55 protein-coding genes and 1 tRNA gene (1 of these 56 only partly in view) are annotated in these 56,691 nt (G+C 66.3%); 40 read left to right on the top strand and 16 right to left on the bottom strand.

The window, feature by feature from the left end; genetic code table 11:
- From NI2_RS28685 to NI2_RS28640, 10 genes are all read left to right on the top strand, one after another.
- Positions 1-839 carry the 3' portion of a 3-oxoacyl-ACP reductase gene (locus tag NI2_RS28685; RefSeq protein ID WP_067497153.1) on the top strand. It extends 517 nt beyond the left edge of the window, so 839 of the gene's 1,356 nt are visible here — the last part of the coding sequence; the start codon falls outside the window, past its left edge; the stop codon is at positions 837-839.
- Complete coding sequence (locus NI2_RS28680; protein WP_067497152.1) at positions 839-1,708, top strand: MaoC/PaaZ C-terminal domain-containing protein; 870 nt, start codon at positions 839-841, stop codon at positions 1,706-1,708. The genes NI2_RS28685 and NI2_RS28680 overlap by 1 nt, the downstream gene beginning before the upstream one ends.
- Positions 1,709-2,224: 516 nt before the next feature.
- Positions 2,225-2,656, top strand: coding sequence for a hypothetical protein (locus NI2_RS28675; protein ID WP_067497150.1), 432 nt, complete (start codon positions 2,225-2,227; stop codon positions 2,654-2,656).
- 146 nt (positions 2,657-2,802) lie between these two features.
- Positions 2,803-3,192, top strand: a complete 390-nt coding sequence (locus NI2_RS28670; RefSeq protein ID WP_067497148.1) for a hypothetical protein — start codon at positions 2,803-2,805, stop codon at positions 3,190-3,192.
- On the top strand, positions 3,189-3,686 hold the full coding sequence (locus NI2_RS34180; RefSeq protein WP_133733876.1) for a hypothetical protein: 498 nt from the start codon (positions 3,189-3,191) through the stop codon (positions 3,684-3,686). Before NI2_RS28670 ends, NI2_RS34180 begins: the two co-directional genes overlap by 4 nt.
- A gap of 634 nt (positions 3,687-4,320) precedes the next feature.
- Complete coding sequence (locus tag NI2_RS28655; RefSeq protein WP_067497142.1) at positions 4,321-4,815, top strand: LppU/SCO3897 family protein; 495 nt, start codon at positions 4,321-4,323, stop codon at positions 4,813-4,815.
- Between the two features lie 29 nt (positions 4,816-4,844).
- Entirely contained in the window at positions 4,845-5,243 is a 399-nt protein-coding gene (locus NI2_RS28650; protein WP_067497140.1) for a hypothetical protein, read from the top strand.
- A 247-nt stretch (positions 5,244-5,490) separates the two neighbouring features.
- On the top strand, positions 5,491-5,772 hold the full coding sequence (locus tag NI2_RS28645; protein WP_067497139.1) for a hypothetical protein: 282 nt from the start codon (positions 5,491-5,493) through the stop codon (positions 5,770-5,772).
- 188 nt (positions 5,773-5,960) lie between these two features.
- Entirely contained in the window at positions 5,961-6,227 is a 267-nt protein-coding gene (locus tag NI2_RS34175; RefSeq protein WP_133733875.1) for a hypothetical protein, read from the top strand.
- A 239-nt stretch (positions 6,228-6,466) separates the two neighbouring features.
- Positions 6,467-6,919 (top strand): HD domain-containing protein, encoded by a 453-nt coding sequence (locus NI2_RS28640; RefSeq protein WP_243749781.1) that lies wholly within the window; start codon positions 6,467-6,469, stop codon positions 6,917-6,919.
- Between the two features lie 24 nt (positions 6,920-6,943).
- On the opposite strand, the gene NI2_RS28635 is transcribed toward NI2_RS28640, so the two are convergent.
- Positions 6,944-7,528 (bottom strand): cysteine hydrolase family protein, encoded by a 585-nt coding sequence (locus tag NI2_RS28635; protein ID WP_067497138.1) that lies wholly within the window; start codon positions 7,526-7,528, stop codon positions 6,944-6,946.
- Between the two features lie 79 nt (positions 7,529-7,607).
- On the opposite strand from NI2_RS28635, the gene NI2_RS28630 reads away from it, so the two are divergent.
- Entirely contained in the window at positions 7,608-8,585 is a 978-nt protein-coding gene (locus NI2_RS28630) for a GlxA family transcriptional regulator (protein WP_243749780.1), read from the top strand.
- A 272-nt stretch (positions 8,586-8,857) separates the two neighbouring features.
- Positions 8,858-9,196 (top strand): hypothetical protein, encoded by a 339-nt coding sequence (locus NI2_RS28625; RefSeq protein WP_067497136.1) that lies wholly within the window; start codon positions 8,858-8,860, stop codon positions 9,194-9,196.
- 259 nt (positions 9,197-9,455) lie between these two features.
- On the opposite strand, the gene NI2_RS28620 is transcribed toward NI2_RS28625, so the two are convergent.
- From NI2_RS28620 to NI2_RS28610, 3 genes are all read right to left on the bottom strand, one after another.
- Positions 9,456-10,169: an MmyB family transcriptional regulator gene (locus NI2_RS28620; protein ID WP_067497135.1), complete on the bottom strand. Its 714-nt coding sequence runs from the start codon at positions 10,167-10,169 to the stop codon at positions 9,456-9,458.
- A gap of 118 nt (positions 10,170-10,287) precedes the next feature.
- The gene (locus NI2_RS28615) at positions 10,288-11,529 is read right to left on the bottom strand and encodes an SGNH/GDSL hydrolase family protein (RefSeq protein ID WP_067497132.1); all 1,242 of its coding nucleotides are present in this window, start codon (positions 11,527-11,529) and stop codon (positions 10,288-10,290) included.
- Between the two features lie 26 nt (positions 11,530-11,555).
- Positions 11,556-12,746, bottom strand: coding sequence for an MFS transporter (locus tag NI2_RS28610; RefSeq protein ID WP_067497130.1), 1,191 nt, complete (start codon positions 12,744-12,746; stop codon positions 11,556-11,558).
- Between the two features lie 153 nt (positions 12,747-12,899).
- On the opposite strand from NI2_RS28610, the gene NI2_RS28605 reads away from it, so the two are divergent.
- A complete protein-coding gene (locus tag NI2_RS28605) occupies positions 12,900-13,799 on the top strand; it encodes a LysR family transcriptional regulator (protein WP_067497129.1) in 900 nt (299 codons plus the stop codon).
- A 16-nt stretch (positions 13,800-13,815) separates the two neighbouring features.
- On the opposite strand, the gene NI2_RS28600 is transcribed toward NI2_RS28605, so the two are convergent.
- Both NI2_RS28600 and NI2_RS28595 read right to left on the bottom strand, forming a co-directional pair.
- Positions 13,816-14,382 (bottom strand): Uma2 family endonuclease, encoded by a 567-nt coding sequence (locus NI2_RS28600; protein WP_067497128.1) that lies wholly within the window; start codon positions 14,380-14,382, stop codon positions 13,816-13,818.
- 131 nt (positions 14,383-14,513) lie between these two features.
- Positions 14,514-16,349, bottom strand: coding sequence for an acyl-CoA dehydrogenase (locus tag NI2_RS28595; protein ID WP_067497127.1), 1,836 nt, complete (start codon positions 16,347-16,349; stop codon positions 14,514-14,516).
- A 233-nt stretch (positions 16,350-16,582) separates the two neighbouring features.
- On the opposite strand from NI2_RS28595, the gene NI2_RS28590 reads away from it, so the two are divergent.
- Positions 16,583-17,176 (top strand): alpha/beta hydrolase family protein, encoded by a 594-nt coding sequence (locus NI2_RS28590; RefSeq protein ID WP_067497124.1) that lies wholly within the window; start codon positions 16,583-16,585, stop codon positions 17,174-17,176.
- 34 nt (positions 17,177-17,210) lie between these two features.
- Positions 17,211-17,675 carry a flavodoxin family protein gene (locus NI2_RS28585; protein ID WP_067497122.1) on the top strand — a complete coding sequence of 155 codons (465 nt, stop codon included), beginning with the start codon at positions 17,211-17,213 and terminating at the stop codon, positions 17,673-17,675.
- Here NI2_RS28585 and NI2_RS28580 read toward each other — a convergent pair.
- The 3 genes from NI2_RS28580 to NI2_RS28570 all read right to left on the bottom strand — a co-directional run bounded on the left by NI2_RS28580 (position 17,655) and on the right by NI2_RS28570 (position 20,438).
- Positions 17,655-18,311, bottom strand: coding sequence for a class I SAM-dependent methyltransferase (locus NI2_RS28580; protein ID WP_067497120.1), 657 nt, complete (start codon positions 18,309-18,311; stop codon positions 17,655-17,657). The two genes, NI2_RS28585 and NI2_RS28580, sit on opposite strands and share 21 nt — an antisense overlap.
- Before the next feature lie 133 nt (positions 18,312-18,444).
- On the bottom strand, positions 18,445-19,524 hold the full coding sequence (locus NI2_RS28575; protein ID WP_067497201.1) for a glycoside hydrolase family 183 protein: 1,080 nt from the start codon (positions 19,522-19,524) through the stop codon (positions 18,445-18,447).
- A 170-nt stretch (positions 19,525-19,694) separates the two neighbouring features.
- The gene (locus NI2_RS28570) at positions 19,695-20,438 is read right to left on the bottom strand and encodes a crotonase/enoyl-CoA hydratase family protein (protein WP_067497118.1); all 744 of its coding nucleotides are present in this window, start codon (positions 20,436-20,438) and stop codon (positions 19,695-19,697) included.
- A gap of 114 nt (positions 20,439-20,552) precedes the next feature.
- Here NI2_RS28570 and NI2_RS28565 point away from each other — a divergent pair, with 114 nt between their 5' ends.
- From NI2_RS28565 to NI2_RS28555, 3 genes are all read left to right on the top strand, one after another.
- Complete coding sequence (locus NI2_RS28565; protein ID WP_067497116.1) at positions 20,553-20,864, top strand: hypothetical protein; 312 nt, start codon at positions 20,553-20,555, stop codon at positions 20,862-20,864.
- Positions 20,865-20,989: 125 nt separating this feature from the next.
- Complete coding sequence (locus NI2_RS28560) at positions 20,990-21,604, top strand: NADPH-dependent FMN reductase (RefSeq protein WP_067497115.1); 615 nt, start codon at positions 20,990-20,992, stop codon at positions 21,602-21,604.
- Positions 21,605-21,609: 5 nt separating this feature from the next.
- A complete protein-coding gene (locus NI2_RS28555; protein WP_243749778.1) occupies positions 21,610-23,055 on the top strand; it encodes a DHA2 family efflux MFS transporter permease subunit in 1,446 nt (481 codons plus the stop codon).
- An 89-nt stretch (positions 23,056-23,144) separates the two neighbouring features.
- On the opposite strand, the gene NI2_RS34170 is transcribed toward NI2_RS28555, so the two are convergent.
- On the bottom strand, positions 23,145-23,642 hold the full coding sequence (locus tag NI2_RS34170) for a hypothetical protein (protein WP_133733874.1): 498 nt from the start codon (positions 23,640-23,642) through the stop codon (positions 23,145-23,147).
- A gap of 48 nt (positions 23,643-23,690) precedes the next feature.
- On the opposite strand from NI2_RS34170, the gene NI2_RS28545 reads away from it, so the two are divergent.
- Together NI2_RS28545 and NI2_RS28540 are read left to right on the top strand one after the other, a co-directional pair.
- Complete coding sequence (locus tag NI2_RS28545) at positions 23,691-24,080, top strand: hypothetical protein (protein ID WP_208115323.1); 390 nt, start codon at positions 23,691-23,693, stop codon at positions 24,078-24,080.
- A gap of 117 nt (positions 24,081-24,197) precedes the next feature.
- Positions 24,198-24,647, top strand: a complete 450-nt coding sequence (locus NI2_RS28540) for a hypothetical protein (RefSeq protein WP_067497112.1) — start codon at positions 24,198-24,200, stop codon at positions 24,645-24,647.
- An 18-nt stretch (positions 24,648-24,665) separates the two neighbouring features.
- On the opposite strand, the gene NI2_RS28535 is transcribed toward NI2_RS28540, so the two are convergent.
- A tRNA-Gly gene (locus NI2_RS28535) sits at positions 24,666-24,736 on the bottom strand.
- A gap of 99 nt (positions 24,737-24,835) precedes the next feature.
- Here NI2_RS28535 and dcd point away from each other — a divergent pair.
- Complete coding sequence (gene dcd, locus NI2_RS28530) at positions 24,836-25,435, top strand: dCTP deaminase (RefSeq protein WP_067497111.1); 600 nt, start codon at positions 24,836-24,838, stop codon at positions 25,433-25,435.
- Here the strand turns inward: dcd and NI2_RS28525 are convergent.
- Complete coding sequence (locus NI2_RS28525) at positions 25,348-25,860, bottom strand: hypothetical protein (RefSeq protein ID WP_243749777.1); 513 nt, start codon at positions 25,858-25,860, stop codon at positions 25,348-25,350. The genes dcd and NI2_RS28525 overlap by 88 nt on opposite strands.
- A 203-nt stretch (positions 25,861-26,063) precedes the next feature.
- Between NI2_RS28525 and NI2_RS28520 the strand changes: the two genes are divergently transcribed.
- The 3 genes from NI2_RS28520 to NI2_RS28510 all read left to right on the top strand — a co-directional run bounded on the left by NI2_RS28520 (position 26,064) and on the right by NI2_RS28510 (position 30,224).
- Positions 26,064-27,323 (top strand): NsdA family TPR-like regulatory protein, encoded by a 1,260-nt coding sequence (locus NI2_RS28520; RefSeq protein ID WP_166655743.1) that lies wholly within the window; start codon positions 26,064-26,066, stop codon positions 27,321-27,323.
- 24 nt (positions 27,324-27,347) lie between these two features.
- A complete protein-coding gene (locus NI2_RS28515; protein WP_067497109.1) occupies positions 27,348-28,601 on the top strand; it encodes a pyridoxal phosphate-dependent aminotransferase in 1,254 nt (417 codons plus the stop codon).
- 309 nt (positions 28,602-28,910) lie between these two features.
- Positions 28,911-30,224, top strand: coding sequence for a YibE/F family protein (locus NI2_RS28510; RefSeq protein WP_067497108.1), 1,314 nt, complete (start codon positions 28,911-28,913; stop codon positions 30,222-30,224).
- A 1-nt stretch (position 30,225) separates the two neighbouring features.
- On the opposite strand, the gene NI2_RS28505 is transcribed toward NI2_RS28510, so the two are convergent.
- Together NI2_RS28505 and NI2_RS28500 are read right to left on the bottom strand one after the other, a co-directional pair.
- A complete protein-coding gene (locus tag NI2_RS28505; protein WP_067497105.1) occupies positions 30,226-31,563 on the bottom strand; it encodes a DUF7159 family protein in 1,338 nt (445 codons plus the stop codon).
- A gap of 67 nt (positions 31,564-31,630) precedes the next feature.
- Positions 31,631-32,953 carry a UDP-glucose dehydrogenase family protein gene (locus NI2_RS28500; RefSeq protein WP_067497104.1) on the bottom strand — a complete coding sequence of 441 codons (1,323 nt, stop codon included), beginning with the start codon at positions 32,951-32,953 and terminating at the stop codon, positions 31,631-31,633.
- 248 nt (positions 32,954-33,201) lie between these two features.
- On the opposite strand from NI2_RS28500, the gene NI2_RS28495 reads away from it, so the two are divergent.
- Positions 33,202-33,720, top strand: coding sequence for a YdcF family protein (locus NI2_RS28495; protein WP_067497103.1), 519 nt, complete (start codon positions 33,202-33,204; stop codon positions 33,718-33,720).
- Positions 33,721-33,870: 150 nt separating this feature from the next.
- Here the strand turns inward: NI2_RS28495 and NI2_RS28490 are convergent, their stop codons facing one another.
- Complete coding sequence (locus NI2_RS28490) at positions 33,871-37,083, bottom strand: (Fe-S)-binding protein (protein WP_067497098.1); 3,213 nt, start codon at positions 37,081-37,083, stop codon at positions 33,871-33,873.
- Between the two features lie 912 nt (positions 37,084-37,995).
- Between NI2_RS28490 and NI2_RS28485 the strand changes: the two genes are divergently transcribed.
- Genes NI2_RS28485 through NI2_RS28465 form a run of 5 tightly spaced genes read left to right on the top strand, consistent with a single transcriptional unit; the run spans position 37,996 to position 43,595 of the window.
- Positions 37,996-38,751 carry an AsnC family protein gene (locus NI2_RS28485; protein ID WP_243749776.1) on the top strand — a complete coding sequence of 252 codons (756 nt, stop codon included), beginning with the start codon at positions 37,996-37,998 and terminating at the stop codon, positions 38,749-38,751.
- A gap of 42 nt (positions 38,752-38,793) precedes the next feature.
- Positions 38,794-39,378 carry a cysteine hydrolase family protein gene (locus tag NI2_RS28480; RefSeq protein WP_067497095.1) on the top strand — a complete coding sequence of 195 codons (585 nt, stop codon included), beginning with the start codon at positions 38,794-38,796 and terminating at the stop codon, positions 39,376-39,378.
- Entirely contained in the window at positions 39,375-40,391 is a 1,017-nt protein-coding gene (gene hypE / locus NI2_RS28475) for a hydrogenase expression/formation protein HypE (protein ID WP_067497093.1), read from the top strand. Before NI2_RS28480 ends, hypE begins: the two co-directional genes overlap by 4 nt.
- 10 nt (positions 40,392-40,401) lie before the next feature.
- Entirely contained in the window at positions 40,402-42,693 is a 2,292-nt protein-coding gene (hypF, locus tag NI2_RS28470; RefSeq protein WP_067497091.1) for a carbamoyltransferase HypF, read from the top strand.
- A 2-nt stretch (positions 42,694-42,695) separates the two neighbouring features.
- Positions 42,696-43,595, top strand: a complete 900-nt coding sequence (locus NI2_RS28465) for a bile acid:sodium symporter family protein (RefSeq protein WP_067497089.1) — start codon at positions 42,696-42,698, stop codon at positions 43,593-43,595.
- Here the strand turns inward: NI2_RS28465 and NI2_RS28460 are convergent.
- The gene (locus NI2_RS28460; RefSeq protein WP_067497087.1) at positions 43,592-44,452 is read right to left on the bottom strand and encodes a haloalkane dehalogenase; all 861 of its coding nucleotides are present in this window, start codon (positions 44,450-44,452) and stop codon (positions 43,592-43,594) included. The genes NI2_RS28465 and NI2_RS28460 overlap by 4 nt on opposite strands.
- Positions 44,453-44,545: 93 nt before the next feature.
- Between NI2_RS28460 and NI2_RS28455 the strand changes: the two genes are divergently transcribed.
- From NI2_RS28455 to NI2_RS28410, 10 genes are all read left to right on the top strand, one after another.
- Positions 44,546-45,670, top strand: coding sequence for a UbiA family prenyltransferase (locus NI2_RS28455; RefSeq protein ID WP_084476920.1), 1,125 nt, complete (start codon positions 44,546-44,548; stop codon positions 45,668-45,670).
- Positions 45,667-46,758 carry an aminotransferase class I/II-fold pyridoxal phosphate-dependent enzyme gene (locus NI2_RS28450; protein WP_166655741.1) on the top strand — a complete coding sequence of 364 codons (1,092 nt, stop codon included), beginning with the start codon at positions 45,667-45,669 and terminating at the stop codon, positions 46,756-46,758. The genes NI2_RS28455 and NI2_RS28450 overlap by 4 nt, the downstream gene beginning before the upstream one ends.
- Complete coding sequence (locus NI2_RS28445; RefSeq protein ID WP_166655740.1) at positions 46,755-49,946, top strand: thiamine pyrophosphate-dependent enzyme; 3,192 nt, start codon at positions 46,755-46,757, stop codon at positions 49,944-49,946. Before NI2_RS28450 ends, NI2_RS28445 begins: the two co-directional genes overlap by 4 nt.
- 17 nt (positions 49,947-49,963) lie before the next feature.
- Positions 49,964-50,680 (top strand): class I SAM-dependent methyltransferase, encoded by a 717-nt coding sequence (locus NI2_RS28440; protein ID WP_133733872.1) that lies wholly within the window; start codon positions 49,964-49,966, stop codon positions 50,678-50,680.
- A complete protein-coding gene (locus NI2_RS28435; RefSeq protein ID WP_067497080.1) occupies positions 50,680-52,104 on the top strand; it encodes a cytochrome P450 in 1,425 nt (474 codons plus the stop codon). The genes NI2_RS28440 and NI2_RS28435 overlap by 1 nt, the downstream gene beginning before the upstream one ends.
- 29 nt (positions 52,105-52,133) lie before the next feature.
- The gene (locus NI2_RS28430) at positions 52,134-52,763 is read left to right on the top strand and encodes a class I SAM-dependent methyltransferase (RefSeq protein WP_067497078.1); all 630 of its coding nucleotides are present in this window, start codon (positions 52,134-52,136) and stop codon (positions 52,761-52,763) included.
- 75 nt (positions 52,764-52,838) lie between these two features.
- Positions 52,839-53,555 (top strand): ABC transporter ATP-binding protein, encoded by a 717-nt coding sequence (locus tag NI2_RS28425; RefSeq protein WP_067497076.1) that lies wholly within the window; start codon positions 52,839-52,841, stop codon positions 53,553-53,555.
- Positions 53,552-54,715, top strand: coding sequence for an ABC transporter substrate-binding protein (locus NI2_RS28420; RefSeq protein ID WP_067497073.1), 1,164 nt, complete (start codon positions 53,552-53,554; stop codon positions 54,713-54,715). The genes NI2_RS28425 and NI2_RS28420 overlap by 4 nt, the downstream gene beginning before the upstream one ends.
- Complete coding sequence (locus NI2_RS28415; RefSeq protein WP_166655739.1) at positions 54,712-55,524, top strand: ABC transporter permease; 813 nt, start codon at positions 54,712-54,714, stop codon at positions 55,522-55,524. The genes NI2_RS28420 and NI2_RS28415 overlap by 4 nt, the downstream gene beginning before the upstream one ends.
- 292 nt (positions 55,525-55,816) lie before the next feature.
- Positions 55,817-56,512 (top strand): DUF8020 domain-containing protein, encoded by a 696-nt coding sequence (locus tag NI2_RS28410; protein ID WP_067497071.1) that lies wholly within the window; start codon positions 55,817-55,819, stop codon positions 56,510-56,512.
- The last annotated feature ends 179 nt before the right edge of the window (positions 56,513-56,691 follow it).

Here is a 56,691-nt window from a genome sequence, read left to right as displayed (position 1 = left end):
AGTCGACCCTGCGCTTCCTGCTCTCGGCCAAGTCGGCCTTCGTCGACGGCCAGGTCATCCGCGTCGGCAAGGCCGAGTCGGTCGCACCCGCCAGCTGGGACAAGCCCCTCGCGGGCAAGGTCGCCGTGGTCACCGGTGCCGCGCGCGGTATCGGCGCCACCATCGCCGAGGTGTTCGCCCGTGACGGCGCCACCGTGATCGTCGCCGACATCCCCGCCGCCGGTGAGGCCCTGTCCGAGACCGCCAACAAGGTCGGCGCCACCGCCCTGGCGCTCGACGTCACCGCGCCCGACGCCGCCGAGCGTCTCGCCGAGTTCGCCACCGAGCGCTTCGGTGGCATCGACATCGTCGTCCACAACGCGGGCATCACCCGCGACAAGCTGCTCGCCAACATGGACGAGGGCCGCTGGAACTCGGTCATCAACGTCAACCTCGCCGCGCCGCACCGCATCACCTCCGGCCTCGTCGCCAAGGGGGTGCTCAAGGAGGGCGGCCGTGTGATCGACGTCTCCTCCATCGCGGGCATCGCGGGTAACCGCGGCCAGACCAACTACGGCGCCTCCAAGGCGGGCGTCATCGGCATGGTCGACGCCGAGGCGCCGCTGCTGTCGGAGAAGGGCATCACCATCAACGCGGTGGCTCCCGGCTTCATCGAAACCGCCATGACCGCCGCCATCCCCGTCGGCACCCGCGAGGCGGGCCGCCTGATGAGCTCGCTGCTGCAGGGCGGTCAGACCGTCGACGTCGCCGAGACCATCGCCTACTTCGCCAGCCCGGCGTCGAACGCGGTGAGCGGCAACGTTGTTCGCGTCTGCGGGCAGAGCCTGATCGGCGCCTGATGACCCAGACCATCACGCTCACCGAGATCCCGGGCAACGGCGCGCTGTACGCGAAGGCGGCCATCGGCGCCGTCCCGCTGCCCGCGCCGCTCTCCGGCCGCAAGCCCGTACTGCCCGACCGCCGGGTCGCCATCGAGGGTGTGCGGGTCGACCCCGACCACCTCGCCGCCTACTGCCACGCCACCGGCCTGCGCTTCGGCGACACCCTGCCGCTCACCTACCCGTTCGTCCTGGCGTTCCCGCTGATGATGGAACTGCTCGTGGCGCGGGACTTCCCGTTCACCGCGGTGGGTTCGGTGCACTTCTCCAACGTCATCGAACGCACCCGTGAGATCTCGGCGGCCGAGCCGCTGGACTTCACCGTGCACACCGAGAACCTGCGTGAGCACCCGAAAGGCCTGCTGGTAGACGCGGTTACGGAGATCCGCGTCGGCCGGGAACTGGTGTGGCGTCAGGTGGCGACCATGCTGCACCAGCAGCGCACCTCGCTGTCCGGCGGTCCGAAGTCCGCACCCCCGCCGGAGGAGGTGCCCCCGCCGCCGCTGCGCGTGCAGCGTGTCGATCAGAAGATCATCAACCGCTACGCCGCCGCCTCGGGCGACCGCAACCCGATCCACGTCTCCGGAATCGGCGCCAAGGCAATGGGTTTCCCCACCACCATCGCCCACGGCATGTGGTCGGCGGCCACCATCCTCGGCACCATCGAGGGCCGGGTCCCCGAAAAGGCCACCTACACGGTCAAATTCGGCAAGCCGATCCTCCTGCCTGCCTCGGTGAACATCTACGCCGAGAAGGCCGATACCGGCTGGGATCTGTCGATGCTGCACCCCAAGAAGGGTTTCCCCCACCTCACCGCCACCGTGCGCTGAGTTCTTCGTTGCCGGAAGGCCGCGTATCCCATTCGGGATATGCGGCCTTTTCCGTTGCGCACGTGGTTATATGACGGGCAACCAGTAGCTATACAGTGTCAATCAAACCGGTTGCGCGACAATCGTTCTGGCTGATCGTTCTGTTACCGGTCCTGCGTGTGACATCAATCATGGTGTACGCCAGGTATTAGCTGGGTAACAAGTTGAGTTCGGCACCGTGCCGAAAGATCGCGAGTACCTCGGGCTTCGGGCCGAATACGCCTCGGAGCCGCAACCGACCGCTTGTACTGCAGTGTTCAACTTTTCCAGCTGGCATCGAGTTCTGGATTCCGAACGATCGTTCTGAAAACCTCGCACCGCTCTCGGATTATCTCCACCTTGACGGCAAATGTTCAGCATTGCCCTGGCAAGTGCCCCGAAAACAAGTGTCTGCGGAACTGTCCGCCCCCCGTGTTAGAAACTTTCCAGTCGGCAACGCAGTCGGCAATCATGCTTAATACCAAGGGGTTTCACTTCATGAAGAAGATCCGCACGCTCGGTTTCGGCATCGCCCTCGCGGCCGGTATCGCCATGTTCGGCACCGGCGTGGCCTCCGCCGCCGAAGAGCCCGCAACCGGCTCCTCCGAAAGCCTGGCCGCCATCGTCGAGGCCCTGTCGTCCGGTTCGGCTGCTGCGGAGGACCCGACCGATCCGGCCACCGACATCGCTGAGGAGCCGGGCGACACCGAGGCGCCGACCACCGGTTCCGCCGAGAACCTTGCAAACTTCCTCGAGGCGCTGGTCGCCGGTTCGAGTGCCCCCGAGCCGGACACCGAGACCGACGCCGCCGCGATCGCCGAGGAGCCGGAGACCGGTTCGTCCGACGCCCTCGCCGCCATCCTCGAGGGCCTGACCTCCGGCTCCGCCGGTGAGGAAGAGGCGACCGACCCGGGCACCACCACCCCCTGATTCACCCACACCCGCGGCATCTCACAGCTCGCGCGCGGACCATCTGCGCCAAATGCCCCGTCCCCCGACGGGGCATTTGCCGTACCTGGCGGAGCACCAGGAGGGAAGTGGCCCGCAATGCGAACGTGGAAAGGAATCCGTAGATCGTGGTCGATGAGGCTACTCGAATCGGGCCCGAGGAAATCGGCTTCGTCCTCGACTGCATCTTCAGTCAAGCTATCGACGGCCCCGAATTGAGCCAGTGGGCGCTCGCGGTCGTCCTTGCGAACGAAGTCGAAGACTTGCCCGAGTACATCTACGATCTTCTCAACTTCCAGGGCAACGCCGGTGCGGCTGCCGACGTAGTCGGTAGGCTCAGCAGCGCCGATGCAGGTGAGGATGTATTGAAGGCTCTGATCGGCATCGCCTACGTTCGCGGGGTAGAAGTTTACGATCCCCCGATAACTAGGAGGCGGGCTGCCGTGGCGCTCCGGAACCGACCGGACGTTCTCACTAAGTTCAAGAATGTTTTTCCATTCATCTCACTGCCGTCATGAGTTGGCTGGACATCGATGGTCACGTTGTCGTTGCGCAGTTCAGATCAGATCTCGTCGAGGACGATAATGGGACGAATGATGGACATCGACTTCCACTTCGCGAGTCCGGTGGACCCAATAGAATTGGTCAGGTCTGTGTTGAGCTCAGCATCACGATCAGATCCAACGACTCGGTCAGGTACAAGTTGTCTGACGACAGCGACTGGAAAATCGGTTCCTCAGAGGGTATGAATTTGATTCTATCGGCGATCCAGGAGCGCAGCGAAGCGGGAATGACCGTCGGAGTCGACATATACTTCCAAGATTCGTCGCTGGCGGCGTCTGTGCTCATCCCACCGGCCTCGACGGAAGTCTACTTTGTGCTGTCGAACGAACGCGCGTTGATCGAGCACACGGATTTCGCGGACTTCATCTGGTATCTGCGCCGCCTTATTCGCCCTATTGCCGAACTCGGTATGACCGGATACGAATGCCACGATTTCTACCCGCGCTGATACGAACTGACCACGGCCTCCTACGCTCGATCGGGTCCGTGGATTCCTCCTGGCTCATGTTGCGAATTGCGAAGGGTTCGATGAGCAGCGGGCGAGCCTGCGACTCCGCGCTGGAAGCAGCAACCGCACCGTCGAACGTGACGCGGAGGGAATCGAAACCCTACTCAATGAGAAGCAGCCTCCCGGAACCTTGCCCTGGACGGTCGCGCTCCACGGGAAGCGGGTGCTGGAGGACGAAACCTCGGATGCCGCCGCAGCTGATTGGTTGCGCGAGACCGCTGTCCTCATCCGCGACGTCGTCGGCGAGCTCAGTAGCTCGATGCTTACATGCCGAATATTCCTCTGCCACAGCGCTATTCGGAGACAACCCAAATAGTTCAATGCTACGATCGCCGGTTGCCCGCGTACGAGCGGGCTCGAGCGAGACTTAGGGGTAGGCGTGTCGACGCCAGGAGACATTCGGTCGGTGCAGGCCGACTTCAGTACGGCCAATGGGATCTATTGCAGTGTCTGTGGCGCTACGCCCGCGGTGCGCACGTCGATTCGGTCGCATCGTGGGTTCGTGTGGTATATGCGGTTTATCACCGAGCCGGGCCCCTTCTGCCGGGATTGTGGGACGGCGACGTATCGGCGAATGACTGTCGAGAGCGCATTGCTCGGGTGGTACGGGTTGATCTCGCTGGTGGCGAACCCGGTGATCATGTTGCAGAACATCGGCGCGGCAAAGCAAGTGCGACGGTTGCCCACGCCGATTCCCGGCGCTCCCCGCGCATCACTCGGCATGGGCAAGCCGCTGTGGCGTAGAGCAGGAATGCTCGGGTTGCTCATCCCGGTGATACTCGTGCCCTCGCTCGTCCTCATCCAGGCGACTGTCGAGGAGCGATCGGCAAGCAGCGCCGAGGTCGGCGATTGCGTGGTGAACCACAACGGCAATCGGACCGAAGACGACAATCCGAATGTCGAGAAGATCGCCTGCTCCGACCCACGCGCAATCGGACGAGTAATCGCGAAGGTCAAGGGCAGCAATGGACACTCGGACTACGCCGACAGTTACCTGTGCGTCGGCCACCCGTCCACCGAGTTCTTTTACACCACAGACGATTTCACCCTCTGCCTGGTGACGCCGTAATGGGTGTCTCTAGTCGGATTAACCGCCTCATGTGGAGAGATCCTCGTGCCGAGGAACAGTTACGAGACATCGCGCTCGTCATCACAGAGGCGTACGGCCTGAAGTATGTGGACGCACGTAGCCGTGTCGACGACCGGTTCGTCGGGATGCGTATCGTCGGCGACCACGGGATCTATCAGATAACCGATGCAGAGTGGGCTCACAACATCATGTTCGGCCGTGATGCCCGGCGCGACGGCGATGTTGATCCTTCGATCCTACCCGGGCCGGGCAAATGGCGGGTCGTGCTGAACTCGTGCTGGCTGTGGCAATGCTTCTGCTGGTATCAGCGGTGGTGGCGAAATGCCAGAATGCTGATGCGCGCTGGGCACTTTCCGCTGATGTGGCCCAGGGTCGTGTGGCGCCGATTGAGCGGTCGGCATCCCTGACACCTCGCTCGGCACCCGGCCTCAATAGCCCGCAAAACTGTTGTGGCACAACGCATTCAGTACTCGCGATGCGCATCTACAGTTACGTTGCTGCGGTAGCATCACCGCTCAGTAATGTTGTCTACCGATGAGCCGAACTTTGTGATGTGGATCCCGGGAAGTTCCGCCAGTCTGCCGATCATGATCCACGAGATTCCGATGAAGGGTACGTTAGATGGCTAGTTTTCCTCTCGATATGCAAGCAGTTATGGACAAGGAGATCGGGCTGCTGGCTTTAGCGGAAATGTATGAAGATGACATGTCTGCGGATCTCGTGATCACTGTTGACGGCGGCCGGTACAGTGTTACATTGCGCTCGAGTACTCAGCCGATCATATTGCCTGATGCTGAATTGCTGACGTCGGCAGGGAAGTTGGTATCACTTCATGGCAAATATGGCACGCGCTTGCAATCTGTCGCCTATCGCTATGAAAAGGATTCGATCGGGTCGTGGGATTGGTCGGTTGTATTCGAATATGATCGGCGGTAGCAGCGGTTGTTCGGAGCAGTATTGAATTCGCAGCGATGGCTGAAATGTGAGCGCCAACTGTTCTGGCAATCTCGTGATAGTTATCCCGATCGGTCTACCGGATGACTGACGGATCGTACGACAGCGAATGGTATTCTGCCATACCTCATATCAGGCGAGTGTATTGGCCGATATTCACCATCCACTCCGTGGAATACGTTGGTGAGATGTGGCGCTACGGTCCGGAACTGTGCCTCGCTATTGCCAAGAATTCAGAGTACAGCCGAATGGTTCGTGAAGCGCTGGAATTTGTTATTTCGCGTGGCACTTCTCGTGGCGAGTGGTTCAATCGGACGCACACGTGGTTTCGGCGACAAGAGGACTTGGACGAGTATCTCCGCGCCTTTTTCGAATACGTGTTCGGTGATCGTGCCGAGCCCATCTATATTTCGGATGATGATGATATTCCAGATTGATATTCCAGGTCAGGTCGACCCGATCTCGAAATCGACGACGGCACAGCTGAGTCTCGGCCTGATTCGGAGATCGGACGGACTCGGGGCGACGACCGAGGCGGATCGGAGTGAACCACATTCTGCTACAACATGCTTTGACTGACCTTGGGCTCAGACCGCTGCCCCAGCCAGCCGAGGTTCTCCTCCGAAACCTCATAGCTCCACCTCGTCTGGCCGCTCATCTGCGCGCGGTTCACGATGTGGCGTGGGAGCTCGCCGACTGGGTCGACAGGCATCACGAAGATCTGCGATTCGACAGGGAAGCTGTGCTGTTCGGCGCGGCAACACATGACATCGGCAAGATTCTTCATCCAGACGAGTTGTCCGGGCCGGGCTCGGCCCACGAGCAGGCCGGATACGAACTCCTTGTGGCGCAAGGCTTTGCCGAGGAATCGGCGCGCTTCGCGTGGACCCACGGCTCGTGGACCGCGCCCGAGGTGCGGATGGAGGACCTGCTCGTCAGCTTGGCGGACAAGGTGTGGAAGGCGAAGCGCGTTCCTGAACTCGAGGAGTTGGTGGTGCGGCACCTGGTCGTCGCTGATGGCCGGGAATCTTGGCAGGTATTCATGGCACTCGATGACGAACTCGACCGGATCGCCGCCGATGCCGACCGGAGACTCGCATTCCAGGCACGCTATCCGGTCAGTGCATGACCTCGCGTCGTGCGATCTGACGGGTTATCCGACGGTGAGGTCGGACGGGGTCGGGACAACCACTCCGTAGATGTCGCCGATGGTGGCGAGAGCGCTGGCGTGGAGTTGGGAAGCGGTGACTTCGGCGAGGGGGCGGGTGGCGCAGGCGTTGGCTACGACGGTGGGCTTGTTGCCGCGGAGGAAGGCGCCTTCGGTGGTGAAGGTGACGCACATGTGGGTCATGAAGCCGGCGATGACGACGGATTCGTTGCCTGCGGCGTCGACCAGGTCGCCGAGTTCGGTGTCGACGAAGGAGTTGGGGAAGGACTTCACCACGACGGCTTCGTCGGCGGTGGGGGTGAGCTTCGGATGGATCCGGCCGATGTCGGTGGTGATGTCGTAGGGACTGCCCTCGCCGCTGTTGTGCATCACGTGGATGACGGTGGTGCCTGCTTGCCGGGCCTGCTCGAGCAGGTCGGCGGCGGCGTCGATGGCCTGCTCCCAGCCGGTCAGTTCCATGACACCGCGGGTGTAGGTGTTCTGGTAGTCGACCAGGATCAGGGTCGAGGTGGCGAGGGCGGCGGGGGTTTCGTCGAGGCCGCTGAGCTGGCGCAGGGTTGTGGAGGTCATGGGCTCCACGCTATGGCCGGGCAGCGATGTCTGCAATGTCATGTAACCTGCAGATTCGGACATCGGCAGGAGGTGGATAGTGGGACGGCTCATTGTGGTGGTGCTGTTCGAGGGGGTCGACCTGCTCGACGTGACGGGGCCGCCCGAGGTGTTCTCGCTGCTGCAGCGGGAGATGGACGAGCCGACCGGCTACGAAGTGGTGCTGGCCGCCGAGACGATGGATCCCGTCACGACCTCGGCGGGTGTCCGGGTGCTGCCCGACGTGACGTTCGACGGGTTGGCCGGGCGCCGGATCGACACGATCGTCGTGCCGGGCGCGGTCGAGACCGATGAACGGCGACAAGTTCGCGCGGTCGTGGAACCCGTTGTGGTAGAGGCTGTTTCGATGATGGCGACCGGTGCACGCCGGGTGGCTTCGGTGTGTGTCGGGGCGCATGTGCTCGCGGCGGCGGGGTTGCTCGACGGCAAGCGCGCCACCACGCACTGGTCGACCGCGCACCAACTCGCCGCCGAGCATCCGGCGGTGCGGGTCGATGCCGATCCGATCTATATCCGCGACGACAATGTGTGGACCGGTGCGGGGCTCACCGCCTGTCTCGATCTCACGCTGGCCCTGGTCGCCGACGACTTCGGTGAGGAACTCGCGCTGCGCGTCGCCCGTCAGCTGGTGATGTTCCTGAAGCGGCCGAGCGGGCAGAGCCAGTTCAGTGTTTCGCTCGAGCCGGTCTCCACCACCCGTCGCATCGACGAGCTGCGGCACTACATCGCGGGCAATATCGCCCGACCACTCACGGTGACCGAGCTGGCCGAACAAGCACATGTGAGTGAACGCCAGCTCACGCGGATTTTCCGCACCGAGCTCGGGATGACGCCTGCCGCCTATATCGAGGCGGCGCGAGTGGAGGTCGCGCGGCAACGGCTCGAGACGAGCGACGAAACACTGCAGCGCATCGCGGCCACCTGTGGGTTCAATACCGTCGACACGCTGGCGCGCGCCTTTCGCCGACGGCTCGACACCACGCCTGCGGAGTACCGGAATCGGTTCCGCATCGGGTGATCACTAAGCTGTCGACTTTACGGTGAATTGCTGAGTAACAAGGGGTTTCGGGTGTTCGGTATCGCGGAAGAATGGCCGACGTGGCCGGTTACGACAATGCTGTGGGCGATGACGGGTCTGATACGCCTGCTGACCAGCGGTTCGGGCGCCTGAGCAAACACTCGGCAGCCGTCTTGCCCCCCTTTCAGACGTCTGCCGCGCGAGCCTGACGCGGTGTTAGACATCATGTGCGGCGGAAATTCGCCGCAAATCTGAAAGATGAGGGGTTCACAATGGCAAAGATTCGTGCATTCGGTGTGGCGATGGTCGCGGCGGCTGGCATGTCGATGATGGGCATGGGGGTCGCGGCCGCCGAGGAACCGGCCACCGGGTCGTCGGAACTGCTGAGCGGGCTCACCTCGGGCACCGCGGAGACCGAGCCGGTCGCGGAGGAGCCGGCGGGCTCGCTCGAGGGCCTTGACCTGGCGGCCCTGCTCGCCCTGCTGAGCAGCGGCTCGGGCGAGGCCGAGACCGTGGCGGAGGAGCCCGCCACCGGTTCTGCCGAAGGTCTGGATCTGGCCGCGCTGCTCGCGCTGCTGAGCAGCGGCACCGCCGAGACGCCTGCCGAGTAACAGCCCCTGGACCGGGTGCGAACGCACCGACGGGACCGGCCGTCGGTGCAGATGAGTTCTTCTCACGTTCATCCGAATTATGTGCTGCGTAATTCGGCGCTGATAAGAAGTGACTATTCGTCTAGAAGGAGAAGCATGTTCGACACCCTGGTCCAGATCCTGCCCTTGCTCGCCGCCTTCGCCTCCGGGTCGGCCGGCTGAGCATCGAGGCAGTGCAACGCGGCGCCCGTCGGATTTCGGCGGGCGCCGTTTTGTGTATTTACCGCGACGGGATCATCCGGTACAGCCACCACGGGCGGGTGGGGAAGGCCGGGTCGTAGATGCGCAGCAGGTAGCGGCGTTCGACACCGGTGGTGCGGTCGCGCACCCGCACATGCCGCCGGGCGACATCTTGCGGCCGGATCTCGCTGGCCCACACCGCATCCCAATCAGGTGAGACGGCACAGGCGGTCGTGATCGCGGTGACGCGCTGGGCGGGAGCCAGCGGCGACAGCATGCGGAAGGCGTGCACGAGCACCTGCGCTTCGGTGGTCCAGTCGAGTAGGGCCTTCTTGGCGGCCGGGTTCAGGAACATCCATTCGAGCAGGTTCACCCCGGCGCCGGTGCCGGGGAAGATGCGCTGGTACTCGGCGTTCGCGGCGAGCAGGTCCATGGTGGGGAAGCGCTGGTAGCAGGCCGGATGGGTGAGACTGCCGAGATCGGCGAGATCCTCGGTCGAAGGTGCCGTCGGCGCGGTGCCGGTATCGACCGACGGCAGACCCAGCACGAGAATGTGCTTTCGGTACCAAGGCGGCACATCGAGACTGTCGAAAAGCCGTTGCAGCATCGCGGTATTGGGTACCAGCGCCCCGGTCTCGATCTGCGTGACCAGCAGCGGCGCCATCTGCGCCCGCGCCGCGAGCTCCGCCCGCGCCAACCCCGCCGCCAACCGCCGCTCGCGCAAATACACACTGAGCGCAGAACTTTCAGCCATCCCAACCCCCGAGCCTCACCCCGACGACGGTAAAACCAAGAGTACGCCGCAAAGATCACCCGGAAACAACGAAACGGCCCGGAGCTCGAAAGCTCCGGGCCGTGCGGGAGAGACGAACCTAGAGGGTGTTCAGGTCGATTGCGGCGGCCATCGCTCGGTAGCCCGCGGCGTTCGGGTGTTTGTGGTCGCCGGAGTCGAAGGCGGGGTCGAGGCGTTCCGGGTCGGCCGGGTCGGCGACGGCGGTGTTGAAGTCGGCGACGGCATCGAATTCGCCGCTGGTGCGGATCCATTCGTTCAGCGCACGCAGTTTCGCGGCGGACGTGGGGGTGTAGTACTCGGCGCCCTTCATCGGCAGGAGTGTTCCGCCGATGACGCGCAGCCCGGCTCGGTGGGCGCGGGCGATCATGTCGCGGTAGCCCGCGATCAGCTGTTCGACAGTGACGACCGGGTTGGGCTTGTAGGTCGGCAGGTCGACCTCCGAGAAGCCGATATCGTTCAGTCCGCCGAGCATGACGACAGTGCTGGCACCGTCGTGGGCGAGGACGTCACGATCGAAGCGGCGCAAGGCGCTCTCGCCGTACCAGGGCGAATCGCTGATGATGGTGTTGCCGCCGATGCCCGCGTTGAGGACGGGGCGGGGGGTGCCGGCGGCGGCGAGACGGTCGGCCAAGGCGTCGGGGTAGCGGTTGTTGCCGTCGTTGTCGGAGCCGAAACCGTCGGTGATCGAGTCGCCGAACGCGATGACCGCGCCTGCCGGGGCGCCGCCGCTCATCTGCACGCTCGACAGGTAGTACCAGGAGTGCGTTGTCTCGGTGAAAGCGGTCGCGGCGGCGTCGGTGGCGTGGTTGCCGGGCGCGCGGTAGGACGTCGCGTAACCCTGGGCGTGGAAGGTGGCCGGCCCGGTGGGTTCGGCGAGATACAGGGTGACCGTCGCGAATTCGAGTGGTGCCAGGTGCAATTCGGCGGGTTCGCTGGTCAGTTCGGCGCCCGGAGCGACGGTGGTGGTTTCGCTGCCGGCGAAGCGAAGGGGGCGCAGCGTGTCCTGATGGACGCGAGCCCCGGAATCGGTGCGGGCGATCGTGGCCGAGGCGATGCGCAGATCGGTGCGGCCGAAGCGGTTGGAGAGGGTGATCCGGGCGGAATCACCGCCGGTGGTGACCCGGACGACCTGCCGGAGTGTGTGCTGGGCGAAACCGTCGAGCGACCAGTTCGGCTCGAAACCGGTGCTCGGCTGCTGCATCGGCACCGACCAGGCGGTGCTCGCGGTGTCGGCGGGGGCGGCCTGGGTGCTGGTGCAGGCCGCGGTGAGGGTGGCGGTGATCGCGATGGCGGCGGTCATCATCTTCTTCCAGACGTGCATGGGTTCGTCGATTCTCGGTAGTCGGTCTAGCCGCGGCGCTCGAGCGCGCGGGCGAACAGGGTGGTGAGCAGGGCGGCGGCGGCCAGAGCCGCGCCGATCCAGGCGGGCGCGGTGAGGCCGAACCCGGAGTCGATGGCGGTGGCGCCGAGCCAGGAGGCCACGGCGATGCCGATATTGAAGGCGGAGATGTTGGCGGCCGAGCCGAGCGCCGATTCGCCGCCCGCGGTGTCGAGTACGCGCATCTGGACGGCGGGGACGATGGCGAAACCGGTCGCGCCGAGCGCGAGGATGCTGACGGCCGCGCCGATCGGGTGCCCGGCGACTACCGCGAAGATCATCAGCACCACGGTCAGTGCGGCGAGCGCGCCGATCAGCGTAGGCAGCAGGGCGCGGTCGGCCAGCCGGCCGCCGACGATATTGCCCGCGAACAAGCCGACGCCGAAAACGACGAGCAGCCACGGGACGGCACCGTCGGGCAGGCCGGTCACCTCGGTCAGGATCGGTTCGAAGAAGGTGAACGCCGCGAAGACGGCACCGAATCCGAGCGCGGTGATCGACAGCGCCAGCCACACCTGCGGGCGAGCGAACACAGCCAATTGCTCTGTCAGCGAGATGGATTCGCCGCGTGGCTGGTGCGGGACCAGCATGAGGACGGCGAGCAGCGCGGCCACTCCGACGGCGGTCACAGCCCAGAACGTCGACCGCCAGCCGAATGCCTGGCCGAGCGCCGTGCCCAGCGGCACACCGGCGACATTGGCGAGGGTGAGCCCGGTGAACATGGTGGCGATGGCGGCCGCCCGGCGGTCGGGTGCCACCAGGCTCGCGGCCACCACGGAACCGATGCCGAAGAACGCGCCGTGGGTGAGCGCGGCGACGATCCGACCGGTGAGCAGCAGTCCATAGGTGGGTGCCAGTGCCGAGAGGAGATTGCCCGCGATGAAGAGGCCCATGAGTGTCGCGAGCATGGTTTTGCGTGGGACTCGCGAGCCCAGCGCGGTCATCAGCGGGGCGCCGACGGCGACGCCCGCGGCATAGCCGGACACCAGCAGGCCCGCGGTCGGGACGGAGATGGACAGGTCGTCGCCGATCACGCCGAGCAGTCCGACGATGACGAATTCGGTGAGGCCGATTCCGAAGGCGCCAAGCGCAAGCGCGCCGAGGGCGAGGGTCGGCCGGTCGGTCCCCGCGCGGGGCGGGGCGGTCAGTGTCGTGGTCATGTGAGTGTGCAACTCCCTTAGTGGGAAAATTGTTCCGTTAAGGCCATTCGTGTCGGTACCCGGACGTACGGTTTCGAATGGAGTGATTTCAGACTGCCGGTCGCGTTCACGTGCATCAACGGCCGTCGCCGACATGGTCGATTAGCGGGAGTTATGGAACGGCAGGAGATCGAGATCTTCCTGGCTCTATGCGAGGAACTGCACTTCGGACGGGCCGCCGAACGGCTGTATCTGACGCAGGCGCGGGTCAGCCAAACCATCAAGAAGCTCGAACGGCACTTCGGCGCACAGCTTTTCGAACGCACCAGCCGCCAGGTGCGGCTCACGCCGGTCGGCCGGATGCTGCGCGACGACCTGCTCCCGATCCGCGCGCAACTGAACCGGGCCATCGAACGCGCGCAGGCGGCGGCACGCAGCGTAGAAGGGACACTGCGCGTGGGCTACCTCGGCGGGTTGGCGGCAAGCCTGCTGGTCGACACCGTCCTGGAGTTCCGCAACCGTCATCCCGAATGCGAGGTACACGCCCGCGAGGTCCACCTGGGCGATGTCTTCGGCCCCCTGCGCCGCGACGAACTCGACCTGGTCATCAGCCACTCCCCGGTCGGCGAAAACGACCTGGTCGCCGGGCCGGAGCTGCTCACCGAACCCACGGGTCTCGTCGTCCCACGTAACCATCCACTCGCCCGCAACAGTGCCATCGACAGCACCGCCCCGAGCATCGAGGTGATCGCCATCGGCGGCCCGGCCGGCGCGTACTGGCATCGGTACCTCGACGAGACTTGGCATTTCAGTCCGGCGGGCCAGAACGGGGCACAGACCTTCGAGGACGTACTGACCGCCATCGCCTTCGGCACCGGGGTCCACCCGGCCGGAGCCCATGCCGAGCGGCACTATCCCCGTCGCGGGACGGTGTATGTGCCGTTCAGCGACGGCCGCGGCCACGTGTGGCGCCCGGTATGGATGCCGGGTGCGGAATCGGCGCGACTACGCGCGTTCGTACAGATGCTGCTCGAGACAGTCACCCAGCAAGGTGCGGAACACTACTTCAGCTAGGGTGGGTAGTTTCGGCTCAAAGCCGACCGAGGTCGACCTCGACCGGGAAAGGCGCTGCGGCGCGGATGATTCCGGTGTGGACGTCGCCGTCGCGGTAGGACCGAGTGGCGGGGTCGAGAACGTAGGTATAGGTGAGGGGGAGCCCTGTCGGGGCCTGTTCGACGCGCCAGTAGAAGGCGATTCCCGCTTTGGCGTACTGATCGACCTTGACGATCCGATCGGTTGTCTCCGAGCCGGGCGAGACGATCTCCGCCACCAACAGCACGTGTTCAGGGCGGGTCGGGGAGATGTCGAGGGTTTCGGCGCGATAGACGACGACGTCGGGGCGCCGATTGGTGAGGGGGACATCCTGGAGGCGGACGTCGAAGTCGGTGTCGGCGTTCCAGTCGGGGCCCGCGGCGGCGTCCAGCGCGTTCGCGAGAACGCGGGCGAGCCGGTTGTGCCGCTTGGTCGCGCTCGGGCCCACGACCACCATCCCGTCGACGATCTCGACACCTGCACACTGCTCCTCGGTCCAGGAGTCGTATTCCGCTGCGGCGATCTGTCGATGCATCCACGCCGGGGTGACGGCTTCGATGGTCATGACACCGCTCCTCCCGGACGTTCTCGGGTCGGACTGATTTCCGCCGACCCAGTCTACAAGCCGTACGCCACGAGGCCCCGGAGTCGGGGGACTTCCGGGGCCTCGTATGGCAGTGATTATCCGAGCACGGCTCAGAAGGCGGCTTCGTCCAGCTCCATGATGTCGTTGTCCAGCGTGGTGAGGATCTGACGGGTGGCGGTCAGCTCCGGCAGGACGTTGCGGGCGAAGAACTGGGCCGAGGCGACCTTGCCGGTGTAGAACGGCACGTCGGAGCCGGTGGCGCCGTTGTCGAGGGCGGCCAGGGCGATCTCGGCCTGGTTCAGCAGCATCCAGCCGATGAACAGGTCGCCGACGGCCATCAGGAAGCGGACCGAACCAAGGCCGACCTTGTACAGCTCGGACGGCTGCTCCTGGGCACCCATCAGGTGACCGGTCAGGGTGGCGGCCATGGCCTGCACGTCCTCGAGCGCGGTGGCGAGCAGCTTGCGCTCACCCTTGAGGCGCTCGTTGGCGTTGTCGGCGTCCAGGAACTTCTGGATCTGGCCCGCCACGTGGGCCAGGGCCACACCGCGGTCGCGGGCGATCTTGCGGAAGAAGAAGTCCTGCGCCTGGATGGCGGTGGTGCCCTCGTACAGCGAGTCGATCTTCGCGTCGCGGATGTACTGCTCGATCGGGTAGTCCTGCAGGAAGCCGGAGCCTCCGAAGGTCTGCAGCGAATCGGTCAGGTACTGGTAGGCGCGCTCGGAACCGACACCCTTGACGATCGGGAGCAGCAGGTCGTTCACGCGGAACGCGACGTCCTTGTCGGCACCCGAGACGGCTTCGGCGATCTCCGGGTTCTGGTGGGCGGCGGTGTAGAGGTAGATGGCACGCAGGCCCTCGGCGTAGGCCTTCTGCATGGCCAGCGCGCGACGCACGTCCGGGTGGTGGGTGATGGTCACACGCGGCGCGGTCTTGTCGGTCATCTGGGTGAGGTCGGCACCCTGCACGCGGGTCTTGGCGTACTCGAGCGCGTTCAGGTAACCGGTCGACAGGGTCGCGATGGCCTTGGTGCCCACCATCATTCGCGCGTTCTCGATGACGTCGAACATCTGGGCGATGCCGTTGTGCACCTCGCCGACCAGCCAGCCCTTGGCGGGCACGCCGTGGCCACCGAAGGTGAGTTCACAGGTGGCCGAGGCCTTGATGCCCATCTTGTGCTCGACGTTGGTGACGAACACGCCGTTGCGGTCGCCGAAGGTCTCGGTCTCGAAGTCGAAGTGGGTCTTCGGGACGTAGAACAGCGACAGGCCCTTGGTGCCCGGTCCGGCGCCCTCGGGGCGGGCCAGCACCAGGTGCATGATGTTCTCGAACATGTCGTCGGAGTCGGCCGAGGTGATGAAGCGCTTCACGCCCTCGATGTGCCAGGAGCCGTCCTCCTGCTTGATCGCCTTGGTGCGGCCGGCGCCGACGTCGGAGCCCGCGTCGGGCTCGGTCAGCACCATGGTGGCGCCCCAGTTGCGGTCGGCGATCTTCTTCGCCCATTCCTTCTGCTCATCGGTGCCGTTGTTGTAGAACACCTGAGCGAAGCCCGCGCCTGCGGCGTACATCTGGATCGGCGGGTTGGCGCCGAGCACCATCTCGGCCAGCGCCCAGCCGATGACGGACGGAGCACCGAGGCCACCGAGCTCCTCGCGCAGCGGAACCTTGACCCACTCGCCGTCCTCGAGCGCCTTGTAGGACTTCTTGAAGGACTCGGGGATGGTGACGGTGTGGGTGTTCGGGTCGAAGACCGGCGGGTTGCGGTCGGCGTCGGCGAACGAGTCGGCCAGCGGGCCCTCGGCCAGGCGGCGGACCTCGGAGAGCATTTCCTTGACGGTGTCGGTGTCCAGGTCGCCGAAGGCGCCCGCGTCGAGCACCTTGCCGACGCCGAGAACCTCGAAGAGGTTGAACTCGAGGTCGCGAACGTTTGCCTTGTAGTGGCCCATGTGAGTACTCACTCTCCGTTGAGTTCTGGTGCGGTCGGTTGTGTGCCGTTCCCGCCCGTCAGGTCGTCCACCGGGTAGCTGACCGGTTTTCCGCATGCTACTCGCGGGTAACTTATCGACCATATTACCGATGGGTAAGGCTCTCGGCAAAGGGGTTCGCACGCAATGTGACGTGAAAAACACGCGCGCGTGCCGAGACGTTGCTCGCGGCGACCGCGGGGCTACCGTGAGGTGTGCGCATCGAGACGTCAGCCGGACCGGCCGAGATCGAGCTCGACGAGGTGGCCGACCCGGCATTCCTGCTGGTGATGACCCATGGGGCGGGCGGCGGCGTCGATGCGAAAGACATTCTCACTGTGCGCGATTCGGCCCTCGCCGCCGGTGCCGCGGTAGCCCGTGTGGTGCAGCCGTACCGGGTTGCCGGGCGGCGGGCGCCGGGCAACGCGGTGGCCCAGGACCAGGCATGGGTCGAGATCGTCACGGCGTTGCGCGATCGATTCCCCGGTGTGTCGCTTGTGCAGGGCGGCCGGAGCAATGGTGCGCGGGTGGCGTGCCGGACCGCCGTCGAACTGGGTGCGCGCGGGGTGATCGCCCTGTCTTTCCCGTTGCACCCGCCCGGAAAGCCCGAGAAGTCCCGGCGCGACGAGCTGGTGTCGGTGGGCGACGCGCAGGTGGTCGTCATCAACGGTGGCAGCGACCCGTTCGGGATCCCCGACCCGGCCGATGCCGCCGAGGTGCGCGTCATTCCCAAACAACCTCACTCCTTCCGCACCGGATTCGACGTGATCGCGGCGACAGTGCAACCGTGGTTCGGCCGGTGGAGTTAGGCTTTCGGCACATCGGACCAGGTAGGGGGAGTCAATGAAAGCGCTCATCGTGTGCACGTCCAAGGCGCTCGGCAATACCAGGAAGGTCGCCGAGGCCATCGGCTCGGTGCTCGACGCGCGGGTGGTGGATCCGGCCGAGATCAGCGCCGCCGAGCTGGGCGACTACGACCTGATCGGGTTCGGGTCGGGGGTGTACTGGATGTCGCTCGACGCCCGGCTGCGCGCCTTCGTCGACGCGCTGCCCGCCGGCCAGAACCGCGACGCCTTCATCTTCGCGACCAGCGGGCTGCCCGAGCTGCGTGTGCGTCCGTACCTGCGCAATCTCGGCGATCAGCTCGAAGACAAGGGGTTCGAACTGGTGGGCGGGTTCTCCTGCCGTGGGCTCGACACCATGGGACCGCTCGCGCTGATGGGCGGGCTCAACAAGGGGCGGCCGAGCGCGGACGATCTGGCCTCGGCCAGGGCTTTCGCCGAGCAGCTACGCGGTCGGTTCGACTGACTCGGCCACGACAAGGGCGTCGATGGCATCGGCGCCCTCGGTGGGCCGGAACACCTCGCGGGCGGTGGTGACGGTGACGCCGGTGGCGTCGAGATCGGCGCGGATGTCGTCGGGCGCGAACAGGATCGTCGGATCCTGGGGGCCGCCGTAACCGTCGGTGATATTGCGGGTGGCGTGGCCCAGGACCAGCAGCATGCCGCCGGGGGCGAGCATCGATGCGAGTTGATGGAGGAGTTGGCGGCGCTCCTGCCGTGGCAGGTGGACGAAGACCATCAGGATCAGTTCGAACGGACCGCTGACACCCGCCGCGTCGAGGTCGGTGATGTCGGCGCAGGTCCACTCGACGCGTGAGCGCACCGACCGTGACAGGCGCGCGGCGACCGTTCGCCCCTTGTCGATACCCACCTGGGCGAAGTCGACGGCCTGCACCTGCCAGCCGTGGGTGGCCAGCCACAGCGCGTGACGGCCTTCACCGCAGGCCAGGTCGAGGGCGCGCATCGGGGCGGCGGTGCCGTCGGCTTGCACCGGGAGCCTGCGGTCGAGGCCGTGGACGTATTCGACGACCGTGCTGTTGGGCGGTGCGCCCCAGACCAATTCGCTGCGGGCATAGCGTGCGTCCCACTCCGCCGCGTCCATGCTGTTCCGCCTCCCCGCGAATTTCGGCCAGACTCAGGTGCGTTCTCGGTTGCGACGCGGCTGGCGGGATGTCGCTGTCATGGTAGCCCGTGCCCGGTGAGTTACCCATGGCTTACTTGCGGTGGTCGAACTGTCAGAGGGATGTGCGCATCAGGATGACGTTGTACTGGGTGTGGACGGTTGTGAGGAAATAGAGGTCGCGGCCGGTCTGGTACGGGAAGATCTGCGGGGCGTAGGCAGTGGGCAGTTCGCGGGCATCGATGAGGACTTCGGGCGGACTCCACGGGCCTTCCGGTGATGGTGCGCGGCGCAGTACCACCGAATTGCCGGGGTCGGTGGTGAGGGAGACGAACTGGCCGAGGTGCTCGTTGTACATCACCGACAGTTCGGCTGCCCCGGCCATGATGGGGGCGGCGGCGTTCGCGTCGCCGCGCTTCCAGCCGCCGCCGTCCCAGTACTCGTAGGCGTCCAGATTATCGATCTCGCCCTCGGGCACGCGGGCGAGGAAGGCTTCGTTGTCGCGGCCCGGCGGGGTGCCGAATTCGTAGACGAAGCCGCCGTCCTTCAGGAAGGCGTTCATCTGGAACTTGTGGTGGCCGTTGTCGTTCGGTCTCCGGGCATGGGCAAGGTCCGCCCATGTCTCGCCGTTGTCCGACGACACTGCCAATCCCGAGTAGTTCGTGGTCCACTCGCCGGGTGCGTCCCAGCTGCGCACCGACATCAACGACATGTACTGCACCCCGCCGACCGACACGCCAGCCGTGGGGATCCGGCTGATCTCCTCGCCGTCCTTCGGGCTGAAGACGAGTTCGCGGGCCTGGCCGATACCGTCGCGCACCACGCTGTGGAAATGGATGCCCTCGGCCGGGTTGCGGCTGAAACTGCGGGCCAGGAAGTTCGAGCGCCAAGCCCACTTGCTGTCGCGCAACAGGTTCGGCAGGCCCACGCCCGCGGTGTCACCGAACGCGGTGAGCATCTCGCCGTGCCCGTTGTCCCACATGATCCCCAGGTCGGTGCCGAGGACGTTGTAGGTGTGGGTGGCGTTCGGGCTCGCCATGCCGGTCACCTGGAACACGGCCTGTGCCCGGCCGTGCAGGACCGGCAGGCCGTAGGTGCCGTTGAGGACCGGGATCGGGTTGATGGCGTTCGGGTCGGCCGCGGCGGGCGCCGTACCGACGAGCAGTACCGCCGCGGCCCCCGCCAATACGGTCATCGCGAGCGAGCCGGATTCGTTCACGTCAGCCTCCGGGCACACGGGAATAAGCGCACCTGTTTGATTCGGTGCACTTTTTCCGTCGGATTGGTGAACTGAAACTAACAGTCGGACGCGGGCCGAAGAACTGTGAGGCGACCTAGTGTTGGGGCGGCGTTTACTTGTCCCCGTCAGCGAATAATTGCCTTACGGAGCAGCAGGGGAATTTGCGCGGCACGCTCGGCGGCGAAACTGCCGCGTGCGGGCCGGTGCCAGGACCGGTCGAACAGGCGCTTGGCGGCGGCGACCGCGCGGGGATCGCGGGCCGCGATCCGATCGGCCAGGGATTCGGCGGCGGCCATCGGACTGTCGGCGATATCGGTGACCAGACCGATCCTTCTGGCGTGATCGGCGTCGACGCGCTCGGCGGTCATGGTGAGCAGCAGGGCCTGATCTATGCCGATGAGCTGCGACAACGATGCGGTGCCCGACATGTCGGGAATGAGGCCGTGCGCGGCTTCCATCACCGAGAACTCGGCGTCCGGAGCGGCGATGCGGAAGTCGGCGGCGAGGGCGAGTTGCAGTCCGCCGCCGAAGCAGCGGCCGTGCACCGCCGCGATCACCGGGACGTCGAGGCGACGCCATGCCCAGCAGGCTTCCTGAAAAGTATTGGTGCCCCGCCACGGTCGCGGCAGGAATTCCCGCACAATGGCGATCGGGTCGCGGGTCGCGGCGGCTATATCGAGTCCGCTACTGAAACTCGGGCCGTTACCTGTCACGATGACCGCGCGAATTTCCTTGTGCCCGGACACCGCATCGGCCGCCGTGACCAGGTCACGCAACATTTCCAGCGTCAGTCCATTGTGTTTCGCCGGACGATTCAGCGTGACATAAGCGCGTGCGTTCTCGAACCGCAGATCGATGTGCTCTCCCATGACCCGATCTTACTCGTGAGTCAGTTCGAGGGTGTGGCCCATCCGCCGCCGTTCGGGCATGATCCATCTCGGCCACGCATCGGCCGATGCGTGTCGACCGGGAGGACACACAGAGTGCGGATCTGTCTGATCGCCGCAGCGCTCATCGCGCTGCCGGCACTGTCGGCCTGCGGCAGCGAAGAGCCTGCGGTAACCCAGGCTGAACTGTCGAAATCCCTGCAGGACAAGGGTTTGAAGGACGTGTCGCTCGCCGACTGCGCCGCCCAGGTCTTCCTCGACTCGGGCATGTCCCAAGACGGCCTGCGCGTGATGGTCGCCAACGGCCAGGCCGGTGACCAGGCCAAGGAGCTCAACGAGGAAGACGCGGCCAAAGTGGGTGCGGCTCAAGCGAAGATCGCCGCCGAGTGCGTGAAGCTGGGCGGCTGAACAACCCGGGCAAGGTGGGGTGGTTGGGTATGGCCCCGATCACACGGGGTTGACCTGAATTTTGGTTGAGGTTGGAGGCTGTGGGCAGCGCCAAGGCCGGCGCGATTGTCCAGAGGAGGGGCCTCATGAGCAACCACGTCGATATCGAATGGTCGCCGGGCGGGGCTGGCACGGCTCCGCTGCGGGTTGCGGTCGTCATCGGCAGTACGCGGGAGGGTCGATTCGGCACGACCATTGCGGACTGGTTCGTCGGTCGGCTACGGCGACAAGACACTCTCGAGGTCGAGATCGTGGATACCCGGGAGGTCGCGCTGTCGCACGCTTTCGGTGCGGTCACCGATCACGCATCACGAGCCGAGACCACTGAAAAGCTCTCCCGCGCTGATGCGTTCGTGGTGGTGACGCCCGAGTACAACCACAGTTACCCGGGTGCGCTGAAGAATCTGATCGACGAACATCACGTCGAATGGCAGGCCAAGCCGGTGGGTTTCGTCTCCTACGGCGGGATTTCCGGTGGTCTGCGCGCGGTGGAACATTTGCGGCCGGTTTTCGCCGAACTGCATGCGGTCACCATCCGTGACACGGTCAGCTTCGCGAACCCGTGGCGGCGATTCGATGACGCGGGTGAGCTCGCCGATCCGTCGGACGCCGTCACCGCCACCAAGTCCATGTTGAAGCAATTGACTTGGTGGGGTGAGGCATTGCGTACCGCCCGTGCCGCGAACCCGTACGGGGCGTGAGGGTCGTGACCACTACCGCGAAGGCTGCCGCGTCGCCCGTCGCCGCCCGCAATCCGATGACGATCGCCCTGGTGCTAGTGCTCGGCACGATCATGGCCACGCTGGACCAGACCATCGTCAATGTCTCGATCAACACGCTGTCCGCGGAATTCGACGCGGGCCTGAACACCATCCAGTGGGTGGCGACCGGTTACTCGCTCGCGCTCGGCGCCGTGGTGCCTGCCTCGGCGTGGCTGGTCGGCCGGTTCGGCGCCAAACGGCTGTACCTGACCGCGGTCGCCGCGTTCGCGATCGGTTCCGTGCTGGCCGGGCTGGCCTGGAACATGGAGTCGCTCATCGCTTTCCGGGTCGTGCAGGGCGCCAGTGGCGGGCTGCTCATGCCGGTCGCGATGACGATCCTGCTGCGCGCGGCCGGGCCGGACGGGCTCGGACGGCTGATGAGCACCCTCGGTCTGGCCATTCTGGTCGGCCCCTTGCTCGGGCCTGTGATCGGCGGCTACCTGATCGACGAGGTGTCATGGCGGTGGATGTTCTTCATCAACCTGCCGATGGGTGTGCTGGTGCTGGTCCTGGCCGCGCGGATAGTGCCCGACGATCTGCCGGAACCTCGGCACGCACTCGACCTACCCGGGCTCCTGTTGATGTCGCCAGGTCTGGCCCTGCTGATCTACGGGGTGACCGCGGCCGGTGAGCAGGCCGGATTCGCCACGCCCGCCGTGCTTGTCCCGCTGGTGGCCGGGGCCGTGCTCATCGCCGCCTTCGTGCGACGGTCCCTGACCACCGAGGATCCGCTGCTGAACCTGCGGGTCCTCGGCAACCGGGTCAGTGGCCCCGCCGCGCTGCTGCTTGCCCTTTTCGCCGGTGGCTACTTCGGCTCGATGTTGCTGCTGCCCTTGTATTTCCAAGTCGTCCGTGGCGAATCCGCGCTGGTGGCAGGCGCGCTGGGCATCCCGTTCGCGCTGGCCTCCGGTCTCACCATGCAGGTGGCGGGCCGGTTGATCGATCGGATTCCGCCCGGCCGCTACCTGCCGCTATCGATCACGGTGGCACTCACCGGTTTCGTACTGTTCATCGTCCAGCTGGACGCGGACGCGTCGTACTGGGCACTCGGCGCGAGCATGCTGCTCATGGGCGCCGGTGGCGGCGGCACCATGATGCCAGTGATGACCACCGCCACCCGGTCCCTGAACCGCGCGGATCAGCCGGCGGGCTCGACGGTGCTGAACATGATCAGCACCACCGCCCTGGCGGTCGGCACCGCGGTCTCCTCGGTCACCCTCGGCGCACTGCTCCCGGTGACCGGCGGGCTGCAAGCCCTGCACGACATGGCTCCGGCCCAGCGCACCGAACTCGCTCCCGCCCTGGCCGAAGCGTTCCAGCACACCTACCTGATCGCTCCGATCATGATCGCCCTCGCGTTGATCCCGGCCTTGCTGCTACCACGCCGGTGATCATCGCCGGTGTTGAGCATCCCGCCGCGGCCTGCGCGATTCCGCAGGCCGCGGCAGCAGCGGACGGACCTACTCACCTGAGTGCTCGATCATGAGAGTCCCTGTACTTCCAGGTACCAGATTGTTTGTTCGCCGCCAATCCCTTTGGCCACAGCCGACTTCGGACTCACAAGGGAGTCCGGAGTGGCGTAGGTCAGCCTCTTGACAATCGGGCCCCGTTCCCTGTCGTCGTAGGCAAGGACCACTTTGCCGGCATGTACGAACACCTGCGTCGTAGATTCGGAGTGGGTGTGCAACCCGGTCCATCTCGCTCCGTCGATCCCCAACGCCCGATTGAGTTCGTCGCTGGTGTTGGGGGAGCTGAAGCTGTACATGCGGTCCCACGGACCGATCTGAGCGCCGGATGATGCGACGATATCGCCCAATCGTGCGCTTCGCCTTTCTTCCAAGAGCCGAGCGAAAGCTGCTGTCAATGCGGGACTTCCGTCCTGGACGGCGATTTGTTCACCGCCCGAGGAACTACATTCGGCGACCGGGGTGATGGCTACCAACGCCAGCAGGCAACTCATCCGTTTACGAGTACGCACCTCTACAGTTTGCTAAGTGACGCTCGACTGCTGTGACCGGTGATCGGTATGACGCATGATCTGCCCTTGATGGACCTGCTGACCGAGGAGATGCAGAATCCGGGTGAGGCCGAGTGGTGGGACGAGCACGAGAAGTCAGCTGACGCGATCGTTGTCTGCTTCCGTATCCCCGCTGGTCGGATGCTTCTCACCTACTGGAACGGGCAGTTGCACAAGGTGATTTATCAGACCCCAGAGGAATCCGAGGAGGCTGCGGCGCAGCGAAATGCCTACCTGTTCGCGCACTATGGGCAAGGCCACGACTGGACCGAGGTGGTCGACAACGGCTTCGGCAAGACATACTTCCGCTCCGACGACCAGCTTTTCGCTCTGTGGAGCTATGCGATGGACTACACGACGGTGGGAACGAAGGCCTTCCTCGAAGGCGTAGGCATCTGACAGGCCAGGACGAAATCTGCCCAGATATCGGCGTGGTGGCCGTCCGGTCGCGTCTCGGCCTGAGCGGCGAAACGAATGCCGGGACCGCGGAGAGGTCTCTTTGACTAGCATGCCGTCATGTCGTCATCGAGCCTCTGGGCGCGCGTCTTCTCCGGGCTCGGGGCCTCTGTCGCCGCTGTTCTGGTTTTGGTCTACTCGTTCCTGCTGCTGGTCGAAGGTATGCCTGACGAGGAGGTTTCGGCGGGTAGTCATGCTCTGCTCGTCACCAAGCTGGTCGTCGCGGGTCTCGCGGGGGTGGCGTTGCTCGTTGGTGCCGTGAGTGGGTGGAGGTGGGCGGTTCTCGGCGGTTGCTTGTTGTTCGCCGCCGATTTCGCGCTCTGGCTTGTGTGGTACTCGGGAGTTTTCAGGCTGCCGAGCTACGAGCACCCGGAGCCCGGCCCGGTCGCGCAACCACCGGTGTTCTGGCTCGTGCTGATCACCGTCTGGGGTGTGTTCCCTGGTCTGCTCGCGGCGCTCGCGTGGCGGGGACCGCACAAAAAAGCCTCCCCGGATCTAGGTCTGACCTAGCTCGCGGGGAGGCGGGAGAGCCGATGACGGGAATCGAACCCGCGCTACCTGCTTGGGAAGCAGGAGTTCTACCATTGAACTACATCGGCAGTTGTGCGATCGCGACTCTATCAGAACTGGCGTGCGGGGATGCAAGTCTTCGGGGGCTCGGTCGGGTGGTGGGGGCGTCACCTGCTTAAACTGGGCCGGTGCTGCTCTCCGATCGTGACATTCGCGCCGAGATCGCCGCTGGGCGGCTCGGGGTCGAGCCGATGCTCGAGTCGATGGTTCAGCCGTCGAGTATCGATGTTCGGCTCGACGGGCTGTTCCGGGTGTTCGACAACAGCCGGTACACCCATATCGATCCGGCCCAGCAGCAGGACGAGCTGACCAGCCTGGTCGAGCCGAAGCCGGGGGAGCCGTTCGTGCTGCATCCGGGGGAGTTCGTGCTGGGGTCGACGCTGGAGATGTGCACGTTGCCCGACGACCTGGCCGGGCGGTTGGAGGGCAAGTCGAGTCTGGGCAGGCTCGGGTTGCTGACGCATTCGACGGCGGGGTTCATCGACCCGGGGTTCAGCGGGCACATCACGCTCGAGCTGTCGAATGTGGCGAATCTGCCGATCACGCTGTGGCCGGGGATGAAGATCGGGCAGTTGTGCCTGATCCGGTTGACGAGCCCGGCCGAGCATCCGTACGGGAGTGCGGCGGCCGGGTCGAAGTATCAGGGCCAGCGGGGGCCGACGCCGTCGCGGTCGTACCTGAATTTCCCCCTGTCGCCCGATTCGCTCAACGCGGTCGAGACGCGCTGAGGACCGACTTCCAGCGCGATCCGCAGCACGTTCGTGAGCGGGGGGAACACGTCGCCGGGGCACGGCGGGCGCACCCAGTGGCAGCCCTCGCGGCTCCAGCGGCCGAGGCTGGTCGGGAGCATCACGGCGCTGCCGATGCCGGGGACGTCGATATCGAGGCCCGACAGTTCGGCGGCGAGGTCGTCGGTGGGTCTGGTATCGGGTGTGGCGAGCACGCTCCAGCGGATCTGACGGGCGAGCACGGGACCTTCCGTCCGTTGCTCGCGCAACCGCGCGAACACCTTCTCGGCGCGTGCGGTCGGCAGATGGACCACACACAGCCGATCGGTGATCGGCAACATCACGAAGCCACCACGCTCGCGCACGGGCAGCCCGAATTCGCGCTGGTAGCAACGCACCCAGTCATCGACAGTCCTGGCTTCCACCCCTTCAGGATCACCCCTCACGGCGGTCGGTGACCACTGCCCCGCACCGCCCTTTCGCTGCCTCAGACAACCGATTCGGCGAACATGTGGTGTGTCTCACTGTCGCGCTCGTACTCTGGAAGATGTTGTCCATCGGATGAGGTGACGTCGTGGTCGGGGAGTGGACGGGTAGAGAGGCCAGAGCTCTTCGCGATGCCAAACGAATGAGCATCCGGGAGTTCGCGGCTCATCTGGGCGTGCACGAACGGCTGGTGTCGAAATGGGAAGCCGGCGGGTCGCGGGTGAAGCCGCGGCCGGTGAACCAGGCGGCACTCGATACGTCGCTGGCCCGCTCCGACGAGGTGGTCCGCGCCAGATTCACGGCGCTGCTCGCCCCGGCGGGCGAGACCGACCTGCTCGCCTTCGTCGACGCGGGGGTAAGCAAAAGCGCTGTGCCCGAGTTGATGTCGGAGAGGGAGTTGATCATGGCGGCTGCGCACGAGGCCAGCGAACACGCGGCCGCCGCGGAGAGCACCAATGTCGGACCGACAACGTTGGCCCAGCTCGATGCCGACGTGCGACGGATCGCCACCGAATACGTCTATGCCGCACCGGCGCCCATGATGGTGGAGATGCTGCGGGTGCGGCGGCGGGTGTACCGGCTGCTCGACGGGCAGCAGAAACCGGTGGACACCTCGCACCTGTATTTACTGGCGGGCACCCTGTCGGGGTTGCTCGCCAACGCGAGCACCGACCTCGGCTACCTCGATGCCGCGGGCGAACAGATCAGGGCCGCTTGGGCTTACGCCGAACTCAGCGGGCACAACGGGTTGCGGGCATGGACGCGCGGCATGCACGCGCTGATCGAGAACTGGTCGGATCGCCCGCGCAACGCCGTCCAATTAGCCCGTGGCGGGCAGGAATTCGCGCCGGGCGGATTGGCGCGCGTGCGGTTGCTCAATATCGAGGCGCGGGTGTGGGCGCGGCTGGGGAACGACTCCGAGACCGACCGATGCCTACGCACGGCCGAGTCGGTCGATCCGGACCGGCGCGAGGAATTGCACGACGAGATCGGCGGGGTGTTCGGCTTCCCGACGGCCAAGGCCGCCTACTACGCGGGCGCCACCTGCATCCAGCTCGGCCGTGCCGAACAGGCGCTCGCGGCCACCGAACGCGCGATCGCGCTGTACTCGAGCGGACCGCCGCTGCAGCGTTCCTACGGTGCCGAGTCGCTGGCGCGCGTCGACAACGCGGCCGCGCACCTCATCAACGGAAGTATCGACGGCGCGGCCGACGCGCTGCGTCCGGTGCTCGGCCTGCCGGAGGACCGGCGCATCGCTCAGCTGGGCGAACGGCTGGTCGGTCTGCGCCGCCGGATCGCCGCCCCGAACTACCGCAATGCGGTCGAAGCGCGTGGGCTCGACGAGCGCATCGAGGAGTTCTGCCTGGAAACGGCGGCTCAGGCGGGCAAACCCCGGCTGTGAATGTTGTCGGCAACCATCCCTAACATGGGGTGGGTGAGTCCACAGCATCCGCATGTCGCCCCGCGCGTCCTCGAGCAGTCGAAGAAACTGCAGGACGTGGTCTACGAGATCCGTGGGCCGGTACACGCGCAGGCAGCACGCCTGGAGGCCGAGGGCCATCGCATCCTCAAGCTCAACATCGGCAACCCGGCCCCGTTCGGGTTCGAGGCGCCCGACGTGATCATGCGCGACATGATCGCGGCGCTGCCGTACGCGCAGGGGTACTCCGAGTCCAAGGGCATCCTGTCGGCGCGGCGCGCGATCGTCACCCGCTACGAGCTGGTGCCGGGCTTCCCCGAGCTAGACGTGGACGACGTCTACCTGGGCAACGGCGTGTCGGAGCTCATCACCGTCACCATGCAGGCGCTGCTCGACAACGGCGACGAGGTACTCATCCCGGCGCCGGACTACCCGCTGTGGACGGCCATGACCAGCCTCGCCGGCGGCACCCCGGTGCACTACCTGTGCGACGAGGAGAACGGCTGGCAGCCCGATATCGCCGATATCGAATCGAAGATCACCGACCGCACCAAGGCGCTGCTGGTGATCAACCCGAACAACCCGACCGGCGCGGTGTACTCGGCGGAGGTGCTGCAGCAGATCGTCGACCTGGCGCGTAAGCATCGGTTGCTGCTGCTCGCCGACGAGATCTACGACAAGATCCTCTACGACGACGCCAAGCACATCTCGCTGGCCTCGCTGGCTCCCGACCTGCTGTGCCTGACATTCAACGGCCTGTCCAAGGCCTATCGGGTGGCCGGGTACCGCTCGGGCTGGCTGGCGATCACCGGGCCCAAGGACCACGCGGCCGGGTTCCTCGAGGGGATCGATCTGCTCGCCTCGTCCCGGTTGTGCCCGAATGTGCCCGCTCAGCACGCCATCCAGGTGGCGCTGGGCGGCCATCAGAGCATCGAAGACCTGATCCTGCCCGGCGGACGGTTGCTCGAGCAGCGCGATGTGGCGTGGGAGCGGCTGAACATGATTCCCGGTGTGTCCTGTGTGAAGCCGCGTGGCGCGCTGTACGCCTTCCCCCGTCTGGATCCGAATGTGCACGAGATCCACGACGACGGGAGGCTTGTGCTCGATCTGTTGTTACAGGAGAAGATCCTCATGGTGCAGGGCACGGGCTTCAACTGGCCCGCCACCGACCACCTGCGGATCGTGACGCTGCCGTGGGCGCGGGACCTCGCGGTGGCGATCGAAAGGTTCGGTAACTTCCTGTCCAGTTACCGACAGTGAGTGTCACTGTGTCAGGGGCCTTGACGGGGACGGCATAGGGTTAGACCGGCTGAAACCAACTCGGGGTTGGGAAATCTGGGGATTTTGAAGATGCACTAGCGCAAAAGTCCAACTTTTGTGTACAGTAGGCATCGGCGCTTCGGCGCCCCGGCCCGGTCGTCTACCCCCCCCTGGACGACCGAGAGCCCTAGGTACGCGCGCCTACCCCCCTGGGCGCCTGCCTGACGGGCGGCGGAGACAACCCCCTGCTCTCCGCCGCCCGGTACCTTTCCGCCTCTTCGAGATCTGGGTCGCGGTTCTCGGCTGCGTATGTCGTTCTTGAAAACGGATTCCCTTAAGCTCTCTCGGGTGAGCGATCATCATCACCACCATCACCACGATCATTCGGGGCCCATCGCTATCGGGGCTACCGCGGCCAAGGTTGTTGTCGGGCTGTTGGCGGTTATCGGGGTGGCGGTGTTGATTGCTACCGCGCTGTTGTGGCCGAGTAAGCCCGAGATCGATATTCCCGCGCCGATGGGGACCGTCAGTGGTGGGGCGGTGCAGACCGAGGCCGGGACCGTCGTGATGCAGGAAGTGGGGCTGTGCGGGAGTCCCTCGCACGGGAAGGCGTTTCCCGACAAGCCGGTGCAGCCGCAGGTGGGGTACTCGTGCCAGCGCAGCATCATCGACATCCGGTCAGGGCCCGACGAGGGTAAGAAGACGCTGTTCGAAATCGCGCCGGGGCCGGGACAACCCGATCTGCGGGTGGGCGACGAGATCCGCATCGTGCGCGCCGCCGACCCGAGCGGCGGGACCATTTACGGGTTCGAGGACTACTCGCGCGGGTTGCCGCTGACATTGATCGTGATCGCGTTCGTCGCGGTGATCTGCATCGTCGCACGGTGGCGTGGCTTCCGGGCGCTTGTCGGGCTGTGTTTCGCCTTCGGCGTCGTGGTGATCTTCCTGCTGCCCGCCCTGCTCGACGGGAAACCGGCGATCCCGGTCGCGCTCGTCTCGGGAGCACTGATCCTCTACGTGGTGCTCTACCTCGCGCACGGACTGAATCTGCGGACCAGTTCGGCCCTGCTCGGCACGCTGGCATCGATGCTCGTGGCTGCGGCATTGTCGTGGCTGACCTTGAAGGTCACCCACCTCACCGGGCTGTCCGAAGAACAGAACACCAACGTGGCCACCTACATTCAGCACGTCAGCATCACCGGGCTGCTGCTCGCGGGATTCATCATCGGCTCGCTCGGCGTGCTCAACGACGTCACCATCACGCAGGCCTCGGCCGCTTTCGAACTCGCCGCACTCGACGAAGGGGCTTCGCGGCGCGAAATCTTCACCGCAGCCATGCGCGTCGGCCGCGACCACATCGCCAGCACCGTCTACACCCTCGTGCTCGCCTACGCCGGCGGCGCGCTACCGCTGCTGCTGTTGTTCAGCGTCGCCGGACGATCCATCACCGATGTGCTCACCGGTGACGCCGTCGCCATCGAGATCACCCGATCCGCGGTCGGCGGTATCGCCCTCGCCCTGTCGGTGCCGTTGACCACCGGCATCGCGGTGCTGCTCGCCCGGCCCTTCGGTGCGCAGAAGGCGACCGTCGCGCCGCCACGCGCCCGGCACGCCAGGAACTGAACTACCGCCCGGGCGGCGGCATACCGGGCAGCACCACCGGCGGCAACGTCGGCACGATGATCGGCGGCAGGCCCGGCACCACGGTGAAGGTGTTGGGGCCCTGCGTCGGCACCGGTTCCTCCGTCGGGGTATTCGGCGGAAGCTGGACGGGCGGAGCTGCCACTGTGCCGTGCACCGCTTCGGTGGTAGACGGCGGGGCCGTGGTCGGTACGGTCGGGCGCGGCGTCGAACTGGCCGGTACCGCCTGCGAACCGTCGCTGGAATTACCGCTCTCGAGCACCTCGGGGCCGTAGCCGAGGCCGATACCGATCGCCGCGACCACCGCAAGCGAACTCACCGTGAGCACCGCGCCGTTCAACTCCCGGCGACTGTGGCCGCGACCGGTCAGCGCGGCGAGCGGACGCCTGCCACGGGTCGGGGCGGTGAGCCAGGCCGGCGTCACATCGTCGACCTGCTCGATGGGTGCGATCGGCGGCGCGACCGGCGCCTGCGCCACCTGTGCGGGCCTGGCCAGCAACGCGGCACCGCGCGCCAAGGCCGTCTCCGGTTCGAGCGGAAGAATCACCGGAACGCCGATCGTGCGCTCGAGCACCCGTGCGATCAGCGGAATCCGGGCCCCGCCACCGATCACCAGCACCGCCTGCACCGGATGCTGGGCCCGGATGATGACATCGCGGGTCATCCGCGCCGACGACTCGATCGCCAGCATCATCAGCGCTTCGAAGTTCTCCTGGGTGAGCAGCACCAGCCCCTGCTCACTGGGCAGCGCCACCGCGTTGCTGCTCGACAGCTGCTCCTTGGCCGCCCGGCACAACGCGTCGAGCGCGGCCAGGCCGGCCGGATCGGCGGGGTGGGCGATCCGGCCCGACGCGATCTGCTGCTCGCGGATCAGCGAATCGAGGTAGTCGCCGCTGATGTCGCTGATGCGTTCACACTGGTGTACATCGCTGGTTCGCGCGTCGACCACGCTCACCGTGAGACCGGAACTGCCCAGGTCGTAGACGGCCAGCGTGGACACTTCACGCAGGTCAGCCGTGGCGTGCGCGAAATGCACGGCGGCAACGGCTTCGGGAATCAGCTGATAATTGGTGAGCTGCCTGCGGGCCATGGCGGCGCGGATGGCACGAGCCTGCGGTTCGCTGCGGAAGGTGACGGTGGTCGCCGCGACCTCGGGGCTCGCGGCGAGGGTGGCGGCGATCGCGTCGGCCGCCGATTCTTCCGCGTGTTGTTCGGGGACCGGAAGGGTATGCACCTGAAAGGTATTCGGTGCACCACCGGGCTGCGGGCGCGCCAGGCGCACCGTCGCCGCTCCGACGGAAACTCCCAAAACCGCACTCATCAGCTGCCCATCTCGTTGCACGACATGCGGAGCCTGCACAACCTGCCAGCCCCCGCCCGCCGTAACTCTACGGGGTGCCGAGTCCGGCGTACACCCACCCGGCATCACGCCAGGCGTGACGATCCAGACAATTGCGACCGTCGATGATCGAACGGGAACGTACCACCGGTTCCAGGTCGGCCGGCGTCAAATCCGTGAATTCATTCCATTCGGTAAGGACCAGAACCACATCGGCGCGATCACACGCCTCGGCGACGGATGTCGCGTAGTTCAGCGTGGGGAAGACGCGACGCGAATTCTCCACCGCTTTCGGGTCGTACACGGTGACCACGGCGCCGTGCAGCTGGATCATCCCGGCCACGTTGAGCGCCGGCGAATCACGCACGTCATCGGACTCCGGCTTGAACGCCGCGCCGAGCACGGCGACGTTCGCGCCGAGCAGGGAGCCACCGCAGGCGCGGGCGGCCATGTCGACCACTTTGGTGCGGCGGCGCATATTGATGTTGTCGACCTCGCGCAAGAATGCGACCGCATGATCGGCGCCGAGTTCGCCCGAGCGGGCCATGAAAGCGCGAATGTCCTTCGGTAAGCAGCCGCCGCCGAAACCCAGCCCGGCATTGAGGAATCGGCGGCCGATGCGCGCGTCGTAACCGAGGGCATCGGCGAGCATAGTGACATCGGCGCCCGTTGCCTCACAGACTTCGGAAACCGCGTTGATGAAGGAAATCTTTGTGGCCAGAAAGGCATTCGCCGAAACTTTCACCAATTCGGCGGTGGCCAAATCCGTGAGCAGGAAAGGGATTTCGGCATCGATGAGATCGGCGTAGATGTCGCGAATGTGTTGTTCGACCCAATCGGCGCGCTCGCGGGTGCGGTCGAGGCCGAGGACGAGGCGGTCGGGGCGCAGGGTGTCCTGCACCGCGAAGCCCTCGCGCAGGAACTCGGGGTTCCAGGCCACCTCCACGTCGACGTCGGTGAGTGCGCGGGCCCGGACACCGAGGGCGGCGGCGGTTCCCACCGGGACGGTCGACTTGCCGACGATCATCGCCGGACGTTCCAGCATCGGGACGAGGGTGTCGACCACGGCGTGCACATACTTCAGGTCGGCGCCGTACTCACCCTTCTTCTGCGGTGTGCCGACACCGAGGAAGTGCACGTCGGCGTGCGCGGCCGCGTCCTCGTAGTCGGTGGTGAACCGCAGCCTGCCCGCCGCGAGGTTGCGTTGCAGCACCTCGTCCAGCCCCGGTTCGTAGAACGGCACCACCCCGTCGGCCAGTTTGGCCACCTTGCCGGGATCGACATCGACCCCGACCACATCGTGCCCCAGCTCGGCCATACACGCTGCGTGCGTGGCCCCCAGGTACCCCGTTCCGAAGACTGTGCATCGCATACTCTCGTTGGTAAGCGGCGCGCGTGGCTACGCCGCGTCAGCGAGGCAAGGGCGGGCGCAACATCTGGTGTACAGGGGGGAACGTGAGTTCGCTCTCCCGCTTCACGGGGCTTCTACCTGCGGTGACTGGTCGGTGAACTGTGCATGCTTCGGTTCGCGGGTGTGCATTGATGTCATGGTCGACGCGGGCACCTGAGCCTCGACCCGGGTTGTCCAGGCGGAACGGAGGTTCGCCGTACCATCGCCGGATGCGCCGGAAGCTGGTGGTGGGTGGGCTGGTTGCCGTGATGCTGGTTGTAGTGGTGTTGTGGCCCGTGTATGTGCGTCCTCGGGTGGACGAACCTCGGGGGGCCGATGCGATTCTGGTGCTCGGTGGGGCGCATGACGGGCGTGAAGAGCTCGGGTTGCGGTTGGCCGCAGAGGGATTCGCGCCGCGGGTGTTGATATCGGATCCGTATGAGCGCAGTGCGATGGTGAATCGGATCTGCCACGGGGGTTACTCGTTCGAGGTGATCTGTTTCGATCCGAGTCCGCGGACCACACTCGGCGAAGGCCGCGCCCTCGCCCGTCTCGGTGCCGACTGGGATCGCGTCATCGTCGTCACCTTCACACCCCACATCTCCCGCGCCCGCTACATCCTCGGCAAATGCTGGCCCGGCGAACTCCTCTTCGTCGACCCACGCCCCCACCTCTCACCCGCCCGCTGGGCCTGGGACTACGTCTACCAATCCGCGGGCTACGTCAAGGCCTGGTTCGCCGACTGTTGACTTGCCTCTTCGGGACCGGACGCGCCGATACGGCATGAGGCGTCGAGAAGTTTGGACATGCCCGTCGCGGTGGGAAGACTGCGACAAAGGTTCAGGAAAAGCAGTGAGGCGCGGATTCGATGAATCCGCGCCTCACTGGTTGTTCAGTTGTCAGTTCTTGCGGCCGGGGGCCTTTGCTCCGGACTTGAAGCCGAGGCCGCCGGGCTTGGCGGTCGGCGGGGCCACCGGTGGGGTGCCGTTGCCGTTGGAAGGTGTGGGCTCGGGGGCCGTGTCTTCCTGGGCGGTGGGCTCAGCCTGAGCTTCCGGTTCGGCGGGGGCCGCTGCCGGTTCCGCCGGCTTCGGAGCGCCGGGGGCCTTCGGGCCGGGGCGCTTGAAGCCGGACTTCATGGCGAGGCCCTTGGCGGCGACGGTCGGCTTGGTTTCGGTGGGGGTCGAAACCGATTCGGCGGCAGGGGCTTCGGGGGCCGGTGCGGACTCGGTCGCGGGGTCCGCGGCCGGGGCGGCGGGGGCCTGTGCCGATTCCGCGGGCTTGGGGGCGCCCGGAGCCTTGGGGCCGGGGCGCTTGAAGCCGGACTTCATGGCGAGGCCCTTGGCGGCGACCGTGGGCTTGGTCTCCGTGGCAGCAGCTTCGGCGGGCGCTTCCGCAGCCGGAGCCGCATCAGCAGCCGCATCGGCGGCCGGAGCCTTGGCGCCGGGCGCCTTCGCGCCGCCCTTCATGCCGAGTCCGCCACCGGGGGCTTTGGCGCCACCCTTCATGCCGAGACCCTTGACCGGGGGAGCGGTGGTCTCGGGGGCCGATTCGGCGGCCGGAGCTTCGGTAGCGGATGCCTTCGCGCCCGGAGCCTTGGCACCGCCCTTCATACCGAGGCCGCCACCGGGCGCCTTCGCCCCGCCCTTCATGCCGAGACCCTTGGCGGGCGCGGCCGGGGCCGACTCCGCTTCGGCGGCAGGGGCCTTCGCGCCGGGCGCCTTGGCGGCACCCTTCATGCCGAGACCGCCACCGGGGGCCTTCGCGGCACCCTTCATACCGAGTCCGCCACCAGCCGGCGCGGCCTTGGGGGCAGCTTCGGCGGGTGCCTCGGCGACCGGCTCCGGCTCGGGTTCGGGCTCCGGCTCGGGTTCGGCCTTCGGCTCCTGGACGACGAGCAGGTTCGCCGACAGCTCGGCGGCATCGATGCGGGTGATCGAGTCGAGCATCAGCTGCGACACGTCGACCACCTCGACGCCCTCGCCCTGGCCCTGCTCCTGACGCGCGGTGACGCCGTCGTTGAGCATGACGCGGCAGAACGGGCAACCCGTGGCGATCTTGGTCGGGTTGGTGGACAGCGCCTCGTCGACACGGTCGACGTTGATGCGCTTGCCGAGCTGCTCCTCCATCCACATGCGGGCACCACCGGCACCACAGCACATGGAACGTTCGCCGTGGCGCGGCATTTCGACCAGGGTCGAACCGGAGGCTTCCATCAACTCACGCGGCGCGTTGTAGATCTTGTTGTGGCGACCGAGGTAGCAGGGGTCGTGGTAGGTGATGTTCTGCGACACCGTGGCCACCGGGACCAGCTTCTTCTGCCGCACCAGGCGGTTCAGCAGCTGGGTGTGGTGCACGACCTCGTAGGTGCCACCGACCTGCGGGTACTCGTTGTTGAGCGCGTTGAAGCAGTGCGCACAGGTGACGACGATCTTCTTCTTCGACTGCTCGACACCCTCGAACACCGAGTTGATGACCTCGATGTTCTGCATCGCCAACTGCTGGAAGAGGAACTCGTTGCCCGCGCGGCGAGCCGAGTCACCGGTGCAGGTCTCCTCCGCGCCGAGCACCATGAACTTGGTGCCCGCGGTGGCGAGGAGTTCGGCGACGGCCTTGGTGGTCTTCTTGGCGCGGTCCTCGTAGGCGCCGGCGCAACCGACCCAGAACAGGTATTCGTAGCCGTCGAAGCTGTCGGCGTCCTTACCGAAGACCGGGATGTCGAAATCGACTTCCTTGATCCAGTTGAGGCGGTCCTTGGAGTTCTGGCCCCACGGGTTGCCCTTGTTCTCCAGGTTCTTGAACAGACCGGCGAGCTCGGAGGGGAACTCCGACTCGATCAGCACCTGGTAGCGGCGCATATCGATGATGTGGTCGACGTGCTCGATGTCGACGGGGCACTGCTCCACACAGGCACCACAGGTGGTGCAGCTCCACAGCACCTCGGGGTCGATCACACCGTGCACATCCTCGCCGCCGACGAGCGGGCGCTCGGCCTCGGTGCGGGCTTCCTCGGTGATCTCGGCCAGCTTGGCCTCGTCGGGCTTGCCGTCGGCGTCGACCAGGCCGATCTCGTCGCCGCCCATGTCCTTGCGGCCGCCGGCCAGCAGGTAGGGCGCCTTGGCGTAGCCGTGGTCGCGCAGCGACATGATGAGCAGCTTGGGCGAGAGCGGCTTACCGGTGTTCCAGGCGGGGCACTGCGACTGGCAGCGACCACACTCGGTGCAGGTGGTGAAGTCGAGCCAACCCTTCCAGGAGAAGTCCTCCATCTTGCCCGCGCCGAGGGTGTCGGTGTCGGGGTCGACGTTCTCGATGGTGAGGACCTTGCCGTCCGACATCATCGGCTTGGCGGCGCCGAGGGCGACGCCGCCGTCGGCCTCACGCTTGAAGTAGATGTTGGGGAACGCGGCGAAACGGTGCCAGGCGACGCCCCAGTTGACGTTGCGGCTCACCACGACGACCCAGACCAGCGCGGCCATCAGCTTGAAGAAGGCGAACACCGACACCGCTTCCGCGCTGGCGGGCAGCACCGAGGCGATGTGCATGCTGACGAAGTCGCTGCTGGCGTGGGATTCGCCGGTGTAGGCCAGGACGAGGGACTTCGCGCCGAGCATGCTGATGCCCTCGACGAGCACGATGAGCTCGACGAAGTAGGCGGCGAAGAAGTTGGAGCCGGAGAAGCGCGACTGCCGGGCGGGGACGCGGGGGTGGTTCAGCTGACGGATGACGATCAGCACGATCGCACCGATGATGGTGCCGAGCGCGAGCAGTTCGTCGAGCAGGTGGTAGACGAAGGTGTTACCGACCAGCGGCCAGGTGAACGTGGGGCTGAAGATCTGCCCCTGCGCCTGGAAGACCGTGACGAAGCCGAGCATGAAGCCGACCATGACGAGCCAGTGCGCCCAGCCGACGGTCCGGAACTTCACCATGCGCGTGTGCGCGGCGAACTCCTTGATCATGGTGGCGAACCGCGGCACGAACGGAGTGAACCGGTCGGGGGCAGGCTGCCCGAGCATGATCGTCCGAGCCATCTTCCGGATGGCGAGGCCGAACCCGATCCACGCGGGGACACCGACCAGAATGGAGATGATGCCCAACGTCAAAGATATGGGGCTCATGCTGTGGCCTTTCGTTCACGAAGCGACGCGGTGCCGCTCGTCCCAGGTCGCATCATAGTACGGTCCAAGTTACCCGCCAGTAGGGGTACGGATTCTATGTTACCGGTGGGTAGCTTCGATGTCTTCCCGGAGCTGAGGATCATCCTAACGTCGCAGTTCAGGGGTTGATTCGGCGCATGGCCGTTGCGGCTCGTTCCGGGATCGCCGCGGAAGGGCCCGCGTGTCGATGGGGCTTGCATCGCGGCGGGTGTGGGGGCCGGGGGTTCGGGGGTGCTTGGGCGGATGCTCGGCCGTGATCTGAAACAAGATGGAATTGATCTATCGTCCAGTTTGTTCGGTCCGTGGAAATAATTCCCGGGCGAATTCGCATTCTCACCTGAGTGCGCTCGTGGCTGTGAGTTGCATAGACCATTCTATTCTCGGCGCGCCAGCCGGCCGGATCGTGACTTCGAGGCATGAAGGAGCTTGTCCAACTGTGGGTTTCACCAGTTGGACACCGTCAGGTCGGTTGGTTACCGGTCGGTCGGGTGGGGCGCCGCGGCGCCCTGACCGGCGCGTCGACCGTGGGCGAGGGTCTCGGATCGAACACTTGCCCGAATTGACTCACTGCGATATTTTTTTACGCGGCTCTTGATCTTGATATCGATGCACAGCTTGAAAGACTGGGGGGCTTGATAGGTGAATCGCCCGCTGAAATCCAACCGGGTAAAACAGTCTGTGGAAATCGCCTCGCTCGTCATGGCGGGCTCCCCCCGATTCGAAGGGGAGGACCCCGCACATATCGAGCGGCTGGTCGAGGCGGAATGGCCTATGCCGCCCATTCTCGTCCATCGTCCGACGAATCGGATCATCGACGGATTTCACCGGACGAACGCGGCGCTACGTAAAGGCCTTACGCACATCGACGCGTATATGGTCGATGGTTCCGAAGAATTGGCGTTCATTCTCGGCGTGCAGGAGAACGTGCGGCACGGCCTGCCCCTGTCGCTGGCCGATCGCCGGGCCGCGGCGGAACGCATCATCCGTTCCCATCCGCACTGGTCGAATCGATCGATCGCCACCGCTGCGGGGCTTTCCGCGAAAACTGTGGCGTCGATCAGAAGCGGTACCGGCGATACGTCGCAAGCGAGTCATCGGCTCGGCAGTGACGGCAGGCTCCGGCCGGTCGACACGAATTCGGCGCGCAAAACGGCCGCCGAACTCCTGCTGGCCCGCCCCGATGCCTCGCTGCGTTCCATCGCCCGCGAAGTGGGCCTCTCACCGTCGACCGTCCGCGACGTCCGGGCCCGCCTGGAAAGCGGCATGGGCCCGCTCGTCCAGCCCGACGACACCAGGACTCCGGTGCCCGGTGGACCGGCGGAGAACGACCGGCTCGCGCCGACACCGCACAAGAAGCAGGTGGACCTCGACGCCCTGCTCGCCGTGCTCTCGCGCGACCCGGCGCTGCGGATGAGCGTCGGCGGTCGCGAATTGCTGCGGTGGCTGCATCAGCACGCGGTGAACGCGGGCGACGCCGAGAAGATCGTCGAATTCGTGCGACCCCATTCCTCCTACCATGTGATCGAACTCGCCAATCAATGCGCGGCCAATTGGGCGAATATCGCCCAGGCCCTGCAAGCCGCTTCCGATAATGCGTACGGTAATTCGCCGGGCGCCCGTTCGGCCTGAACTTCCGAGCTGTTTCCCATTCTTACGGACCTAAGGATCGGCATGTCCAAAATCGCCGTTGTCACCAGTGGACTGCAATACGACATCGTGGGGAAGAATCCCGAGCGGGAAGCCGCTATCGCGGCTGCGACGCCGCGGGTGAACGAATTCCTGACCGAGATGCGCAAGCGGGGCTGCACGGTTTATCACCTGCAACTTTTGAATCAGCCCGACGACCCGCTGGCCGAGCGTTACGACGGTCGCGTACCGGCACTGCGCGGAACTCCCGGCGCCGAGGTGATCCGCGAATTCGTCGAGCCCGACGACGTGATCCAGGAACGCAGTAAGGACAGCGGCTTCTACGAAACCGACCTGCACGACCGGCTCCAGGCCGAGGGCGTGGAAGCGCTGGTGCTGATCGGTCTGCAGACCCAGATCTGTATCCAGACCACCGCCGCCGACGCCTTCTTCCGCGGCTACATCGTCGCGGTGCCCGGCGACTGCGTGTTCTCGGCGCAGGAGGCCGACCGGGTGCGGGCGCTGGACTGGCTGGAGAGCTACTGCGCCACCGTCGCCGACTCCGCCGAGATCCTGCGGCTCATCGACACCACCGGCGGCATCCCGCGCAAGGAGACCAAGACACCATGACCGTGGCCACGCAGCACATCCAGCTCGACCACGGCACCGGCGCTGTGCTCTCGGGCGAGCTGGTCGACTTCATCGCCCGCACCCTCGGCGACGTATACGTGGGGGAGATGGAGGACAGCGCGGTCCTGCCCGTGGAGGGCGACCGGATCGCGATGACCACCGACAGTTTCGTAGTCGACCCGCCGTTCTTCGGCAACGGCGACATCGGCAAGATCGCGGTCTGCGGCACCGTCAACGACCTGGCCGTCTCGGGTGCGGTGCCGCGCTATCTCACCCTCGGACTCATTCTCGAGGCCGGCTTGTCGTTCGACCAGCTCGAGCGCGTGCTCACGTCGGTGCGGGAGACCGCGCGCGAGGCGAGGGTGCAGATCGTGTGCGGTGACACGAAGGTGGTGCGGGCGGGCGAGGCCGATCAGCTGTACCTCAACACCAGTGGTGTCGGGTTCTTCCTGCGCGAACCGCTGCGGATGGACGCGGTCCGCCCCGGCGACGCGGTGATCCTGTCGGGTCCGATCGGCAATCACACGGTGCACCTGCTCTCCATCCGCGAGGGGCTCGGCTTCGAGAGCCGGGTGCTCAGCGACTGCGCGCCGCTCAACCTGATGATCGACGGCGTCTTCGCGGCGGTGCCGCGCGAGGCGGTGCGGTCGATGCGTGACGTGACGCGCGGTGGTCTCTCGGCGGTGCTGCACGAATACGCGGGCCGCATGGGCAAGGCCATCACCATCGATGAGCAGTCGCTGCCCATCCAGCACGAGACCGCGATGGCGGCGGACATGCTCGGCATCAACCCGCTGAACTGCGCCAACGAGGGCTGCCTGGCGATCTTCGCCGACCAGGCCGCCGCCCCCGACATCGTGGCCGCACTGCGCGGGCACGAGTACGGCAGGCACGCCACGGTGATCGGCGAGGTGACCGGCCGGGACGGCGCCGCGGTCGTGCTGCGCGACGCCGACGGACGCGAATCGACACTGCAACCGCTGCGGGGCGCCGAGCTGCCCCGCCTGTGCTGACCGGGCCGCCATGACCGCCACCTGGCAGATCAGGGTCACCGGGGTCGTACAGGGCGTGGGGTACCGCCCGTTCGTCTACAAACTCGCCCGCGAACGGCAGCTCACGGGCTGGGTGCGCAACGATCCAGAGGGCGTGCTCGTCGAGGCGAGCGGCGCCGCAGCCGCGCTGGAATCGTTCTGCGCCGAGCTGGCCGACCGGGCGCCCGAGCTGGCTCGGGTGGACCGGGTGGTGGCGCTGAGCCGGGTGGCGGGCGGGTCGGGCGCGTCGAGTTTCGAGATCGTGCACAGCGAGCACACGGGGGAGAAGGTGGCGCTCGTCCCCGCCGACACCCACGTGTGTGCGGACTGTCTCGCCGAGCTGCGCGACCCGGCCGACCGGCGCTATCGCTACCCGTTCATCAACTGCACCAACTGCGGGCCACGGTATTCGATCATCCGCGCGTTGCCCTACGACCGATCGCAGACCACCATGCACGCGTTCACGATGTGCGCGAATTGCGATGCGGAATACCGGAATCCGATGAGCAGGCGGTTTCACGCACAGCCGAACGCCTGCGCGGACTGTGGGCCGAGGCTGTTGCTCGCCTACCCCGACGGGACGGTGCACGAGGACGCGTTGAGCCGGAGTGTGCGTGAGCTGTCGGACGGTCGGATCGTCGCGGTGAAGAGTGTCGGCGGTTTCCACCTGGCCGTCGATGCGATGAATGCCGACTCGGTGGCACTGCTGCGTAAGCGCAAGCGGCGCGATTCGAAACCGTTCGCGGTGATGGTGCGGGATCTGGACACGGCGCACCGGATCGTCGAACTGTCGCCTGCGGAGGAGCAGGTGCTGCGTTCGCCCGCTCGGCCGATCCTGTTGGCACGCAAGCATACTGGCGCGGTACCGGAGAGTGTCGCGCCACGGAATCCGAACCTGGGAGTGATGCTGCCCTCGGCACCGCATCACCACCTGCTGCTCGACGAGGCCGACACCGATGTGCTCGTGATGACCAGCGGCAATGTGTCGGGATACCCCATCGTGCACCGCAATGAGGACGCGCTGGCGCACCTGTTCGAGATCGCGGACGCGATCCTGTACCACGACCGCGAAATCGAGTCCAGGGTCGACGATTCCGTGGTCCGGGTAACGATCCACCCGGATCTGGACGGACCACTACTGACCTTCCTGCGCCGCGCGCGTGGGTACGCGCCGTACCCGGTGGAGGTGGGTCGTCCGCTGCGGCCACTGGTCGCCTATGGCGCCGAACTCAAGACGACGGTCGCGCTGTCGGCCGGCACGCGGGTGTATCTGAGCCAGCACATCGGTGATCTGAAGAACGACGAGACGTTCGAATCGCACCGCCGAACCGCTGCCCACCTGGCCTCGCTGTACGACCTGCGACCCGAGGCCGGGGTGTACGACATGCACCCGGACTTCCGGATCAATATGGGCCACAGTGGTATCGGTGAGACAGGTGAGCCGATCGCGGTGCAGCACCATCACGCGCACATGGCGGCCTGCCTGGCGGAGAACAAGCTCGACGGGCCCGCGGTCGGCGTGGTGTTCGACGGTGCCGGGTACGGCACGGACGGCACCATCTGGGGCGGTGAGTTCCTGGTCGGTGACTACGGCAAGGTCGAACGGGCAGCGCATCTGCGGCGGGTGGCCCTGATCGGCGGCGATCAGGCTGTGCGCGAACCGATCCGGACGGGTGTCGCTGTCGCTGTCGACGCGCTCGGGTCCATCGATGCTGCGGTGCAGATCTTTTCGGTGCTGGCGACGCTCGATGACGACCGCAGACACGTCTACGCGACCATGTGCGCCCGTGGCATCAACTCGCCCGAGGTGACGAGTATGGGTCGGTTGTTCGACGCGGTAGCGGCTCTGCTCGGCGTGTGTTCGAGGGCCGAATACGAGGCGCAGGGCCCGATCGAACTCGAGGGTCTGCTCGATCGCGACCTCACGCTCATCGACGGCTACGAATTCGGCTACACCGCAGGAGAAGTCGACCACCGGCCGGTGATCCGTGCGATCGCGGCCGACCTGGCCGCCGGGACCGCGCTCGAACGGATCAGCAGGCGGTTCCACAGCGGGGTCGTCGCCATGGTCGTCCGGCAGTGCCGGAACCTGGCCGACACCAACGGTATTCGGCAGGTGGTGCTCTCCGGCGGCGTGTTCCTCAATGAGTTCCTGCTGGTCAACTGCATGGTGATGCTCGAACGCGCCGGACTGGCGGTGTACAGCCATCGGCAGGTTCCGCCGAACGACGGTGGGATCGCTCTCGGGCAGTTGCTGGTGGCCGACCGGGCGAAACAGGAGTGATGATGGGTTCTTCGCAATTCGCGGTGGTGCTGCCGATCGCGCTCGTGGTGGTGATGCTCGGCCTCGGACTCACCCTGACACCGGACGACTTCCGGCGGGTGGTCCGCCATCCGAAAGCGGCGGCCGTCGCCCTCGTCTGCCAGCTCGTGGTGCTGCCGCTGATCTGTGTGCTGCTCGTGCTCGCCTTCGGGCTCACCGGGGTGCTCGCGGTCGGCATGATGCTGCTCGTCGCCTCGCCGGGCGGTACCTCGGCCAACCTGTTCAGCCACCTCGCCGGTGGCGATGTGGCGCTCAACATCATGCTCACCGCGATCAACTCGGTGATCGCGGCGTTCACCATGCCGATCGTGATCACCTTGTCGGTGGCGGCGTTCATGGACGGTGACGCCTCGGTCGGGCTGCAACCGGCCAAGCTGGTGCAGGTGATCGTCATCGTGCTGGTGCCGGTGGCCGTCGGGATGTGGATCAGGCACGCGCGGCCCGCGTTCGCCGACCGGATGGGTAGACCGGTGAAGCTCGGTTCCATGGTGGTGCTGGTCATGGCGGTGGGCGTGGCCGTCGGGTCCGAATTCGACACGCTGCGTGCGAACTTCGGCAAGCTCGGCGCGATCACAGTGCTGCTGTCTGTGCTGAGCCTGGCAGTCGGCTATTACGTGCCCCGCTGGTTCGGGGTCGATATCCGGCAGGCCATCGCCTCGTCCATGGAGATCGGCATCCACAACGCGACGCTGGCCATCGCGGTCGCGGTGTCGGCGCTGGGCAGCGAGGCGATGGCGGTGCCCGCCGCCACCTACGGGATCGTGATGGGTGGGCCGGCGGCGGTCGCGGCGTTCCTGCTGGCGCGGCGATCCCGCGCGGAATCGGATGCGCCCGCGCCGGTCGCCGCGACCGCACTGCCCTAGGGGAACCGTTTGGCGATGGCCTCGGCGATCTCGACGGGGGCGTGTTCCTGGATGAACTGGCGGGCCTGCGGCAGCTCGACGACCTCCACGTCGGTGAAGGTCGACACCATGCGGGGGATGTGGGCCTTGGGTCGGTACACCATGTCGCGCATGCCCCAGACCAGCAGCGTCGGCTTGTCGGCGAGGACCGCGGGCACGTCGCGGGCGAGCTGAGCCATCAGTGGGCGGGCGTCGACGATCTGCTTGGCGATCACCGCGAGACCCCTGCGGGCCTGCGGTGACGGCTGCACCAACCGGTAGTGGTCGATCTCGGCCGCGCTCAATGTCTTACCGAGCTCCGACAGCAACACCCGCTCGACGAGGAAGTTCTGCTCGAGTACCCGCCGCTGCATCGGTCCGGTGCGGATGGCCTGGGCGAAGACGCGGTTCGCCATCGCCTCGATGGGCCAGAAGATGGTGTTGCCCAGCACGATTCCGCGCAGGCGGTCCGCTCGCGGGATGCTGGCACCCAAGCCGATCGGGCCACCCCAGTCGTGCCCCATCAGCACGTAGTCGGCGAGGCCGAGGTGGTCGATCAGCTCGCCGAGGATGCCGGTGTGCTCGGTGACGGTGTAGCCGAAACCCTCGGGCCGCTCGGACAAGCCGAAGCCGAGATAGTCGACGGCGACGCACCGGTACCTGGTGCGCAGCTCGGCGATGACGTGGCGGTAGAGGAAGCTCCAGGCGGGAACGCCGTGGCAGAAAAGAATCGTCGGCCCCGATCCCTCATCGATGTAGTGGACACGGCCTGCGGACGAGTCGAACCAGCGTGACTCGAAGGGGTAGAGGTTCTTGTCGGGCACGAAGTCGATCAGCATAGGGAAACCTATACCGCATTTGTGAAACGGTCGGAGTGTGCAACCGGAGAAAGCGCCGGTTGCACACACTGCCGCTCTTTTCGGAACTCGGGTATGGTCGCCCCAGCCGCCTCTTCCGCGGCCGGGCCGCAAACGGGTGACGAGTGGGCTTTGATTGTGACTGGAACAATTCCTGAACCGACGCTTGACGAATTCCTGCATAAATCGGCGGAGAAAAGAATCGACTGGGTGAACTCGTCCGACGGGTTCACCACGGGCACGATGGAACGGGTCGGCCTGTTTCTCTCGTTCGCGCGGCCGCGCACCTGTCTGCCCGGCATGCTCGCGTTTTATCTGGGTTGTGTGCTGCTGGACGTGCCGATGGGTATCGACGTGCTGCTCGGCTTCTTCGTCACGTTCCTCTACAGCGCCGTGGCCAACCTGTTCAATGCCTATTCCGATATCGCGGAGGACAACCAGAACATCCCGGCCCGGCTGTACCTGCTCGGCCTGTACGGTCGCCGGCGACTGCTGCGGAGCAGCTACGCCGCCGGTGCGGTGATGCTGGTGGCCGCAGCCGTGGTGAGCCCGGCATTCCTTCTGCTCACAGCCCTGTGCCTGCTCATCGCCCACCAGTACTCGTTGCCACCGCTGCGGATGAAGGCGCGGCCGATGGGTTCGCTCGTGTTCTTCGCGCTCGATGTGGCATTGCCGTTCCTGATGGCGCCCGCCGTCGTGGAGAACGGTCCTGCGATCGCGGGGAATTGGTCCTTCCTCAGCATGGCCGCGTATTTATTGCTCTGGTTCGTCGCCAAGGGATTCGTGAAGAACCTGCCGGACTTCAAGGGCGACCGCGAAGCCGGATTGTCGACCTCGGCCACCATTTTCGCAACACGGCAGCAGGCGGCTGTCGCTGCTGCTGCCGCCACTGTTCTCGTTTATCTCGGTCCGCTTTTCCTGGTGGTCGCCGGGCAATTCGAAGCGAAGTATTTGTTCGCACTGGCCTGGTTCCCCGTGGCATGTGCGCAGGGCGCACGGATGATTCTGCGCGACGACAATCAATCGGCGAACAACATGCTTCGATTCGACATGATCGTATCGACGGGATACCTGTCTACCTGGGTTTTGCTGGCGGACCCATCTGTTACTTCGCTGCTTGTTGTCGCCGGATCTTTGGTGGTTATTTTCGCTATGGACGCGCTGAAACTCGATACCCGGAAAAAGGAAGACATCGGGTGACGGCGGAAAGGACGACAGCGGTGCGCGACACGGTATTACTCGACGAATATCGATCCGGTGAGGAGGCCGATATCTCGGCGGCCGCGCTCGACCTGTCCAACAACGCGCTGCCCTTCGCGCCCCTGCCGAGCGTACGCACCGCGATCGCCGACGAGGTCGAACACGCGGCCGCCTACCCTGCCGCCGCGTACGGCGATTTGCGCAGCGCCATCGCCGAATTCGCCGGCTGCACACCGGATCAAGTCGTCGTCGGGCCGGGCAGTGTCGGAGTGCTCGCCTATCTGCTGCGCTGGGTCGCCGGACACGGTGGTCGGGTCGTCTACGCGGTGCCCGCCTTCGACGCCTACGAACGGGTGGTCCTCGGTGCGGGCGGTATCGCGGTGCCGGTGATCGGGACACCGAACCGATGGCAGCCCTTGACGCAGATGGTCGCCGCGGCAGGCGACGACGCGGCCGCGATCCTGATCTGCTCACCGCACAACCCGACCGGTGAACAGGTGACGCCCGAGGAGATCGAGCAGGTACTGGCACGAGTGCCGGACCACACGGTCGTCGTGGTGGACGAGGCGTATATCGAATTCGACCGGGACAACGACCGGTCGGCGGCCCTGCGAATGGCCGAGGAGCACCCCAATCTGGTTGTGCTCCGCACGTTTTCGAAGGCGTACGGGCTGGCGGGGCTGCGGGTCGGTTACGCGGTCGGTCACGGCGACCTGATCGGCGCCTGCCGGTCGATGGCGATGCCGTTCGGGGTGAACCGGCTCGCGGTGGCCGCGGCCGTCGCCTCGCTCGGGGTGGTGAACGAGCTGGAGGCACAGATCGATTCGGTGATCGCGGTGCGGACGGACTTCGTCGCGGCCATCCGCGGACACGGCATCGACGTGCCCGATTCGTCCGGCAACTTCGTCTGGGTGCCGACGCCGAATCCGGCGGCACTCGTGGCGCACCTCGCCGAGTCGGGCATCGCGGTGCGCTGCTATCCGGACGCGGGCGTCCGGATCACGGTTCCTGCCAGGGGGCACCTCGCCGACGTCGTCGACGTACTCGCGCGGGGATACAGACGAGTGGAGGCACTGACATGCAGATGAACACCAATCTGGGCGCCGACGTGCTCGGGCGGCCACGGTTCGCCGACGCCCTGGTCGACCGGCTGATCGGCCACGATGTGCGCTACCTGTTCGGCATGCCTGCCGAATCGGTGAACTGCCTGGTCGACGCGGTGGGACGGCGATCGGAGATCGAGCTGATCGCGGTGCGGCACGAGAGTGCGGCCGCCTGGATGGCGGTCGGTTACGCGCAGGGGTCGGGCACCGTCGGGGTGTGCTTCGGCACCGCCGGACCGGGTGCCACCCACCTTTTGCCCGGCGTGTACGGCGGGCTCTACGACCGGGTGCCGGTGCTGGCGATATCCGGCCAGGTGGCGCGCGCCGAGATCGGCACGAAATCGTTCCAGGAGATCGACTCGGCGCGACTGTTCCGTGACGGAACGTGGCGCTCCACCGACATCGTCTCGCCCGATCAACTCGCCGTCTTCGATCAGACGGTGCTGTCGGTGCGGCTCGAACAGACCTCCGCGCACCTGGCCGTGCCGTCCGACGTGCTCAACTCACCCCTCGAGGGGCTCGAACAACAGAGCCCGTACCGGTTCGGCGCACGGACAACGCCCGATGTGGACAAGAAGCGCGTCGAAGACCTGGCCGAATACCTGTGCTCCACACCGGGTGTCATCGTGCTCGGCGCGGGCGGCCGGGCCGTCGCGGACTGTGCGTTGCTGCTCGCGGACGCGCTGGGTGTGCCGATCGTCGCCCTGCCCGAAGCGGGGATTCCGGACTGGTCGGTGCCGCCGGTCGAGGAGTCCGACGCCCGGCAGGTGCTGTTGATCGGCAAGCCGACCGCCGGTGTGGCACGGCACTTTCCATCGCTCGAACTGCTGCTCGAGATCACCGATGTGGCCACGTCTGGCTTCGACGAGGAGAGCAGGCGGATCGGGATCGCCGGGGAGGTTCCGCAGATCCTGCACGCGCTGGTGTCGGCCGTGTGGAGCAGGCGCGGTACCCCGGCCGCGGCGAGCGCCCCTGTCGCACCGACAGATCCGAACGCGCCCGAGGGCTGGGGTGTGCTCGCCGACGCGCTCGCCGGTGCGTCGGTGGCGGTCGACTCCGGGGCGACGAGGGAACTCGCCCGCCGCTATCTCGGTGAGCGCGCGCACCTGCACAGTGCGTGGAATTTCGAGGCGGAGGGTTCGGCCCTGCCGCTGGCCATCGGTCTGGCCCTCGCGAACGGCGCTCGCTCCTACGCGCTCACCGACCTGGACTCGCTCGACCAGTACATCTCCGAATTCTCCACTGCCGCACGGTACGACGTGCCGGTGACCGTGGTGTGCCGGGCCGAACCCGGTGTGCCGGTGAGCGACCTGGCCAACGCGTTCGGTATCGGGGTGTCCTGGGCCGGCGACGCCACCGAACTGCGGTCGCGCCTGAGCGAGGACCGGCACGGTCCGGCGCTCGTCCTCACCTCGGCGCTCGCGGACGACCGGCCCGCTCCGGCGCCGGATGTCGATGTCGTCGACTACGTCACCGATCTCTTCGCGGCACTCGTGCACCGGGGCATCGACTGCGCGTACCTGTCGAAGAACAGCCGCGCGCGGCTCGGTGCCACCGCTGAGCTGGACCTGCACGTCGTCGCCGATGTCCAGGCCGCGGCCATGCGGGCGACCGCGGCGTACAAGGCCGACGGAACAACCTCCTGCGCTGTGGTGACCTCGCCCGCCGAACTCCTCGGCCAGCTCAACGGGCTCTACGACGCGGCCTTCGACGATGCGTCCGTTGTGCTGGTCTCCGTCGAGACCACACCCTGGCTGCTCGATCCCGTCGACGTGCTCGCCGATATCGCCGCCGTCTCGGTGGTTCTCGACGGTGGCGCGCAGGACGCGGTCCGGCTGCGCGACGCCTTCACGACCATCGCTGGTGGTGGACGCGGCGTCACCCACATCCACGTGACACGAACCGCGATCGCCGCCCGCACCAGCGCCGTCCTCGTGGACAGCGCGCGGTCGTTCGCGATCCCGCCGTCGCTGATCGGGCTGCCCGGCCGCGCGACCGCGGCACCCGAGGACATCGTGCGTGCCGCCGAACTCATCGGTGCCGCCGGGGATATCTCGATCATCGTCGGGCGCGGGGCGGCGGGCGCGCGACGCGAACTCGTCGAATTGGCCGCTCGCACAGGCAGTCCGCTCTACTGCACGATGGGTGCGCTGGCGGCCGACGTGGTCGGCGAACACTGCGCGGGACTGGTCGGCACCTCCGGGACCGACGACGCCATGCAGCGCGTCCGGCGCAGCGGGCTCGTCATCGTTGTCGGAGTGTCCTGGCGCGGTTCGGCTTTCGAGATGGTCGGGCACAACCCCGTGATCTCGGTGAACACCGATCCGCTCACCTTCCTTCGTCTGCCGTCGGATTCGGTCGGGCTGCTCGGTGACGCGCGGGAAACCCTCGAAGCGCTTGTCGGTCTGCTCGGCGAGGAGCGCGACGCACCCGAAGTCGCCGAACGGTCGCGCCGCAAGCCGAGAGAGAGCGCACGCAAACTCCGCGCCGCCACGGTGGCCCAGATCATCGACAGCGAACTGGCCCACCTGGACAAGCCGTCCACCTTGAGCGTCGACGTCGGCATCAACACGCTCTGGGCCTACCGCTACGTGCGCTCGGCGCACCGCTACCTGTGGACCGCCTCGTTCGCGACCATGGGATTCGCGGTACCCGCCGCCGTCGACGTGGCCGTGCGCCACCCCGACGAGGTGTCCGTGGCGATCGTCGGTGACGGGGGCATCGGTATCACCCTGGCCGAACTGCGCAACGCCGCCGACGTGCGTTCACCGCTGGTGATCGTGGTGTTCAACAACAACGCCCTGGCCGCGATCAAATTCGAGAGCTGGATCATGGGCTGGCCCGACCGGGCGTCGGGCTTCCACGAAATCGACTTCGCGGGGTTCGCCAGGCACTGCGGGGTGCGCGCGACAACCGTGCGTAGCGCCAAGGAGTTCGGCAACGCCTTCCGCACCGCACTCGCCGGGAACGGGCCGACACTGATCGACGCCAGAATCCCCGCCGCCGAAGCACCCGTACTCGCCGGACGCGCGCACATCCGCCAATTCGCCGGCCTGCTCACCGGGTGGGCCCGCGACGGCAAGAACGCCCGCACCGGCGCCCTGTCCACCCTGCTGGCCTTCGGCGCGGAGAAGGCGGTGCGCGTCGCGCGTCGCGCCGACCCGCGCCGGTGAAACCCGAGGAGATCGCGATGGCCGGAACACGCCCTGCCACCCCGCAGGCCATGTTCACCCGAATCGCACCGCGCTACGACGCGGTGAACTCGCTGCTCACCCTCGGCGGCGACAAACGGTTACGCCGCCGCGCCGTCCGCGCGCTCGACCTTCGGCCGGGTGCGGAAGTGCTCGATATCGCCGCCGGGACGGCCGAGATCGGCGCTGCCCTGGCGGCCGTGTACCCGCTGCGCCTGTCGTATGTGGCCGTAGACCTCAACGAGCAGATGCTCGCCGTCGCCGCGCGGAAATTCGCCCGGTTGCGCCGCAAGCGGCCGAGCAACGACTGGCAGCTCGCTCTCGGCAGCGCGGAATCGCTCGACTTCCCGTCGTCGAGTTTCGACGCCGCCGTGATGTGTTTCGCCCTCGACGACATGGACGACCCCGCCGCCGCGCTCGCCGAAACGGTGCGGGTGCTGCGCGCCGACGGACGTTTCCTGCTGATCGAACTCGCCATGCCCGACAGCCCGCTGCTGCGCAACCTGCTGAAGCTGCGGCTGCGACTCATCCGCGGTGTCGCCGCCATCGCGGGCATGGATTCCGTCGCCCACATGACCAGGGAAGTCGAACTCGATCGCGGCGTCGAACACACCCTCGCGCGCTGCGAGAACGCCGGCCTGGAACTGGAATCCACGGCCCGGCACCTCGGCGGGCTGGTCCGTGCCCACGTCTTCCGTAAGAGGAAAGGTTTGTGATGACCGAGAAATGTCCCCACGCCACGGCGGAGAAGGTGCCATCCGTCACCGGAATCACCAGTCGCAGGCTCTCCAACCGGCACCTGCCCGGCCCGCCCGGACACCGGATCATGGGCTCCTATCCGGAATATGCCAAGGACCGCAACAAATTCCTGCGTGACGCGGTGCGCCGGTACGGCGATGTCGTACGGATCAAACTGCCGCTGCGCGACCTGGTGGTGATCGCCGATCCCGAAGACGCACACGCGGCGATGGGTGACACCTCCGGCGACTACAGCAAATTCGGTAACTACCATCCCGCGATTGCCAAGCGGCAGAACGGTTTGTCGTTCATCGAGGGCGAATTGTTCCGCGAGCGCCGTCGCATCGTCAGCCCGCTGGTGACCCGCGACGGCCTCAAGAGCACCTTCCACGCCAATGCCGATGCCTACCTGGCAAGCCTCGAGTCGAATATCGCCGCCGCGACCGACGCCGACGGTGTGACCGACCTGCAGGAGGCGATCTTCCAGACACTGCTGCGCGGCGTGCTGGCCCAGACCTTCACGGAACCGTTCACGCCCAAGGAAATTCACGATCTGCACGACGGTCTGTCGACGTTCACGAAATTCCTCGGCTCCACGCTGAAGATCGCGGATCCCCCGAATCTGGTTCGCCCCTGGGGCCGGTACAAGATCCGGCCGTGGGCGGTGTACTCGGCCGGAAAGATCGTGCGCGACCGGGTGGTCGAACGGCAGAACTCGCCGTCGCTGGGCACCTACAACGACGTGCTCGACGGCATGCTCGCCGGCTACAAGAAGCTCAAGACCCCGATGACGTTCTGGGACCTGTGCTTCGACGTGGCGACCATGACCAGCGCCTCCTACGGCACGACGGCGGGCGCCATCACCCAGACCGTCGTGCGGACCTGCCTGGCCGAGGAAGCCAAGAACCGGCTGGTCGAAGAGGCCAGTTCGGTCGACCTGTCCAAGCCGACCATCGAATCGGTGCGCAGCATGCACTGGGTGAAGGCGTGCTTCGAGGAAGGCATGCGCATGCAGGGCCTTCCGCTGCTGCTGCGATTCACCGCCAGGGGCGCGAACTACCAGGGCTACGACATCGCGCCCAACACCATGCTCGGCGTGCCGATCTCGACGATCCACCGCGACCCGCGCTGGTGGACCGACCCCGACGTGTTCGACCCCGAACGCTTCTACGACCAGAGCAAGCGGGTCGACCAGCCGCGCGTACTGCACTACCTGGCTTGGGGCGCGGGCCCGCACCGCTGCACCGGCGCACAGCTCGGTTACCTCATCGCGCCGTACCTGGTCGCGCTCATCTTCAGCCGCTACAAGATCGAGCTCCCGCCGAACTGGCAGCTCGTTGAAGACCCCGGCCTCGCGCCGATGATCAAGGGCGGCTTCAACGTCCGGCTCACCCCCCGATAACCCACCGACGAGAGATCCGAGAGATTCGCATGAAATTCGCAGAGCGGTACGACATCGCGGCCCCCATCTACGACCGGACGGCGTGGTTCCTGTCCCTCGGTGGCATCGACAAACTGCATCCGGGCCTGGTCGAAGGCCTCGACCTCACCGGTAAGAAGGTGGCCGACCTCGGGTGCGGCACCGGCCTCGCCTTCCCCGCGCTGCTCTCCGCCGTCGGGCCGACCGGGCACGTGATCGGGGTGGACAACAACGCCGCCATCCTCGCCAAGGCGCAGAAGCGGGTCGAGGAGAACCATTGGCCCAACGTCACTCTGCTCACCGAGGACATCGCCGAACTGCCCGTGAACCAGGATGTGGACGTCCTGTTCAGCTGTATCGCGTTCAGCTGTGTGCCGCACCCGTCGGACAAGCTGGCCGAACTGCTCGGCAACCTCACGCCGGGCACCCAGGTGCGCATCATCGACGCCCTGCCGCGCACATCGGGACTGAGCCGATACCCGATCAACGGCTACAACTTCGTGAAGTCGGGCATCGTCGGATCGCATTTCCGGGAGCTGCACCCGTTCGAGCAGGTCTTCCGTGACCGGCTGACCGACGTTGTCGTCGACTACCTGCACGGCGGCATGTACACCCGTCTGACCGGCGTCAAAGGCGCGTAGGCACTCCGCGCGCACCGGCGCCGACGTCGGTGCGCGCGGCCCTTGGTGGCACCCTTTTCTCGAGAGACGGCCGAATTGAGTATCTGGGAACTGAAAGTCGACGGCGGTGGCAAGACATTCGGCGAAAGCACCGTGCTCGACGACGTGGACTTCCACGTGGACCGCGGTGAATTCCTCGCCGTGCTCGGTCCGAGCGGCAGCGGCAAATCGACGCTGCTGCGCGTGTTGGCCGGACTCGAACAGCTGACCACCGGAACCATCAGCTGGAGCACCGACGGTGCCCGGCCGCGTACCGGGGTGGTCTTCCAGCAGGCGCTGCTGCTGCCCTGGCTCACCGTCATCGACAACATCTCGCTCGCCGGCCGGTTCGCCGCACACCGGCGCGAGTTCGACAAGGACTACCCCGAAATCCTGCTTGCCCGTTTCGGTTTGGGATCGCTGGCGCAGCGGTATCCGGGTGAGCTGTCGGGCGGGCAGGCGCAGCGCGTCGCCGTGCTGCGTGCGGCCGCCACCCGGCCGCGGCTGCTGCTGCTCGACGAACCGTTCAGCGCCCTCGACCCGGCAACCCGTCTGGACCTGCGGAAATGGCTGGCCGAACTCGTCACCGAGATCGAGGCGACGGTCGTGCTCATCACCCACGACGTGGACGAGGCGATGGATCTGGCCGACCGCATCGTGCTGCTCGACAAGGGCCGCATCCGGCGCGAATGGACCGAGGTGCGCGACGGCGGCGACGCGTTGCGCGCCGATATCCTCGGGCAGTACCACCCGGACGAAGTAGTGGTGTCGTGAGCGGGCTTTCACGACGGCACCTGCTCGCCGGGGCGGCCGGGCTCACCGCGGCCGCCGGGCTCTACGGGTCGGCCGACCTGGTCCGCAGCGCGGCAGGCGCCGGGCAACGGCGCGAACAGGCGCTGCGCATCGGGTACCTGCCGATCACCGACGCGGCGCCGCTGCTGATCGCGCACTCGGCACACCTCTACCCCGCGGGGTCGGTGAGCAGCGCCAAACCGGTGATGTTCCGCAGCTGGTCGGGGCTGGCGGAAGCGTTCGTCTCCCGTCAGGTGGATGTGGCGCACCTGTTGATGCCCATGGCGATTCAGCTGCGGCAGGTGCTCGGGGCGAACGTGCGGGTGCTCGGGTGGAACCACACCAACGGGTCGGCGCTCACCGTCGCACCCGACATCACCGAGCTGGAACAGCTGATCGGCACCCAGGTTGCCATTCCGTTCTGGTGGTCGATCCACAACATCGTGCTGCAGAAACTCCTGCGCGCCCACGACATCACACCTGTGGTGCGCCGGACCGCGTCGCGCGCCAAGCGGACCGTCGAACTCATCGTGATGAGTCCGTCGGACATGGTTCCCGCCCTGGCCAACAGGTCCATCTCCGGCTATGTGGTCGCCGACCCGTTCAACGCCATCGCCCAGATCAAGAAGATCGGGCGCATCCACGTGTTCCTCGGTGACGTGTGGCGTGAACACGCCTGCTGCGTGCTGGTGACCCGCGACGACGTGATCGCCGAACGACCGCACGCCGTCCAGGCCGTGACCGACGCGGTGGTCGCGGCGCAGCTACGCATCGGCACCGACCGGCCGCGCGCCGCGGAAGCGCTCACCACCGGCAGCTACTTGCCGCAACCCCTGCCCGCGGTGCGGACCGCGCTCGCCTACCCCGACCCGCCCTACCAGTTCCAGCGGCCCGACTGGTCGCCGCAGCTGGTGGGATTCCAGCCCTACCCGTACCCGAGCTTCACCCGGCGGCTGGTCGAGGAGATGCACGAGACCGTCGTCGACGGCGACCGGGGCTTCCTCGACACCCTCGACCCGGCCCGCGCGCACAGCGAGCTCGTCGACGACACCTTCGTGCTGAATTCCCTTGCCGCACAGGGTGGGAGACATGCGTTCGGGCTCACCGGCCTCGACCGAACTGAACAGGTGCACCTGCTGTGACTACAACGACCCAAGCCCCACCGAAAACCGGCTCGACCGTTTCGCGCTCGGTCCTGGCCAGGGTGTGGCCGCCGGTGCTCGCCGTGCTCGTCACCGTCGGGCTGTGGTGGACGGCGACCACGGTGCTCTCGCCGGAACACTCGCTGCTGCGCCGCACCGCGCCCCAGCACGTGCTACCCGCCATCGCCGATCTGCACGAACGTGGTGTGCTCGTCGCCGACGCGGGAATCAGCCTGTGGCGATTGCTGATCGGGCTCGCGATCGCCACCGTGCTCGGTGTGCCGATCGGGTTGCTGATCGGGCTCAGCACGCGGATCGAACAGGCCGCCTCGCCGGTGGTGCAGTTCCTGCGGATGATCTCGCCGCTGTCGTGGACCCCGATCGCCATCGCCGTGTTCGGCATCGGCAACCAGCCGGTGTACTTCCTCGTCGCCGCGGCGGCCGTGTGGCCGATCATGCTGAACACGGTGGCGGGGGTACACGCCATCGATCGCGGCTTCCTCGACGTGGCGCGCTCGTTCCACGCGACCCGGGGCGAGCAGCTGCGCGTCGTCATCATTCCGGCGGTGCGCGACCACATCCGCACCGGGCTGCGACTCGGGCTCGGCACGGCCTGGATCGTGCTCGTGCCCGCCGAGATGCTCGGTGTGCGATCGGGACTCGGGTACCAGATCCTCAATGCCCGGGACCAGCTCGCCTACGATCAGGTGGTCGCCATCATCCTGGTGATCGGCGTGCTCGGATTCGCCGTCGATTTCCTTGCGGGCAGGTTGCCGGGGCGGTCCCTCAACAGCCGTTCATACCGATGATTATGTGATGTATGTCACTGTTCTGTTTGCTCCGGTTGCATCGTGCTTGTGATTGAGCATGGGAAACCTCCTTTGCCGACGCGATGGGTTAGGGCAGCCTCACCCATGCCCCTGGAAACTGTGCTGGCATCAGGGGTTTCGGTCTACTAGGCTCCAGACGTTCTGTCTGCTGTGCCGGTCTTCACACTGCTCGGGGAGAAGTTGGGAGCATCTCACAAGGGTGCACCCGCTTGACGAGTCTCGCGTGTCGCTTGATCGCACGCCGCACCACACCTGATGGATAGGAACTTCAATGAACATCCGTAAAACCGTTGCGGGTGCCGCCTTGGTTATCGGGGCCATGACGGTGGCCGCTGGGACGTCGCATGCTGAGCCCGTGGCGCCCGAGGGCATCAAGTACTCGGTGAAGCTGGTCGACAAGACCGTGGTCGCCACCGTGAAGAACGGGACCTTCTCGCTGGTGGAGCAGGAGGGGGAGACTCCCGAAGCGCCGAAGACCCAGGTTGCCGAGATCAAGGACAGCACCGGCGCTGTCGTGATGGCCATGCCGATCGCCTTCTCGATCTCCGGCACGGAGATCCCGACCAAGGCTGAGGTCGTCAAGGACTCCACGGTGCTCGAACTGACGCCGGAGCGTCCCCAGGGCGTCGAAATCGCGGCCCAGCCGGTCGCGGTCAAGCCGGTCCTGCAGGGCCAGGAGATCGCCTCCGCCCAGGAGAACCAGAAGGCGATCAACGACTTCTCCTCGAAGTTCAGCATCGGCACCGCCATCGGCACCTTCGTCGGCACCGCCATCGGCGCCGTCATCGGTTGCGTCGTCACCATTCCGCTCGGCTGCCTGCCCGGCCTGACGGTCGGCGCCGCAGCAGGCGGAATCATCGGGATGATCGCCATCGGTGGACCGGTGATGGCTGTGACCGGCCTGGAGCTGCTGCAGGTGCTGCAGGCGCCGGACGGCACTACTGTTTGGGCTGACAAGCCGAAGTAGAGGCTCGCTGTAGAAGCCCCGCTCCTGTTAGGGAGCGGGGTTTTTCGTGTGTTTGGGGCGGAGTTCGCTATGTGGTGGGGCTCCAGCCGTAAGGAACCACCCTCGGTGGTTTTAGCGCCAGGGAGGTACGGAACCGCCTCGGTGGTTTGTGCACCAGGGAGGTATGGAACCACCTTGGC

It is taken from the genome of Nocardia ignorata NBRC 108230, from assembly GCF_001612905.1.
Lineage (GTDB): Bacteria > Actinomycetota > Actinomycetes > Mycobacteriales > Mycobacteriaceae > Nocardia > Nocardia ignorata.
This window is presented reverse-complemented; position numbering and strand designations above follow the sequence as displayed.

Excerpts from the sequence above, each read along its gene's own strand:
- NI2_RS28680 (WP_067497152.1), top strand. The coding sequence starts at position 839 with ATGACCCAGACCATCACGCTCACCGAGATCCCGGGCAACGGCGCGCTG.
- NI2_RS28675 (WP_067497150.1), top strand. The coding sequence starts at position 2,225 with ATGAAGAAGATCCGCACGCTCGGTTTCGGCATCGCCCTCGCGGCCGGT.
- NI2_RS34180 (WP_133733876.1), top strand. The coding sequence starts at position 3,189 with ATGAGTTGGCTGGACATCGATGGTCACGTTGTCGTTGCGCAGTTCAGA.
- NI2_RS28655 (WP_067497142.1), top strand. The coding sequence starts at position 4,321 with ATGACTGTCGAGAGCGCATTGCTCGGGTGGTACGGGTTGATCTCGCTG.
- NI2_RS28650 (WP_067497140.1), top strand. The coding sequence starts at position 4,845 with ATGTGGAGAGATCCTCGTGCCGAGGAACAGTTACGAGACATCGCGCTC.
- NI2_RS28645 (WP_067497139.1), top strand. The coding sequence starts at position 5,491 with ATGGACAAGGAGATCGGGCTGCTGGCTTTAGCGGAAATGTATGAAGAT.
- NI2_RS28635 (WP_067497138.1), bottom strand. The coding sequence starts at position 7,528 with ATGACCTCCACAACCCTGCGCCAGCTCAGCGGCCTCGACGAAACCCCC.
- NI2_RS28625 (WP_067497136.1), top strand. The coding sequence starts at position 8,858 with ATGGCAAAGATTCGTGCATTCGGTGTGGCGATGGTCGCGGCGGCTGGC.
- NI2_RS28620 (WP_067497135.1), bottom strand. The coding sequence starts at position 10,169 with ATGGCTGAAAGTTCTGCGCTCAGTGTGTATTTGCGCGAGCGGCGGTTG.
- NI2_RS28615 (WP_067497132.1), bottom strand. The coding sequence starts at position 11,529 with ATGCACGTCTGGAAGAAGATGATGACCGCCGCCATCGCGATCACCGCC.
- NI2_RS28610 (WP_067497130.1), bottom strand. The coding sequence starts at position 12,746 with ATGACCACGACACTGACCGCCCCGCCCCGCGCGGGGACCGACCGGCCG.
- NI2_RS28605 (WP_067497129.1), top strand. The coding sequence starts at position 12,900 with ATGGAACGGCAGGAGATCGAGATCTTCCTGGCTCTATGCGAGGAACTG.
- NI2_RS28600 (WP_067497128.1), bottom strand. The coding sequence starts at position 14,382 with ATGACCATCGAAGCCGTCACCCCGGCGTGGATGCATCGACAGATCGCC.
- NI2_RS28595 (WP_067497127.1), bottom strand. The coding sequence starts at position 16,349 with ATGGGCCACTACAAGGCAAACGTTCGCGACCTCGAGTTCAACCTCTTC.
- NI2_RS28585 (WP_067497122.1), top strand. The coding sequence starts at position 17,211 with ATGAAAGCGCTCATCGTGTGCACGTCCAAGGCGCTCGGCAATACCAGG.
- NI2_RS28580 (WP_067497120.1), bottom strand. The coding sequence starts at position 18,311 with ATGGACGCGGCGGAGTGGGACGCACGCTATGCCCGCAGCGAATTGGTC.
- NI2_RS28575 (WP_067497201.1), bottom strand. The coding sequence starts at position 19,524 with ATGACCGTATTGGCGGGGGCCGCGGCGGTACTGCTCGTCGGTACGGCG.
- NI2_RS28570 (WP_067497118.1), bottom strand. The coding sequence starts at position 20,438 with ATGGGAGAGCACATCGATCTGCGGTTCGAGAACGCACGCGCTTATGTC.
- NI2_RS28560 (WP_067497115.1), top strand. The coding sequence starts at position 20,990 with ATGAGCAACCACGTCGATATCGAATGGTCGCCGGGCGGGGCTGGCACG.
- NI2_RS28545 (WP_208115323.1), top strand. The coding sequence starts at position 23,691 with ATGACGCATGATCTGCCCTTGATGGACCTGCTGACCGAGGAGATGCAG.
- NI2_RS28540 (WP_067497112.1), top strand. The coding sequence starts at position 24,198 with ATGTCGTCATCGAGCCTCTGGGCGCGCGTCTTCTCCGGGCTCGGGGCC.
- NI2_RS28520 (WP_166655743.1), top strand. The coding sequence starts at position 26,064 with ATGAGCATCCGGGAGTTCGCGGCTCATCTGGGCGTGCACGAACGGCTG.
- NI2_RS28515 (WP_067497109.1), top strand. The coding sequence starts at position 27,348 with ATGGGGTGGGTGAGTCCACAGCATCCGCATGTCGCCCCGCGCGTCCTC.
- NI2_RS28510 (WP_067497108.1), top strand. The coding sequence starts at position 28,911 with ATGTCGTTCTTGAAAACGGATTCCCTTAAGCTCTCTCGGGTGAGCGAT.
- NI2_RS28505 (WP_067497105.1), bottom strand. The coding sequence starts at position 31,563 with ATGAGTGCGGTTTTGGGAGTTTCCGTCGGAGCGGCGACGGTGCGCCTG.
- NI2_RS28500 (WP_067497104.1), bottom strand. The coding sequence starts at position 32,953 with ATGCGATGCACAGTCTTCGGAACGGGGTACCTGGGGGCCACGCACGCA.
- NI2_RS28495 (WP_067497103.1), top strand. The coding sequence starts at position 33,202 with ATGCGCCGGAAGCTGGTGGTGGGTGGGCTGGTTGCCGTGATGCTGGTT.
- NI2_RS28490 (WP_067497098.1), bottom strand. The coding sequence starts at position 37,083 with ATGAGCCCCATATCTTTGACGTTGGGCATCATCTCCATTCTGGTCGGT.
- NI2_RS28485 (WP_243749776.1), top strand. The coding sequence starts at position 37,996 with ATGGTCGATGGTTCCGAAGAATTGGCGTTCATTCTCGGCGTGCAGGAG.
- NI2_RS28480 (WP_067497095.1), top strand. The coding sequence starts at position 38,794 with ATGTCCAAAATCGCCGTTGTCACCAGTGGACTGCAATACGACATCGTG.
- hypE (WP_067497093.1), top strand. The coding sequence starts at position 39,375 with ATGACCGTGGCCACGCAGCACATCCAGCTCGACCACGGCACCGGCGCT.
- hypF (WP_067497091.1), top strand. The coding sequence starts at position 40,402 with ATGACCGCCACCTGGCAGATCAGGGTCACCGGGGTCGTACAGGGCGTG.
- NI2_RS28465 (WP_067497089.1), top strand. The coding sequence starts at position 42,696 with ATGGGTTCTTCGCAATTCGCGGTGGTGCTGCCGATCGCGCTCGTGGTG.
- NI2_RS28460 (WP_067497087.1), bottom strand. The coding sequence starts at position 44,452 with ATGCTGATCGACTTCGTGCCCGACAAGAACCTCTACCCCTTCGAGTCA.
- NI2_RS28455 (WP_084476920.1), top strand. The coding sequence starts at position 44,546 with ATGGTCGCCCCAGCCGCCTCTTCCGCGGCCGGGCCGCAAACGGGTGAC.
- NI2_RS28445 (WP_166655740.1), top strand. The coding sequence starts at position 46,755 with ATGAACACCAATCTGGGCGCCGACGTGCTCGGGCGGCCACGGTTCGCC.
- NI2_RS28440 (WP_133733872.1), top strand. The coding sequence starts at position 49,964 with ATGGCCGGAACACGCCCTGCCACCCCGCAGGCCATGTTCACCCGAATC.
- NI2_RS28435 (WP_067497080.1), top strand. The coding sequence starts at position 50,680 with ATGACCGAGAAATGTCCCCACGCCACGGCGGAGAAGGTGCCATCCGTC.
- NI2_RS28430 (WP_067497078.1), top strand. The coding sequence starts at position 52,134 with ATGAAATTCGCAGAGCGGTACGACATCGCGGCCCCCATCTACGACCGG.
- NI2_RS28410 (WP_067497071.1), top strand. The coding sequence starts at position 55,817 with ATGAACATCCGTAAAACCGTTGCGGGTGCCGCCTTGGTTATCGGGGCC.